This is a genomic window from Methylocystis sp. Sn-Cys, assembly GCF_016745395.1.
Classification (GTDB): domain Bacteria; phylum Pseudomonadota; class Alphaproteobacteria; order Rhizobiales; family Beijerinckiaceae; genus Methylocystis; species Methylocystis iwaonis.
On the sequence record NZ_JAERVJ010000005.1, the window covers coordinates 1 to 57,671 of the forward strand.

The following is a 57,671-nucleotide window of genomic DNA, read 5'->3' on the forward strand; positions in this document are numbered from 1 at the left end:
TGTGTGCATTCGATAGCGCTAAAGCGGGAGAGGGGACGCTCACGATCAGCATTCTTGATGAAGACGACGAACCGCTCCCTCTCCCGCGATAGCCGGTCGAGAGACGGGCGTCTTGCAGACGCCCTATGGCGGGGGAGGGTTAGGGAGGGGGCCTGTCGGCCGCGCTCACCAATCGATTTCCGCGCCCTTATAGTCCACGAATCTGCGCGTATCCGCGAGCGTCAGTCGCTCGACGACGCCAATGATTCCTGCGGCGCTTTCCTCCACGCCGACCGGCGCGTCGGGCCCGCCCATGTCGGTGCGCACCCAGCCCGGATGCATGGAAATGACCGCGACGCCCTCGGGCTTCAGATCGTCGGAGAGACACTGAACGATCTTGTTGAGCCCGGCTTTGGAGAGGCGGTAGCCGACGTTGAACGTCCCTTCCAGCGCCATGGAGCCCAGCACGCTCGACATCACCGCGATGCGCGGCCGCTCGCCCTGCCGCAGAAGCGGCAGAAACGCCTGAATGACGCGCAAAGGCCCCAGCGTATTGACGTTGACGAGGTCGAGCACGCCGTCGAAATCCATATCGAGCGTCGATTGGCGCTGCGGCCCATAGGCGCCGGCGTTGGCGACAAGCGCGTCGATCGGCTCGCTCACCTCTGCGGCGGCCGCGTGAATTTGCGCCGCGTCGCGCGTGTCGAAGATGAGAATTTGCCCCCTGTCGCCCAACGGGGCCAGCGCCTCCTGCAAGGCCGCGCGGCCGTTTTCGCTCCGCACGCTCGCGGTGACGCGCGCGCCCCTGAGCGCGAGCTGGCGCGCCAGCTCCAAACCAATGCCCCGGCTCGCGCCGGCGATAAACCAATGCGACATAATCGATCTCCCGCTGCGCTTCGCCTTTCAATATAGCGCCGCGTTTTATCTTTGGCTCTCGCGGTGCTAGCCTTCGGTCGAGGAGGGGCGCGTGACGAGGGAAGCGACCGGCAACGCCAGTTTTTTCGACGGCTATGTCGAAAGACGCCGCGCCGTCACGCTCGTCTTCGGCCCCGCGCTCGAAATCGTGGAAAACGGCGTCCTCGTCGCAGCCTGGCCCTATGCGGAGGTTCGCCGGCTGCCGCCGCCCGGCGGCCTCATGCGGCTCGCGGCGCTCGGCGCGCCGAAGGGCGCCCGGCTCGAAATCGACGATCCGCAAACGCAGGCCGACATCGCGCGCCACTGCCTCTTGCTTTTGGGCGAGAAGGACGCGCCTAACCTCGAAGGGCGCAAGAGGCTCGTCTATGGCCTCGCCGCCAGCGTGATGTTCGGCGCCTTCCTCTGGGGCGGCGTGCCGCGCATGGCCGGCCTCATCGCCCCGGCCATTCCCGTGGACTGGGAAAAGAAGCTCGGCGAAAGCGCCGACGAAGAAGCGCGCAAGACCTTCTCCGGCAAAAGCTGCAATGCACCCAAAGGCATGGAGGCCTTGCAGAAAGTCTCGCGCCGCCTCCAGGGCGCCGCCCATCTGCGCCTGCCCGCGACGATCGAGGTCGTCGCCGCGACGACGCCTAACGCCTTCGCCTTGCCCGGTGGCAAGGTCTATCTGCTCTCCGGCTTGCTGGATAAGGCCCGCTCGCAGGACGAAGTCATCGGCGTGCTGGCCCATGAGCTGGGGCATCTGGAGCACCGCGACCATCTGCGCCGCCTCATCGAGACCGGCGGCGCAGCCATGCTCGTCAGCCTTGTCTTCGGCGACGTGACCGGGGGCTCGGCAATGATCCTGGTCGGCAATTCCGTGTTCAACGCCGCCTATTCGCGCGAAAACGAGGCGGAGGCCGACGCCTTCGCCGCCAGGACGCTCAGCGCGCTCGGCCGGCCCGCAAAGCCCATGGGCGAATTGCTGGTGCGCATCACCGGCGCGGACGGCGGCGGCCCGTCGAGCATTCTTCACGACCATCCGCTGAGCGCGGACCGACTGGAGGCGCTGAAAGCCGCCGACAAAGGCGAAACGGCGCCGCCGCTTTTGAGCGAGGAAGAGTGGACGGCGCTGAAGGGGATTTGCGGTTAAAGGTTCGTCATTGCGAGCGCAGCGAAGCAATGACGGGAAGAGCGCGTGAAACAGCTTCAGCCTGCGGCGCGGCGGCTTATCTCACAAACTATTGAATTTATCTATGAAAACTAGGGATGATGATTATAGCCTTGATCTATCAGAATCGTCCTTTGGTTCTCTTGTCAATGATCCGGACGTCATAAAGGTGTTCGAAAAAAAGGCGGCTAAGTTGCCCCTCGCTTGCAAAAGGTAGAGGTTTTGCAAGGCTTAAATCAATGCGCCGAGTGCATCCGCCGTCGAGGGCAGCCCTTGCCGCTTCATGATCTCCAACACCTCGCGCGGCGACTGCGGCGGGTTCCTCCGGTTCGCGCACAGCTCGCGGAAAGCCGAGAGTGCGAGCTCCTTGCTGTCGCCCATCACGCGCGACAAGAAGGCATCTGGATGTTCGGCGACGAGGCCGAACGGCGCAAGCGCGGATTCCGGAAAGTCGCGCAAATTCGCCGTCACGATGGTTTGCGCACCGCAATGCAGCGCCGCCGCCATTACATGCCGGTCATCCGCGTCAGGGAGCGTGATGGCGTCAATGCGATGCTCGTATCCCCCGACTAGCGCACCCAAAACATGCACCTCCATCAGGTCGCGCGTTCTTTCCAGTTGCTGGCGGGAAATATCTGGGCGGTCGCGCAAGAGCGACCTCATCCATTCTTCATGCACCCGCGCCGACCAGTGCGCTTGAAAGAGATCGGCCACGGCGAAGTGCATCAGCACGTTGCGCAGCAGCGCGGGGTACAAAACGCTCGCGTCGAGAAACGCGACAGGCAAAAGCGGTTCGATCATTCAAGCCCCAAGGCCTGATCGTGTGCCGCCAGCTCCGCAAGGGCTTCGCGCCGCTTGGCTCGATTGTCGGCTTTGAATGCGAGCACGTCCTGCAACGGCAGCCGCCGTTGATTGCCGACCATTCGCGCCGGAAGAAGCCCCTTCTCGACCATGCCGACGAGATAGGGGCGCGAGACGTTCAAAATGGTCGCCGCTTGCTGTGTCGTGATTTCCGCCTCGACAGGGACGAGCGACACGGCTTTTCCGGCGGCGATTGCCTTGAGAATATCTTTCAGCATTTCCGTCACGAGCGGAGGGAGATCGAGCGTCGTCTCCTTCCCCGCAGCGCTGACTTGCACGTTGAGCGCTGCGCCGCTCGCCTCACTACGTTCGAGCGCGACTTGCGCGGCCTTTGCCCGCGCCGCATCTTCGGGGGAAGGCACAATCGGGTCTGCAAGGGCGTGAGCCATGTGGAAGCCTCCTAAATTTCAAAGCACTATCTCACTTTCCAGAAATAGACGCAATACTCGAAATACTCGAAATTTGCTGGGGATCAGCTTCGTTTGGAGTTCGAGGCCGAGCTGAAGCGCCTCGACATCGCCGCTTAGCGCGCGGTCCTTTCTGAAGCTGCGCGCTTTCTCATCGCTCGCATGATACCGTTTCCGTTTGAATAGCTCGGATTGGGGCTTGTCATTCCCGACGGGCCGAAGGCCCGATCGGGAATCCAGAGCCACAAAAGCGCTGGTTTGGCTCTGGATTCCCGATCGCTCGCTGCGCGAGCGTCGGGATTGACACCGAACCAATCAAGCGGATCTCGAATGATTCCATGCGAGCGGAAAGCGCGCTAACGCCGCTTACGTCATTGCGAGCGCAGCGAAGCAATCCAGAGCCTCATCGTGGCCCTGGATAGCTTCGCTGCGCTCGCAATGACGGGGAGAGCGGGTGAAGGGGCTCTCGCCCCCTCACATCGCCGCGGCGTGCGTCTCCTCGATCCGCGCCACGCCGGTCTTCACCGCCGCCTGCACTTTCTCGAAGGCGCGGACCTCGATCTGGCGGACGCGCTCGCGGGAGACGCCGAATTCCTCGGAAAGCGCCTCGAGCGTCACCGGATCGTCGGCGAGGCGGCGCGCCTCGAAGATGCGGCGTTCGCGCGGGTTGAGAACGTCGAGCGCGCCGCGCAGCGCCTTCAGGCGATTGTTGCTCTCCTCCTGCGCGGCGAGAATGCGCTCCTGGTCGTCGCTCTCGTCGACGAGCCAGTCCTGCCATTCGCCTTCGCCCTCCTCCCGCAGCGGCGCGTTGAGCGAGGCGTCGCCGCCCATGCGGCGGTTCATCTCGATCACGTCCTGCTGCGAGACGCCGAGACGCGTCGCGATCTTCTCGACATTCTCGGGCCGCAGATCGCCCTCCTCGAAGGCGGAGATGCGGCTCTTGGCCTTGCGCAGATTGAAGAAGAGCTTCTTCTGGCTCGCCGTCGTGCCCATTTTCACGAGCGACCAGGAGCGCAGGATGTATTCTTGAATCGAGGCGCGGATCCACCACATCGCATAAGTAGCGAGACGGAAGCCGCGGTCCGGCTCGAAGCGCTTGACGGCCTGCATCAGGCCGACATTGCCCTCCGAGACGATCTCGCCGATCGGCAGGCCGTAGCCGCGATAGCCCATGGCGATCTTGGCCACGAGGCGCAGATGCGAGGTGACAAGCGCGTGAGCGGCCTTCGGGTCTTCATGTTCGCGCCAACGCTTGGCGAGCATATATTCCTGCTGCGGCTCCAGCATCGGGAACCGGCGGATTTCGGCAAGGTAACGGGCGAGCCCGCCTTCCGCGACGATGGGCAAAGTATTCGCCATATCTCGTCCCTCCCCTGACGGGCTCCCGGGGCGGCAAGCCCGCGACGGTCGATCGCGCATTCGCCGATCGCAACAAGGATAGTATAGGCCGGAAACGACGGGCAGGAAAATGACCGCCACGTGACAACTCGCTAAAGTCGGGATTAAGATTCTGTAATAAAGGCCCGGCGAAAGCGTCGCCGGGGCGTCCCGACACTTCGCGAAGCTTAAGATTCTATTTACTGATGCCGCCCAGGACGCCGCGCAAAATTTCCTTGGCGATGCGATTTCCCGCTGTGCGCGCAGCGCTTTGGACGGCCGACCGCAGCGCGGCCTCGGCCGGCGAGAGATTCTTGCCCTTGGCCGAGCCGAAGAGCTTGCCCAACACGGAGCCGATGGTCCCGATCAAGCCGCCGCCTGCGGCGTTTTGTCCGCCCCCCTGTAGCTTCTCGTAAGCCGAGTCGCGATCGACCGGCGTGTCATATTTGCCGGCGAATTTGCTCTCGCCCATGACCGCGGCGCGCTCTTGCGGCGTCACCGGGCCGACGCAGGCCGCGGGAGGCGCGATCAGCACGCGGTCGACGATCTCCGGCGCGCCCTTGTCGCCGAGCATGGAGACGAGCGCCTCGCCGACGCCGAGATGCATGATGGCGTCCGCCGTGTCGAAAGAGGGGTTCTTGCGGAAGGTTTCCGCCGCCGCGCGCACCGCTTTCTGGTCGCGCGGCGTGAAGGCGCGCAGCGCGTGCTGGATACGATTGCCGAGCTGGCCCAAGACGGCGTCCGGCACATCGAGCGGATTCTGGGTGATGAAATAGACGCCGACGCCCTTGGAGCGAATGAGCCGGACGACCTTCTCGATCGCCGAGAGCAGCGCCTTCGGGGCATCGTCGAAAAGGAGATGGGCCTCGTCGAAGAAGAAGACGAGCTTCGGCTTATCCTGGTCGCCGACCTCGGGAAGCGTCTCGAAAAGCTCCGAGAGCATCCACAAAAGAAAAGTGGCGTAGAGCTTGGGCGCGCGCATGAGCTTGTCGGCGGCGAGAATATTCACCACGCCGCGCCCGTCGCGATCCGTGCGGATGAAATCCGTGATCTCCAGCGCCGGCTCGCCGAAGAATTTGTCGCCGCCCTGCGTCTCCAGCACGAGGAGCTGGCGCTGAATCGCGCCGACGCTGGCCGGCGCGATATTACCGTATTTGACTTTGTATTCCGCCGCGTTTTCGGCGACATGGGCGAGCGCGGCGCGAAGATCCTTCAGATCGAGCAGCAAAAGCCCCTGCTCGTCCGCGACCTTGAAGACGATATTGATGACGCCTTCCTGCGTCTCGTTGAGGTCGAGCAGGCGGGAGATGAGCAGCGGGCCCATTTCCGAAACGGTGGCGCGCACCATATGGCCCTGCTCGCCGAAGACGTCCCAATAGACCACCGGAAAACGGTCGGGCTCGTAATCCAACCCGATTTCCTCGGCGCGTTTGACGAAGGGAGGCTTGGCGTCGCCCGGCTGGGAGAGGCCCGAAAGGTCGCCTTTCACATCGGCGAGGAAGACCGAGGCGCCCGCATTGGAGAAGCCTTCCGCGAGGAGCTGCAGCGACACCGTCTTGCCGCCGCCGGTCGCGCCGGAGATGAGCCCGTGGCGGTTGCCGAGCGACAGCGTCAGATAGCGATAGGCGCGCGCCCCCGCCCCGCCATGCGCCGCGCCCACGAGAATCTTACCGGGGACGGCGTTGGGGCGGCTTTCGCTGGCTTGGCTCATGACGTGGCGCTCTCGCTGGGAATCGGCGGAGACGGAAGCTACATCATTCCCTTCGCGCCCGCATCCGCTGGCGCCCGCATCCGCGCTGCAGCGCAGCATCTTCGCGCAGGCGAAACGCCGTGACGAAAAGCTGTGACGAAAAGCCGTGGCTTGGCGAATGCGCTGCGCCGGGCTAAATTCGTGTTGGAGAGGTTCGCCGTCGCAACCGGGCGCATGCGGCAAGCGCCCCAAGCCACGGCCGGCAGCCCTCTAGCTTGCAGCCGCCGTCAATCTGGAGAACAAAGCCCGGCAGCGCCGTCGACGTTACGATCGTCCCGCACCCGAAGGACAGAATGCCACGGCGCGTCGTCGGGAAACACGAGACCGACGGCGCGATGACATGACGCGCACATCGCCTGGCCTGCTTTCCGCTGGACTCGAATGGCGGAGCGACAAGAAACCGCGCCGACCGATAAGCGAAGCGAGTTCTCCATCGCGAAAGCGGCCAACTTTTGCGGAATTCGATTCAGGCGCATAAGTTCGCTAATCAAAACGAGACGCCGTAACGCGACGGCCGACAAGACGCAGGGAAGGCACGCATGTCCAGAGGGTCGGTGAAGGGAAACGGCAGGAACAAGCGCGGCGACAAAAAGGCGGCGAACGGTCCCGCGATCTCCAAAGGCCTGCTCATCGGCGCGGGCGCTGTTTTCGCCCTTATCTTCGGCGTCTTCGTCGCCGTGACGAGCAACACGCCGCCTGCGCCGCCGGCCTCCGCCATCGGCGGCCCGTTTCAGCTCACGTCGCAGACGGGCGCGCAGGTCAATGAGAAGGAGCTGCTCGGCAAGCCCTATCTCATCTTCTTCGGCTACACGCATTGCCCCGACGTGTGCCACACGACGCTGTTCGAGATGTCGGAGATTTTGCGCGCGCTCGGACCCGACGCAAAAGTCGGCGGGCTTTTTGTCACCGTCGATCCAGAACGCGACACGCCGGAGGTTTTGAAGGACTATCTGGCGAATTTCGACCCGCGCATCACCGGCCTCACCGGCCCGCGCGCGCAGCTCGAACCCATGCTGCGCTCCTATCGCATCTACGCGAAGCGTGCGCCGGGCAAGGATGAGGACTACGCCGTGGATCACACCACGGTTGTCTATCTGATGGACAAGAACGGCCGCTTCGTCACTTCCTTCAACGTCAACCGGAAACCCGAGGAAGCGGCGAAGGATCTGGCGCGTTATCTGTAACGCCATTTCCGTTTGAATAGCTCGCATTGGGGCATGTCATTGCCGGCAGGCTGAAAGCCCGACCGGGAATCCAGAGCCACAAAAGCGCCGGTTTTGCTCTGGATTCCCGATCGCTCGCTCGAGCGAGCGTCGGGAATGACGCCGCCCGAACAAGCCGATCTCCTATCACGCGCCGCGCCGCGGCGCAGGACGACTCGCAAGTCTACGCCAAGCGAATTTTTTGCGGTAGTTGCGTTTTTCGAACTCGCGACTCACGCAGCCTTTCGCTAGCATGTCCGCATGCTTCGCCTTTTGCGCGACGGCCCTTCCGGCAAGGGAACGTCCCTCCTTACGTTAGAACACGCCGGCGAAACGATCGTCGTCGCTTTGCGCCGCGCGACCACTGCGCGGCGTTTTACCCTGAGGGTTCGATTCGCCGCGCGCGACGCGGTTCTCACCATGCCGAGCCGCGCCTCGATTCGCGAGGCGCGCGCCTTCGCGCAGCGTCACGCCGCCTGGATCGCCACGCGGTTGAACCGGCTGCCCGAGACGATTCCCTTCGCGCATGGCTCGCTCATTCCTTTGCGCGGCGTCGATCACGCCGTCATCCATCTGCCCGATCGACGCGGCACCGTGTGGACGGAAGAGCGCGACGATGTGGAGACGCCGCTGGCGCTTTGCGTCGCCGGCCAGGCCGAGCATGTGCACCGTCGCGTGCAGGATCACTTCAAGCGCGAGGCGCGCCGCGACCTCGAAGACGCCGTCGCGCGCCACACCTCGGCGCTGAGCCTGCCGCCGCGGGGCGTCGGGCTGCGCGATCCGGTCAGCCGATGGGGCTCGTGCTCCTCGACAGGATCGCTGAATTTTTCATGGCGGCTGATCATGGCGCCGCCTTTCGTTCTCGACTATCTCGCCGCCCATGAGGTGGCGCATCTGGTGCACCTCGACCATTCGCCGCGGTTCTGGTCGCTGGCGCGCCGCCTGTGTCCCGAGACCGATCGCGCCGAGGCATGGCTTTCGGCGCATGGCGCGCATCTGCACAAATATGGAGCCAAGGGATGATGCTCGACCGGCGGCGGCTCATCGCTGCGACGGCGCTTCTTCCCCTCGCCGCCCGGGCGCAGGCTGGCGTCAAGACCGGGAAACGTCTTCTCGTCCTCGATTTCGAAATTATCGACACCTCCAACGAACCCGTGGATCAGCGCGCCGATCACGCGCGGCGGCTCGCGGGCGTGCGCGACGCCATCGCCTCGGGGCTCGCGGCGCAGGGCACTTATGAGATCGTCGACCGCGCGGCGGTGCAGGAAGAGCTCGATAGGCTCCTCGCCCAGACCTATATTCGCACCTGCAATTGCGCCGCCGCGCTCGGCAAAAAGGCCGGCGCCGATCTCGTCATGACCGGCGTCGTCAACAAGGTGAGCACGCTGATATTGAGCCTGGGCGTCTCCATCACGCGGGCGTCGTCCGGGGCGCTTATCTATCATCAAGGCTTCGACTTCCGCGGCGACAACGACCAATCTTACGCGCGGGCGGCGAAATTCTTCATCGAGCGGCTGGCGCGCGACCCGGCGATCTGAAAGGGCGACAGAGATGAGCGAGTGCGACAGCGGCAAAGCCCCTCCGCCCTGGAGCGCCGTCTTCGCCCGGCCGCGTGGCGCGTTGCTGCAAGAGCTGGTCACGCGCGCGCAATCTCTGCCGCCGATCCGCATGGGGGTGGTTCACCCCTGCGACCGGCCGTCGCTCGAAGGGGCGCTGGCGGCGCGCGACAAGGGGCTGATCGTGCCGACGCTGATCGGCCCCTGCAAGAAAATGGAGGCGGCCGCGCGCGAGGCCGGCGTCTCGCTGGAGGACGTCGACATCGTCGAGGCCCCGCATAGCCATGCGGCGGCGGATCAGGCGGTCGAGCTGGTGCGGCGCGGCAAGCTTCACGCCATCATGAAGGGCGCGCTGCACACCGACGAGCTGATGGCGGCCGTGGTGCGCGACGGCACGGGCCTGCGCACCGACCGGCGCATCAGCCATGTCTTCGTCATCGACGCGCCGACCTATCATAAGCTCTTGCTCGTCACCGACGCGGCGATCAATATCGGCCCGACGCTCGATATCAAACGCGACATCGTGCGCAATGCGGTCGACCTCGCCCACGCCATCGGCATCGCGCTCCCGAAGGTCGCCATCCTCTCGGCGGTCGAGACGGTCGAGGCGAAAATCCCGTCGACCGTGGAAGCCGGCGCATTGTGCAAGATGGCGGACCGCGGCCAGATCGCCGGCGCGGTCCTGGACGGGCCGCTCGCCTTCGACAACGCCATTTCCCGCGACGCCGCCGACGCCAAGCATATCGCCTCAGAGGTGGCGGGCGACCCCGACATTCTCGTCGCGCCCGACCTCGAATCGGGAAACATCCTCGCCAAACAGCTTGTGTTTCTGGCCGGCGCCGATACGGCGGGCGTCGTGCTGGGCGCCCGCGTGCCCATCGTTTTGACCAGCCGCGCCGACGACGTAAAGTCGCGCGTCGCCTCCTCGGCCCTGGCCCAGCTTTTCGCGCATCGGCCGCGGGCGACGACCTAGCCTCGACAGAAGCGCCCGCGCGTGGCAGAAGGCCTGTGAAATCTTTCAGGCAGCGGGGCAGGCTCTGGCTTCCGCCGTCATTGCGAGGGGAAAGCCGCCAAGCAAGCCAGGGGTCGCCATCGCCGCCCTGGATTGCTTCGCTTCGCTCGCAATGATGGGCGCTTACCGCCTATTCCGCAAACAGACGCGCCGACATGACCGACATCGCGAAACTCGAAGAAGACACGCTCCGCCAGATCGCAGAGGCCGCCGACGAACCGGCGCTCGAGGCCGTGCGTCTCGCCGCGCTCGGCAAGAAGGGCGCGATTTCGGCGCTGCTGTCGACGCTGGGCAAAATGTCGCCCGAGGAGCGCAAGACCGAAGGCGCCAAGATCAACGCGCTGAAAGACAAGGCCACCGAGGCGCTCGCCGCCCGCCGCGCCGCGCTCGCCGAGGCGGCGCTGGAGGCGCGGCTCCAGGCCGAAACGCTCGACGTGACGCTGCCCGCGGCGCGGAGCCCGCTGGAGCGCGGCCGCATCCACCCGATTTCTCAGGTGATGGACGAGCTTTCGGTCATCTTCGCGGATATGGGCTTCGCTGTGGCCGAGGGGCCGGACATCGAAAGCGACGATTACAACTTCACCCGGCTGAACTTCCCCGAGGGCCACCCCGCCCGCGAGATGCAGGACACCTTCTTCCTCTCGCCGGAGGCCGGCGAGAAGAGGCTGCTGCGCACCCATACGAGCCCGGTGCAGGTGCGCACCATGCTCTCCCAAAAGCCGCCGATCCGCGTCATCTGCCCGGGGCGCGTCTATCGCTGCGACTTCGACCAGACCCATACGCCCATGTTCCATCAGGTCGAGGGGCTGGTCATCGACCAATCGACGCATCTGGGGCATCTCAAATGGGTGCTGGAGGAGTTCCTCAGGAGCTTCTTCGAGGTGAAGGGCGTGAGGCTGCGTTTCCGCCCCTCCTTCTTTCCCTTCACCGAGCCCTCGATGGAGGTCGACGTGCAGTGCCGGCGCCAGGGCGGCGAAATCCGCTTCGGCGAGGGCGAGGATTGGATGGAGATTCTGGGCTGCGGCATGGTGCATCCCAATGTGCTGCGCAATTGCGGCCACGATCCGGACGTCTATCAGGGCTTCGCCTTCGGCGTGGGCATCGACCGCCTCGCCATGCTGAAATACGGCATGTCGGATCTGCGCGCCTTTTTCGACGCCGACACCCGCTGGCTGGAGCATTACGGGTTCAGGCCGCTGGATTTCCCGACGCTCGCGGGCGGGTTGAGCGGGTAGCGATGCCGACGCTGCTGCGATGGAAAGGCTATCGCTTCTTTTTCTACTCGGCGGATGGGTGGGAACCAGCCCACATCCACGTTGCGAAGGACCGGAACGAAGCGAAAATCTGGCTTGAGAACGTCACCCTCGCGGTCAATATAGGCTTCTCGGCCAAGGAGCTGAACGAAATCATCAAGAAGACCCGTGACGAACGGGAACCCTTTCTGAAGGTGTGGCATGACCACTTTGCAAATTGAGGTCGAAGACAGCCGGCCAATCGAGGCAAAATGCGACGACGAGTTTCTTACTGTCGCACTCGCCGATGGTCGCATCTTGCGCACGCCGCTATGGTGGTATCCGCGTCTGGCGACGGCGTCGCGTGAGGAGCGTAACGTCGTCGAACTTTCCCCGATGGGAATGCACTGGCCGCAGGTCGACGAAGATATCAGCGTCGCCAGCATGTTGCGTGGACAGAGAGCGCCCGGCGCGGTTCCGCCGGAAAGGGCAGCCTGATTCTGCGACGATGTCGGAAATATGCCCCGCCGTCGGGAGACCAACTGCTTAGCGCGCTACGAAGAAGTCTACGCCGAGAACTCGGCATCGAAGACGACATTCAAGGACACGTCTTCTTGCGAATGCATCGAGATTAAGAAATGAAACTCACCCTCTCCTGGCTCAAAGAGCATCTCGACACTTCCGCCACGCTCGCCGAGATCGTCGAGACGCTGACGCGCATCGGCCTCGAAGTCGAGCATGTGCACGATCCCGCCGCGCAATTGAAAGCCTTCACCATCGCGCAGATCGCCAAGGCGGAGCAGCATCCGAACGCCGACCGGCTCCGCGTCTGCAAGGTCGATACGGGCGCCGGCGATCTGGTGCAGGTTGTCTGCGGCGCGCCCAATGCGCGGGCCGGTCTCAAGACGGTCTTCTCGGCGCCGGGCGCTTATATTCCCGGCAAGAAGATTACGCTGGGCAAGGGCGTCATACGCGGCGTCGAGTCGCTCGGTATGATGTGCTCCTTCGAGGAGCTCGACCTTGCAACGGAAAGCGAAGGCATCATCGAGCTGCCCGAGGACGCGCCCGTGGGGGCCGTCTACGCGCAATGGGCGGGGCTCGACGATCCAGTCATCGAGATCAATCTCACGCCCAACCGGCCCGACGCCGCGGGCGTCTATGGCGTCGCGCGCGATCTCGCGGCGGCGGGGCTCGGCGTGCTGAAGGAGACCGACATTCTCCCCGTCGAGGGCAAATTCCCCTGCCCTGTCGGCGTCACGCTCGATTTCGCGGCGGACGACAAGCATCTCGCGCCCTTCTTTGCGCTGCGCCTCGTCAAGGGCGTGAAGAACGGCCCGAGTCCGTCCTGGCTGCAAAAGCGCCTGCGCGAGATCGGCCTGCGCCCCATCAATGCGCTCGTCGACATCACCAATTTTCTCACCTTCGACCGCGCCCGCCCGCTGCATGTCTTCGACGCCAATAAGGTGACGGGCAATCTTGCCGTGCGCCGCGCGCGCGCCGGCGAGACGCTGCTCGCGCTCGACGGCAAGACACATGCGCTCGATGAGAGCATGGTCGTCATCGCCGACGACAATGGCGTCGAATCCATCGCCGGCGTGATGGGCGGCGAGGTTTCCGGCTGCAACGACGACACGACCGACGTGCTGATCGAGTCGGCGCTCTGGGACCCGCAAAACATCGCCCACACAGGCCGCAAGCTCGGGATCGTCACCGACGCGCGCTACCGTTTCGAACGCGGCGTGGACGCCGACTTCGCTCTCCCCGGAATGGAGCTCGCGACGCAGCTCGTCTTGGAGCTCTGCGGCGGCGAGGCTTCGCAACTTGTGATTGCCGGGGCTGTCCCACGCGAGGGGCGCGTCGTGGACTTCCCCTGGAGTGAAACGCAGCGCCTTGCAGGCGTCGACGTCACGCAAGCGGAGGCGACCGCCATTCTCGAGCGCCTGGGCTTCACCGTTGAGAAGACCGGAACGGAGCGCGCTAACATCACCGCGGCGACATGGCGGCCGGACATCGAAGGCAAGGCCGATATCGTCGAGGAGATCGTCCGCATCTATGGCGTCGACAATGTGCCCTCGACGCCGCTGCCGCGCACGGAGGGCGTCGCGGACGCCGTGCTGACGCTGATGCAGAAGCGCGCCCGCAACGCCCGCCGCGCGCTGGCGTCGCAGGGGCTCGTCGAGGCCGTCACCTGGTCCTTCGTCTCCAAGGAGCAAGCGGAAGCCTTCGGCGGCGGGGCGCCGGGTCTGGCGCTAGCCAATCCGATCGCCGCGGACCTCTCCGACATGCGGCCGAGCCTGCTGCCGGGCCTCGTCGCCGCTGCGCATCGCAACGCCGCGCGTGGGCTGGGCGATCAGGACCTGTTCGAGGTCGGCCAAATTTTCGTCGACCCGACCGAAAAAGGCCAGCGTCTCGCCGCCGCCGGCATCCGGCGCGGTCTTGCCGGCGCGGGCCGACACTGGTCCGCGCCCGCGCAGCGCGCCGGCGCCTTCGACGCCAAGGCCGATGTGATGGCGCTCCTGGGCGCGCTTGGCGTGGCGACCGGCGGGCTGCAGGTCGTCCCGGGCGGGCCGTCGTGGTTCCATCCGGGCCGTTCGGCGACATTGCAATTCGGCCCTAAGGCCGTGGTCGGCTATTTCGGCGAATTGCATCCGCGCGCGCTCAAGGCGCTCGACGTCGAGGGGCCGATCGCCGCCTTCGAGATCATTCTCGACGTGCTGCCAGCGCCGAAGGCCAAGCCGACCAAGATCAAGCCGAAACTCGATCTTTCCGACCTTCAGCCGCTTTCGCGCGACTTCGCCTTCATCGTCGACCGCGCCGCGCCAGCGGGCGATCTCGTCAAGGCGGTCGCGGGCGCCGACAAAGCGCTCGTCACAGACGTCAGCGTCTTCGACGTCTATGAGGGCGTCGGCGTGCCGGAGGGCAAGAAGTCTGTTGGCGTCGCGGTGACGCTCCAGCCCCGCGAGAAGACGCTGACCGACGCCGAGATCGAGGCTGTGGCGCAGAAGATCGTCGCCGAGGCGAGCAAGAAGACCGGGGCGACGCTGCGGTGAGCGCGACTTTGCCTCGTTGCGCGCCTGAAGGCGCGCGGTCCAACCTCGGCCAAGGACCGCGAGCCTTCAGGCTCGCCTTATCGATCTTGGTCGGGGCCCTCACTGCCCCCGCCCTCGCCGGTCCGCGCAAAATCGACGACTGCGAGGCGATCAAGGACGCCAACGCCTATAATCTCTGCCTCGCCTCTTTTGGCCCGATGCGGGGCCAGCATGGCGCGAGCTATCCGGGCGTCGCGAGCGAGGGGGAGAAGGGCGGCGCAAGCAGAGGAGCCTCGAAATACAGCTCAGGCCACGCAACCGCATCGAGCTACGGCCGGGGTTTTCACACGCACGGCCGGATACGGATGGAGTTTACGCCGGGGAGGCGCTAGATCGGATGCCCGAGGGGCAAGGGGATCAAAATTGCCTCTTGGCAAACGCGCGCGGCCCCATTAAATAGGCCGTTCCGGGGCTAGACACGCAATCGACCCCGACCTCAGTTTTGAAGCTTCCGTCCGAACCTCGGCTTTGTCAATGGCTCAAGGGAAAGACGGTGGATAGGCCGGCGGACCCGGGGCTTCAGCCTCGCGTCCTGTCCGGCCATGTCCTGTCCGAGACTGCCGGCGCCGGCGCGGAGTTGTCCACAGCTCCAAGCGGCTCAATCGCCCGGAGGACCTCAGAGAAATCTGTCGTCCGAAGGCGGCCTGCACAGACGGGGAAACCGAAATTTTTGGCCGCTGGCGGAAACGCCACCGTCCTTCGAATTTGGTTCGCGCCCCTTCAACCGGAGCGGTTCGCCATTTGGCGCTTCGTTTCGGGGACAGGATCTACGGCGCCGCCTGCTTCTCGCGGGCGGCATGTCGCAACCGGCGGGGTTTCCCGCCTGTTAGAAGAGAGCAACCGTGGATAGAGCGGAGAAAAAAGAAGCCGTAGCGGAGCTGCAGCAGGTCTTTTCGAAGGCCGGCGCAGTTGTCGTTGCGCACTACTCCGGCTTGACCGTCGCCCAAATGCAGAGGCTGCGCAAGCAGGCTCGCGAAGCGGGCGCCACCGTTCAGGTCGCCAAGAACCGCCTCGCCAAGATCGCTCTGGATGGCACGGACGTCGCCGACATCAGCCCCTTGCTCAAGGGGCCGACCCTGATCGCCTATTCGGACGATCCGGTGGCGGCGCCGAAGGTCGCCGTGGCATTCGCCAAGGATCACGACAAGTTCGTGATTTTGGGCGGCGCCATGGGCGCCACGCTGCTGAATACGGACGGCGTCAAGTCGCTTGCGACCCTGCCGTCTCTCGACGAACTGCGCGCCAAGCTCGTGGGCCTCATCAATGCGCCCGCGACCAAGATCGCCCAGCTCTCGACCGCGCCAGCCGCCAAGCTCGCGCGCGTGTTCGGCGCTTACGCCAACAAGGACGCGGCCTAAGAGGCTTGCAGAACCAAATCGAACCAAATTCAAAGGACGCTACAAATGGCTAATCTCGAAAAGATCGTCGAAGACCTCTCGGCTCTCACCGTCCTCGAGGCGGCTGAGCTCGCCAAGCTCCTCGAAGAGAAGTGGGGCGTCTCCGCCGCCGCCGCCGTCGCGGTCGCCGCTGCTCCGGCCGGCGGCGCCGCCGCTCCGGCCGCCGAAGAGAAGACCGAGTTCAACGTGATCCTGGCTTCGGCCGGCGACAAGAAGATCGAGGTCATCAAGGAAGTCCGCGCGATCACCGGCCTCGGCCTGAAGGAAGCCAAGGACCTCGTCGAAGGCGCTCCGAAGCCGCTGAAGGAAGGCGCTTCGAAGGAAGAGGCCGAGAAGATCAAGGCGACCCTCGAGAAGGTCGGCGCCAAGATCGAGCTCAAGTAAGCTCGCGATTGTTTCCCCTCTCCCGCTGCGGCGGGAGAGGGTTTTTCCGCATCGGGAGAGGGAGTGGCGAATAGCGAGCAGCGCAGGACGGATAGATCCGCTGTTCGCTAATCCCCATTCGCTCTCATCACAAGAGGCTCGAAAAGCGACATGGCTCAGACGTTGGCCCGCAAGTTCACCGGTCGCAAGCGCGCACGCAAATTCTTCGGACATATCCGGGAAGCCGCGGCGATGCCCAATCTGATCGAAGTGCAGAAGGCCTCCTACGATCAGTTCCTGCTCGTCGACGAGCCCAAGGGCGGCCGCCCCGACGAAGGCCTCCAGTCCGTCTTCAAATCCGTCTTCCCGATCTCCGACTTCTCGGGCGTCTCACTGCTGGAATTCGTCCGCTACGAATTCGAGCAGCCGAAATATGACGTCGACGAGTGCCGCCAGCGCGGCATGACTTTCGCCGCGCCGCTGAAGGTGACGCTGCGCCTGATCGTGTTCGACGTCGATCCGGACACCCAGGCGAAGTCGGTCAAGGACATCAAGGAGCAGGACGTCTATATGGGCGACATGCCCTTCATGACGTCGAACGGCACCTTCGTCGTCAACGGCACCGAGCGCGTCATCGTCTCGCAGATGCATCGCTCGCCGGGCGTGTTCTTCGACCACGACAAGGGCAAGAGCCACTCCTCGGGCAAGCTGCTCTTCGCCGCCCGCATCATTCCCTATCGCGGCTCCTGGCTCGACATCGAATTCGACGCCAAGGACATCGTCTATGCGCGCATCGACCGCCGCCGCAAGATTCCGGTGACGTCGCTGCTCTTCGCCCTCGGCCTCGACGGCGAAGAAATCCTGTCGACCTTCTACAAGACCATCACCTACGCCGCCGATGGCGAGAACTGGCGCATGCCCTTCGACGCCGAGCGCATGAAGGGCGTGAAGGCCGTCGCCGACATGATCGACGCCGACACCGGCCAGGTCATTCTCGAAGCCGGCAAGAAGCTCGCCGTGCGCGCCGCGCGCCAGCTCGCCGAAAAGGGCGTGAAAGCGATCCGCGTTTCGGCGGAGGACCTCTACGGCCAGTATCTCGCGCAGGATCTCTTCGATCCGTCGACCGGTGAAATCTTCGCCGAAGCTGGCGACGAAATTACGGCGAAGACGCTTCCGACGCTGCTCGAGAAGGGTTTCGACGAGCTGCCGATTCTCGACATCGACCACATCAACATCGGCCCCTACATCCGCAACACGCTTGCGGTGGACAAGAACTCCAGCCGCGAAGAAGCGCTGTTCGACATCTACCGCGTGATGCGTCCGGGCGAGCCGCCGACGATGGACACGGCGGAAGCCATGTTCCATTCGCTGTTCTTCGACGCCGAGCGCTATGACCTCTCGGCGGTCGGCCGCGTGAAGATGAACATGCGCCTCGACCTCGATGCGCCCGACACCATGCGCACGCTGCGCCGCGACGATATTCTCGCGGTGGTGAAGGCGCTCGTCGATCTGCGCGACGGCCGCGGCGAAATCGACGACATCGACCATCTCGGCAACCGTCGCGTCCGCTCGGTCGGCGAGCTGATGGAAAATCAGTATCGCCTCGGCCTGCTGCGCATGGAGCGCGCGATCAAGGAGCGCATGTCCTCGGTCGACATCGACACGGTCATGCCGCAGGATCTGATCAACGCCAAGCCCGCCGCCGCGGCGGTGCGCGAGTTCTTCGGCTCCTCGCAGCTCTCGCAGTTCATGGATCAGACCAACCCGCTCTCCGAGATCACGCATAAGCGTCGTCTCTCGGCGCTGGGTCCGGGCGGCCTGACGCGCGAGCGCGCCGGCTTCGAGGTGCGCGACGTGCACCCGACGCATTACGGCCGCATCTGCCCGATCGAGACGCCGGAAGGTCCGAACATCGGCCTCATCAACTCGCTCGCGACCTTCGCGCGCGTGAACAAATACGGCTTCATCGAAGCGCCCTACCGCCGCGTGCGCGACGGTAAGGTGACGGATGAGGTTGCCTATCTGTCGGCGATGGAAGAGGCGAAATATCACGTCGCCCAGGCCAATGCGCCGGTCGACGCCGACGGCAATCTGACGGAAGACCTCGTGCTCTGCCGCCACGCCGGCGACGTCATGCTCGTCCCGCGCGAGAAGGTCGACGCGATGGACGTGTCGCCCAAGCAGCTCGTCTCGGTCGCCGCGGCGCTCATCCCGTTCCTCGAGAACGACGACGCCAACCGCGCGCTCATGGGCTCGAACATGCAGCGTCAGGCCGTGCCGCTGGTGAAGGCCGACGCGCCGCTCGTCGGCACCGGCATGGAGGCTGTGGTCGCCGCCGACTCCGGCGCCGCCATCTCGGCGCGCCGCACCGGCGTGGTCGACCAGATCGACGCGACCCGTATCGTCATCCGCGCGACGGGCGACCTCGATCCGGCGAAGCCCGGCGTCGACATCTACCGGCTGATGAAGTTCCAGCGCTCGAACCAGTCGACCTGCATCAACCAGAAGCCGCTCGTTCGCGTCGGCGATCTGGTGAAGAAGGGCGACATCATCGCCGACGGCCCCTCGACGGACCTCGGCGATCTCGCGCTCGGCCGCAACGTGCTCGTCGCCTTCATGCCGTGGAACGGCTACAACTTCGAAGACTCGATCCTCCTCAACGAGCGCATCGTGAAGGAAGACGTCTTCACCTCGATCCATATCGATGAATTCGAGGTGATGGCGCGCGACACCAAGCTCGGCCCCGAGGAAATCACCCGCGACATTCCCAACGTCTCGGAAGAGACGCTGAAGAATCTCGACGAAGCGGGCATCGTCTATATCGGCGCCGAGGTGCAGGCGGGCGACATTCTCGTCGGCAAGATCACGCCGAAGGGCGAGAGCCCGATGACGCCGGAAGAAAAACTTCTGCGCGCCATCTTCGGCGAAAAGGCGTCGGACGTTCGCGACACCTCGCTGCGCGTGCCGCCGGGCGTGCAGGGCACGATCGTCGAAGTGCGCGTGTTCAACCGCCACGGCGTCGAGAAGGACGAGCGCGCCCAGGCGATCGAGCGCGAAGAGATCGAACGCCTCGCCAAGGACCGCGACGACGAGCTCGCCATCCTCGACCGCAACACCTATGCGCGTCTCGCCGAGACGCTCATCGGCAAGAACGCGATCGCCGGCCCGAAGAGCTTCAAGAAGGATCAGGCGCTCACCCAGGCGATCCTCGACGAATATCCCCGCTCGCAGTGGTGGACTTTCGTCATCGAGGACGACGCGCTGATGGCCTCGATCGAAGCCGTCCGCAAGCAATATGACGAGTCGAAGAAGGGCCTCGAAAACCGCTTCCTCGACAAGGTCGAAAAGCTGCAGCGCGGCGACGAGCTGCCGCCCGGCGTGATGAAGATGGTCAAGGTCTTCGTCGCGGTGAAGCGCAAGATTCAGCCCGGCGACAAAATGGCCGGCCGCCACGGCAACAAGGGCGTCGTCTCGCGCATCGTGCCGCAGGAGGACATGCCCTTCCTCGAGGACGGCACGCCCGTCGACATCGTGCTGAACCCGCTCGGCGTGCCGTCGCGCATGAACGTCGGCCAGATTCTGGAGACGCATCTGGGCTGGGCCTGCGCGGGTCTGGGCAAGCAGGTCGGCCGCGCCGTCGACGCTTATATGAAGTCGCGGGACGCGAGCGTGCTGCGCAACGCGCTGACCGACGTCTATGGGCCGGACGAGGAGATCGACACTCTCGACGAGACGATTCTCGTCGAGACGGCGAAGGACTTGAAGCGCGGCGTGCCGATCGCGACGCCGGTCTTCGACGGCGCGCGCGAGAAGGACATCGTCGACATGCTGACCAAGGCCGGGCATCAGTCGTCCGGTCAGGTGACGCTCTTCGACGGACGCACGGGCGAGCCCTTCGACCGTAAGGTGACCGTGGGCTACATCTATATGCTGAAGCTCCACCACCTGGTCGACGACAAGATCCACGCGCGCTCGATCGGCCCCTATTCGCTCGTCACCCAGCAGCCGCTGGGCGGCAAGGCGCAGTTCGGCGGCCAGCGTTTCGGCGAAATGGAGGTCTGGGCGCTCGAAGCCTATGGCGCCGCCTACACGCTGCAGGAAATGCTGACGGTGAAGTCGGACGACGTCGCGGGCCGCACAAAGGTCTACGAATCGATCGTGCGCGGCGACGACACCTTCGAATCGGGCATTCCGGAGAGCTTCAACGTGCTCATCAAGGAAATGCGTTCGCTGGCGCTCAATGTCGAGCTCACCAATGCGACGCCCGAGGAAGAAGAACTCGCGCCGCCGACCGCCGCAGAGGCGGCGGAGTAATCAACACATGCCTCCCTTCTCCCGCTTGCGGGAGAAGGTGTCATGCGAAGCATGACGCATGAGGGCCCTCACCCGACCCTCGCTCACGCGAGGGCCACCCTCTCCCGCAAGCGGGAGAGGATCGAGCGGAAAGATTTTCGGCGTAACGGCAAGCCGGTTAGAAGCTGCTTCCGCTGCGCCTCAGGAGAAGACCATGAATCAGCAAGAGGTCATGAATCTCTTCAATCCGGTCGTGGCGACGCAGGCCTTCGACCAGATTCAGATTTCGATCGCGAGCCCGGAGAAGATCCTCTCCTGGTCCTTCGGCGAAATCAAAAAGCCCGAGACGATCAACTACCGCACCTTCAAGCCCGAGCGCGACGGCCTGTTCTGCGCCCGCATCTTCGGGCCGATCAAGGATTACGAGTGCTTGTGCGGCAAGTACAAGCGCATGAAGTACAAGGGCGTCATCTGCGAGAAGTGCGGCGTCGAAGTCACGCTGGCCCGCGTGCGGCGCGATCGCATGGGCCATATCTCGCTCGCGGCGCCCGTCGCGCACATCTGGTTCCTGAAGTCGCTGCCCTCGCGCATCGGCCTTCTGCTCGACATGACGCTGAAGGATCTCGAGCGCATCCTCTACTTCGAGTCCTATATCGTCATCGATCCGGGCCTCACGCCGCTCAAGGAGCGCCAGCTCCTGTCGGAAGAGGAATATCTGACGGCGCAGGACGAATATGGCCAGGATCACTTCACCGCCATGATCGGCGCAGAGGCGATCCGCCGCCTGCTCGAGTCGATGGATCTCGAAGGCATCGCCGCCAGCCTGCGTCAGGAAATCGCCGAGGCGAAGACCGAGCTGAAGCCCAAGAAGCTCGCCAAGCGTCTCAAGATCATCGAGGCCTTCACCCAGTCGGGCAACCGGCCGGAATGGATGATCCTGAAAGAGATCCCGGTCATCCCGCCGGATCTGCGTCCGCTCGTGCCGCTCGACGGCGGCCGTTTCGCGACGTCCGACCTCAACGATCTCTATCGCCGCGTCATCAACCGCAACAACCGCCTGAAGCGGCTGATCGAGCTGCGCGCGCCGGACATCATCATCCGCAACGAAAAGCGCATGCTGCAGGAGGCTGTCGACGCGCTGTTCGACAACGGCCGCCGCGGCCGCGTCATCACGGGCGCCAATAAGCGTCCGCTGAAGTCGCTCGCCGACATGCTGAAGGGCAAGCAGGGCCGCTTCCGCCAGAACCTGCTCGGCAAGCGCGTCGACTACTCCGGCCGCTCGGTCATTGTCGTGGGTCCGGAGCTGAAGCTGCATCAATGCGGCCTGCCCAAGAAGATGGCGCTGGAGCTGTTCAAGCCCTTCATCTATTCGCGCCTCGACGCGAAGGGCTATTCGGCGACCGTCAAGCAGGCGAAGAAACTCGTCGAGAAGGAGAAGCCCGAGGTTTGGGACATCCTCGACGAGGTCATTCGCGAGCATCCGGTCCTGCTCAACCGCGCGCCGACGCTGCACCGTCTCGGCATTCAGGCCTTCGAGCCGGTGCTGATCGAGGGCAAGGCGATCCAACTTCATCCGCTCGTCTGCGCGGCCTTCAACGCCGACTTCGACGGCGATCAGATGGCCGTGCACGTCCCGCTGTCGCTCGAAGCGCAGCTTGAAGCGCGCGTGCTGATGATGTCGACGAACAACATCCTGCACCCGGCCAATGGTCAGCCGATCATCGTGCCGTCGCAGGACATCGTTCTCGGCCTTTATTATCTCACGCAGGAGCGCGACGGCGAGCCGGGCCAGGGCATGTGCTTCGCCAATCAGGGCGAGATCGAGCATGCGCTCGCGGCCAAGGCGATCACGCTGCACAGCAAGATCAAGGGCCGCGGCTGGACCTATGATGCGGCGGGCAATCGCGTGGCGAAAATCTTCGACACGACGCCGGGCCGCATGATGCTCGGCCAGCTCATGCCCAGGCACAACAAGATTCCCTACGACGTCGTCAACAAGCTGATGACCAAGAAGGAAATCTCGAACATGATCGACACCGTCTACCGCAACTGCGGTCAGAAGGAGACGGTCATTTTCTGCGACCGCATCATGGCGATGGGCTTCCGCGAGGCCTTCAAGGCCGGCATCTCCTTCGGCAAGGACGACATGGTCGTGCCGGAGACGAAAGAGCGCATCGTCGGCGAGACGCGCGCCGCCGCCAAGGAATATGAGCAGCAGTACAACGACGGCCTCATCACCCAGGGCGAGAAATACAACAAGGTCGTCGACGCCTGGGCGAAATGCGCCGAGAAGCTGGCCGAGGAGATGATGCAGCGCATCTCCGCCGTCCGTAAGGACGATGCGGGACGCGATATGCCCATCAACTCGATCTATATGATGTCGCACTCGGGCGCGCGCGGTTCGCCGACGCAGATGCGCCAGCTCGCCGCCATGCGCGGCCTGATGGCCAAGCCCTCGGGCGAAATCATCGAGACGCCGATCATCTCGAACTTCAAGGAAGGCCTGACGGTTCTCGAATACTTCAACTCCACCCACGGCGCCCGCAAGGGCCTCGCGGATACGGCGTTGAAGACCGCGAACTCGGGTTACCTCACGCGCCGCCTTGTCGACGTCGCGCAGGATTCGATCATCTCCTCGACGGATTGCGGCTCCACGGGCGGCATCCGTATGCGGGCGATTATCGACGCCGGCCAGATCGTCGCCTCCCTTGCGTCGCGCATCCTCGGCCGCACGGCCGCGGAGGATTTGAAGGCGCAGGACGGGTCGGTGATCGTGCCCGCGGGCGAGATGATCCAGGAATGGCATCTCGATCCGATCACGAAGGCTGGCATTCAGGAGGTCAAGATCCGTTCGGTCCTCACCTGCGAGGCCAAGAACGGCGTCTGCGCCAAATGCTACGGTCGCGACCTTGCGCGCGGCACGCCCGTCAATATGGGCGAGGCCGTCGGCGTCATCGCGGCGCAGTCGATCGGCGAGCCGGGCACGCAGCTCACCATGCGCACCTTCCACATCGGCGGCGCGGCGCAGCTTGCGGACCAGTCCTTCCTGGAGTCGAACTTCGAAGGCACGGTCCACATCCGCAACCGTCACGTCGCCCGCAACTCCGACGGCGATCTGATCGTCATGGCGCGTAACGTCGCCGTGGTGATCCTCGGCCCCGACGGAACGGAGCGCGCGGCCACCCGTATCCTCTACGGCGCGCGCTTGAAGGTCGACGACGGCGATCAGGTGAAGCGTGGCCAGCGCCTCGCGGAATGGGACCCCTACACCCGTCCCATCATCTCCGAGGTGGACGGCTCCATCGGCTTCGAGGATCTCGTCGAAGGCCAGTCGCTGGCGGAAACGGTCGACGAGTCGACCGGCATCGCTAAGCGCATGGTCATGGACTATCGCCTCAACCTGCGTTCGGCGAGCCTCAAACCCTCGATCGTCATCAAGGGCCCGGACGGCAAGGTCGCCAAGCTGCAACGCGGCGGCGACGCCCGCTATCTGCTGCCCGTCGACTCGATCATCGCGGTCGAGCCCGGCGGCACGGTGAAGGCCGGCGACATTGTGGCGCGTATTTCGGTGGAGAGCGCCAAGACCCGCGACATCACCGGCGGTCTGCCGCGCGTCGCCGAACTCTTCGAAGCGCGCCGTCCGAAGGATCACGCGATCATCGCGGAAGTCTCCGGCACGGTGCAGTTCGGTAAGGACTACAAGAACAAGCAGCGTCTCAGCATCGTGCCGTCGGAAGACGGCGCGGAGCCGGTCGAATATCTGATCCCGAAGGGCAAGCATATTCACCTTCAGGACGGGGACGTCGTCGAGAAGGGCGATTACATCGTCGACGGCAATCCGGCGCCGCACGACATTCTGGCGATCAAGGGCGTGGAGGAGCTTGCCGCTTACCTCGTCAACGAGATCCAGGAGGTCTATCGTCTGCAGGGCGTGAACATCAACGACAAGCACATCGAAGTGATTGTCCGTCAGATGCTGCAGAAGATCGACATCGTCGATCCGGGCGACACCGGCTTCCTCGAAGGCGAGCAGGTGGATAAGCTCGAGCTCGAAGAGGCGAACGCCAAGGCGATCGAGAACGGCGGCAAGCCCGGGCATGGCACCCCGGTGCTGCTCGGCATCACCAAGGCCTCGCTGCAGACGCGGTCCTTCTTCTCCGCCGCCTCCTTCCAGGAGACGACGCGCGTCCTCACCGAGGCCGCCGTCAACGGCAAGATCGACCCGCTCGTCGGCCTCAAGGAGAACGTCATCGTCGGCCGTCTCATCCCGGCCGGCACCGGGGCGGCGATGGCCAAATACCGCGGCATCGCCGGCGGGCGTGACGAACTCATCATCACGCAGCGCGCGGAAGGCGTCGAACCCGCCCCGGCCCTGCCGCCGGCGGAGTGACGCTGCACAGCGCGTGAGAAACAGAGGCCGCCCGGAAACGGGCGGCTTTTTTTTAGCTATTCGCGCCGTTTGGACACACAGGAAACCACCGCCGTCATTGCGAGGAGGCGGAGCCGACGAAGCAATCCAGGGCCGCATCGCCGCCCTGGATTGCTTCGCTTCGCTCGCAATGACGGGCTCTGAGTGGCTCTGGACTCTCGGTCGGGCTTTCAGCCCGCCGGGAATAACAAGCCACAATCCGAGCTGTTCAAATGACAAATGATATGACCACCACCGTCATTGCGAGCGCTGCGAAGCAATCCAGGGCCGTGATGTGGCCCTGGATTGCTTCGTCGCTTACGCTCCTCGCAATGACGGCGTGCTTATTTTCCGGTGAACTTCGGCGCGCGCTTTTCCAGAAAGGCCGCCCTGCCCTCCATGTAATCGGCGCTGTCGAAACATTTCGCCGCGAGCGCCTCGCATTCCTCCAGCGTCGGCGTATTCGGCAATTGCGCTGCGGCGCGGATCGCGGCCTTTGCGGCGCATAGGGTCAAGGGGGCGTTGGCGGCGATTGTTTCGGCGAGCTCGTCGACCGCCCCCTCGAAGGTCTCCTGATCCAGAAGGCGGCAAAGAAAACCGGCGCCCAGCGCCTCTCGCGCCGTGAGGCGGCGAGCGGTGAAGAACATTTCCATGGCGCGTTGCGCGCCGACCGCCGTCACCACATAGCGCATGGCGGAGGGCGGATAGCCGACGCCGAGGCGCCCGGCCGGAATGCCGAACACCGTCCCCTCCCGCGCCACGCGCAGATCGCAGGCCGAGGCCAGCCCCATGCCGCCGCCCATGCAAAAGCCGCTGATCGCGGCGACAGTCGGCTTGGAGCAGGACGAAATGGCGTCGAACGCCTCGACATTGGCCTGCTCATAAGCGCGGCCGCCGCCGCTCGTGGCGCGCACGGTCGAAAACTCCGAAATATCGGCGCCCGAGCAGAAGGGCAGCCCCGGCGCCCCGGAGAGCACGATGACGCGCGCGTCAGCTTTTGCCTCCAAAGCCGCCATCAGCGTCGGCAAGGCGCGCCACATTTCGAGATCGAAGGCGTTGCGCTTCGAACCATTGTCGATGAGGAGCCGCGCGACGCCATGAGCGAGTTCGACGCGGAGCTTGGGTGTGGGAGAGCTAATGGCCATGCCGGATTAGTACAGGACTTGGTTTGCGCCGCAAACACCAGTCTCGCGGACAATCGACGCAAGCATTTGGGCTTGCCGCCTGCGACCCCACGCCACAGGCGCCCGCGCCCCCTCGCGACCTCTTGCCACACCGCCGCGGCGCAACAAGCGCGTAATGGTGGCAGCTTCGATCCCGGCGCGACTTGGAGCAGCAATGTCGGTCACAACGGATAAGTTCGCCGCGCCCGGCGCGCTGAGAATGGCGCTGGCCTTGTCGGTCTTTCTGCATCACACGACCAAGTTCAACCTCGGCATGTCCGCCGTGCTGATCTTCTTCGTGCTCAGCGGCTATTGGGTCGCGACCATGTGGACGAAGACCTATTCGAAGACCAACTGGTCCTATGTCACCTTTCTCGTCTCGCGCGTGTGGCGCGTCGCGCCGGTCTTTGCGCTCTGCTCGGCCATCGCCTGGGCGCTGCTCTGGTGGCGCGGCGGCGCGCCGGAAAATGTCGGCGGGCTCATCCACCAGCTTTTCTCGAATGTGATGATCCTCGGCTATAATTCGCTGCCCTATCAGGCGAATGTGCCGGGCTGGTCGCTCGATATGGAAGTCCAGTTCTATCTCGTCGCGCCGGTGGTCGTCTTCCTCGTCTCGCACAACCTCTACGCCGTGCTCGGCTGTGTAGCGCTCTCGCTGTTTGCGCCCAAGCTCGGCGGCTCGGCGACTGTCCTGCCCTTCCTTTACTTCTTCGGGATCGGCGTCGCCGCGGCGACCCACGACCTCAGGCCCTCGCGTCGCCTCGCCTATGCGTCGCTTGCGGCGAGCCTCGCGCTGCTCCTGGCGTATGGGTCTGTCTTTTTCATAAATCTCGACCCGACACAGACCACGGCGCTCGCCTTCAGCAGCAAGGCCAATCTGTTCATCGCCGTGTTGATGACGCCCTGGGCCATCTACACCACGCGGCAGGCGTCCGGTTCGACCGACCGCATGGTTGGGGACATGTCTTATATCTTCTACCTGCTGCACTGGTCGGTGATCGGCGCGATCGGGACGGGCGAAGGCTCCTATATGGATCGCCTTCTGCTCAGCGCCGAGGCGATCGCCCTCATCCTCGCCGGCTCCTATCTCATCTGGCTGCTGATCGACCGCCCGATCGGGAAATTGCGCGCGGCCTGGGTCTCCGGCCGACGCATGGCGGCCGAGCCGATGGGGGTCGCGCAAGCAGCGGCGGCGTGATCTCGTCGATGTAGCGGCTGGCGCGCGAAGCTGATAGCTTCCGGCCGCTGCGGCGTCATGCCGCAGCGGAGGGCGGCGCTTTGCTGAGGCTGAGGTTTGCGGTTCTGCTGCCAAATCTACGGCGCGCGTTCTTCCTCCTCGCCGTCGTGACCGGCCTCGGCCTATTGAGCCTCAAGCGGTCCGACGCGCCGACGGTCGACTGCTCCCTCGTCAACGACGGCCCGAATAATTACCGGATTTTGGTCGTCGGCGAATCCTGGGCTTCCGACGGCAAGATTTTCCCGGACCTGCCCAGGACCGTCTCGGAGCGGCTGGACGGCCGGGGCGTGCGGGCCTGCAGCATCGGCTTCAACGGCCGCAACTCCCGCCTTCTCTACGCGGAGCTGCGCAAGAAATTCCCAAAAGACAGGCTCTCTTCCCTCTTTGAGGGCAATGCGCCGGACAAGGTCATTCTGATGACCGGCGTCAATGACGCAATCCAACATATCGGCGCGAGCGCCTATGTGGAGTTCACAGAGAAGCTCGTCGATTATTTTTCGGACGCGAGCGAGGTCGAAATCGTCTCCATCCCGCGCGTCAACGAACGCTGGTTCAAGCCGCCGAATCTCTTCAGCCTGATCAAGCGCACGATTTTCCGCTGTCTCTACGACGGATGCGATTATCAGGTGAACGATGTTTACCGCGTCGCGTTGTGGCGCGATCATCCCCACCTGCAGACGATCGAGTTCGATAATTTCATCGACAAATTCGAGGGGCATGAAGATAATTACACGCTCGACGGCGTGCATCTGACCGACGCGGCCTATCACAAATACGGCAGCTTCATTGGCTCGGCCATGACGCTCGCCCGCAACGACACGGCGCGCAGATAGAAGCCGCCCTGATATAAGCTGCTCATGGACCTTCTCTCCCGACTGCTCCACCGCGACGGGCTGATGCTCGTCATCGACAAGCCTGCCGGCATTCCCGTGCATCGCGGCCCCAAGGGGGGCCCGAGCCTCGAGGACGCTTTCGACCAGTTGCGCTTCGGCCTGCCGCGCGCGCCGGCGCTCGCCCATCGGCTGGATAAGGACACCTCGGGCTGCCTGGTGCTGGGCCGCCATCGCAAGGCGCTCGACCGGCTCGGCAAGCTTTTCAAAACCGGCCGCATCTCCAAGACCTATTGGGCCGTCGTGGAAGGCGCGCCGGAAGATGACGCGGGCGAGATCGACCTTGCGCTCGGCCGGCTCGACGCCACGCGCGGCTGGTGGATGCAGCCCGACCCCATGGGGCTGCCCTCGCGCACGGGCTGGCGCGTGCTCGGCCGGGCGCCCGAGGCGGGCTTGTCCTTCATCGAGTTCACCCCGCATACCGGCCGCACCCACCAAATCCGTGTTCATGCGCAGGCCATGGGCTGGCCGATACTGGGCGACCCCATCTATGGGAGCGGACGGCGCGAGGGCGCGCCGCCGCTGCATCTGCATGCGCGGGCAATCACGATCCCCATGCAGGACAGCAAGGAGCCCGTGCGCGCCGAGGCGCCGGCGCCGGCGCATATGCTGGAGGCCATGGCCGCTTGTGGCTGGCCGAAGGACAGCAACGCTAGCGCCACAATGGCGCCAGAATTGCTAAACCAGCCGGAAGCGTTCAATATAACCGAGTAACGCCCTGCGCTTGAGCCTTGGGCCTTGTCATTCCCGGCAGGCTGGAAGCCCGATCGGGAATCCGGAGCCAAAACAAGCGTGTTCCGGCTCTGGATTCCCGATCGCCCGCTTCGCGAGCGTCGGGAGTGACGCCGAGCGCAGGATTGGGATGAACCTAGGAGGAAGCTGAAGTGGCGCCGACATATGCGCCTGTCAGGGACGCGCCCGAGCGCGCGACGGCCAGCGGCGACCGCTTCGCGCTGGACCGCGCCTTGCTCGACAGTCTCGCCGACCTTGCGTTGGATGGCGCCAAGCGCGGCGGCGCAAGCTACGCCGACATCCGCCTGGGCGAAACGCTGCAGGAATATGCGCAAGCCGAGGATGACCGGCTCGAACATTTCGACGAACGCATGTCGCGTGGCTTCGGGCTGCGCGTGCTGCTCGACGGCTCCTGGGGCTTCTATGGCGCGCGCCGTCTCGATCCGGCAAGCATTCGGGAAGGCGTCGAACGCGCCTTGGACAACGCCCACGCGGTGCGGGCGATCCAGCCGCGCGCGATCGAGCTGGAGCAGCTCCCGGCGCATGAGGCCGAATGGATCATGCCCATGGGCGTCGATCCTTTCTCTGTCTCGTCACGAGAGAAATCCGACCTTCTTCTCTCCATCTGCGCTACGGCGCGCGACAATGGCGCGGATTTCTGCTCGGCCTCGCTCTCCATCGCGCGCGAGGAGCGCCTCTTCGCCAATAGTCTCGGCGCGCGCATAAGGCAGACGCGCACGCGCGTGCACCCCTCCTTCACCGCCACCGCCGTCGATCGCGCCGCCGACCGCATGGCCTCGCGCGAGAGCTTGGTCCCGGCGCGCGGCGCCGGCTGGGAATATGTGACGGGCGCCTGCCTCCTCGACGAAGCCGCGCGGGCCGGCCGCGAGGCGCGCGCCAAGCTCGCGGCGAAGCCCGTCGCCGCTGGCGATTACGACCTTGTCATCGACCCGACCAATCTCTGGCTCACGATCCACGAAACGGTCGGCCATTCCACCGAACTCGACCGCGTGCTGGGGTGGGAGGCGAATTTCGCCGGCACCAGCTTCATCAAGCCGGCGATGCTCGGCAGCCTTCGCCTCGGCTCGGAGTTGATGACCATCGTCGCCGATCGCTCGCAGCCCGGCGCACTCTCGACCATCGGCTATGACGACGACGGCGCGCCGGCCGCCTCCGCCGAATTCAAGATCGTCGAGAAGGGCGTGCTGAAGAACTTCCAGATGGCGCTGGGGCAAGCGCATCACATCGGCCTTTCCGCCTCGAATGGCTGCGCTTATGCGGATGATCCGACGTCTTTTCCCATCCAGCGCATGCCCAATATCTCGCTCGCGCCCAACCCGGAAAAATGCACGCTCGACGACCTCGTGAGCGGCGTGGAGAACGGCATTTATATCGTCGGCGCGGGAAGCTGGAGCATCGACCAGCAGCGCGACAATTTCCAATTCGGCGGCCAGCTCTTCTACGAGATCAAGAACGGCAGGCTCGGCGAGATGCTGCGCGACGTCGCCTATCAGGGCCGCACGATTCCTTTCTGGAATTCGCTCGACGGGCTCGGCGACGCCAGCACCTATCATCTCGACGGCACCTTCACCTGCGGCAAGGCCGAACCCGTGCAGGTGGCGCCCGTCTCGCACGGCAGCCCGCCCGCGCGCTTTCGTAATGTGCGCGTGCTGAACACGAGCCCCGGCGCGTAGCCCATGCTTCTTTCTTCTGACGACGCCAAAGCCATCAGCGAAAAGATCATCGCAAGGTCCAGCGCCGACGCCTGCGTGGTGAAAATCGACGGCGGCGAGGACAACAGCCTGCGCTTCGCACGCGGCGGCGCGACGACCAATATCACAACCTCGAAAGCGCGCCTGCGCATCTCCTCGCATATTGGCGGGCGCGTCGGCGCGGTCACCACGACGCGCCTCGACGATGAGGCGCTCGACGCCGCGCGCGCGCGCTCGGAGGAGATCGCGCGCATGTTGCCGGTCGACCCCGACTATGTCGCGCCGCTCGGCCCGCAGACTTACGACGCCTCGGCGCGCTATGACGAAGACGCATCGGGCTTTCGCCTCGACGCGCTTGCGGCGCAAGCGGCGCGCATCATTGCGGAAGGCGCGAGCAAAGGCGTCGACACTTTCGGCTGCGCGACCGGCGCGCGGCGCTTCTCCGCGCTCGCGACGAGCAACGGACTTTTCGCCTTTGAACGCTGGAGCGAGATCGACCTTTCGGCGACAGCGCGCAACAAGACGGACACATGGTCGGGCTGGGCGGGCGCGCATGAATTCATCAGCGCGCGCCTCGACGCCGAAAGCATTGCGCAGCGCGCCTGCGCCAAGGCGGCGCAAGACGCCGAGCCCGTTGATCTCGAGCCCGGTGATTACACGGTGATCCTCGAGCCGGCGGCCGTCGCGGAGCTCGCCTTCTGGGTGATGAGCGCCATGGACGCGCGCGCCGCCGACGAAGGCCGCAGCTTCTATGCGCGGGCGGGCGGCGGGACCAAGATCGGCGAAAAGCTCTTCGACGAGAAGCTGACGATTCGCGTCGACCCCGCCGATCCGCTTGCGCCGGAGGGCGGCGTCGGTTGGGAAGGCGTGCCGCATCGCGCCCGCGCCTTCATCGACAAGGGCGCCGTGAGCGCGCTCTATCGTTCGCGCGCATGGGCGCAGAAGACGGATGCGGAGGCCGTGCCCTTCACGGCCAATTTCGTCGTCGCAGGCGGCGACGCCTCGCTCGACGACATGATCCGCTCGGTGAAGCGCGGCGTGCTCGTCACGCGCTTCTGGTACGAGAATATGGTCGACCGGAAGAGCCTGCTGCTCACCGGCCTCACCCGCGACGGCAATTTCCTCATCGAGAATGGCCGCGTGACCGCGCCAGTGCGCAACATGCGCTTCAACCAGCGGTTGGGGGAGCTCTTCGGCAATATCGTCGCGCTGGGCAAAACCGAGCGGACTTGGCGCGCGGCGGGGGACGGCGGCGCAGCGGCGGCTCCGCCCATGCTGGCGGAGAAGTTCCACTTCTCGTCCAAATCCAGCGGCGTCTGATGCGGGTTTGATATATGCTGCCGGCGCCTCAACGGAGCGCCGCAGCCGATGTTTCCTCGTCTCTTTATTGCAATTCTGACCATCCTCTTCGCCCTGCCGGCTTACGCCCTCGACAAGGTGACTTTCGCCACTAATTGGCGCGCGCAGGCCGAGCATGGCGGCTTCTATCAGGCGGTGGCCGACGGCACTTACGCGCGCTACGGGCTCGACGTGACGATCCAGCAGGGCGGCCCGCAGATCAATGCGCGCCTGCTCCTCGCAGCGGGTCGCGTCGATTTCGCCATGGGCGCGAACACGATCCAGATGTTCGAATCCGTCCTGCAAAACGTGCCGATCGTCACCGTCGCCAGCATGTTCCAGATCGACCCCGTGATCTTCATGTCGCATCAGGGCGTGGGGCTCGACCGATTCGAGGATTTGCCGAAGGCGACCGCCTTCATCGCCAGCGATATGCGCGCCTCAGTGTGGCGGTGGCTGAAACAGGCCTATGGCTTTAGGGACGAGAAAGTGAAGCCCTACGGCTTCAATTCGGCGCCTTTCATCGCGGACAAGAATTCCATTCAGGAAGGGCTTTTGACCTCCGAGCCCTATGCGATCGAGATGCGGGCCGGCTTCAAGCCTAACGTCTTTTTGCTGTCGGATATTGGCTACGACGGCTATTCGACGACGATCGAGACGCGCGCGGAGACGATCGAGAAGAAAGCTGATCTCGTGCAGCGCTTCGTCGACGCCTCAATCATCGGCTGGTACAACTACATCTATGGCGACAACGCTAACGCCACCGCCGCCATCAAGCGCGACAACCCCGAGATGACCGACGGCCAGATCGCCTTCTCGCTCGCCAAGATGAAAGATCGCGGCATTGTGGATTCGGGGGACTCTCTGACATTGGGCGTCGGCGCCATGACCGACGCGCGCATGAAGAGCTTTTTCGACAAGATGGCGAAGGCGGGAGTTGTTCCGGCCGACCTCAATTACAAGAAGGGCTACACGCTGCGCTTCATCGGCAAAAAGGTCGGGATGGAGTTGCGACGGTGAGACCAACGACCGTCATTGCGAGGAGCGCCAGCGACGAAGCAATCCAGAGCCGCTATGGGGCCGCTGGATTGCTTCGCTTCGCTCGCAATGACGGGGATGGCGGGGGGCATCCCCGCCGACCTCGATTAGTTGCATTCGTTATCGCGGCCGTTTTGCCCCCTCCCTGTCCCTCCCCCGCTAAAGCGGGAGAGGGAACACTCACGATCCACTTTGTTGATGAAGGCCACAATCTGCCCCCTCTCCCGCGAAGCGGGGGAGGGTTGGGGAGGGGGCTCCATGGGAACTGATCCCCTCCTCTCCCTGCAAAGCATCGCCAAAACTTTCCCCAATGGCGTCACCGCGCTCTCGGGCCTCGATCTCGACATCTATCAAGGCGAAACGCTCACGCTGCTCGGTCCTTCAGGCTGCGGCAAATCCACGGTGCTGCGCCTCATCGCGGGTCTCACGCAACCGAGCGAAGGCGTCATCTCCTGGGCCTATCCGCGCGCGCGTAAAAAGCTCAGCGTCGTCTTTCAGGAGCCGACGCTGCTGCCCTGGGCGAGCGCCTTCGACAATGTCTATTTGCCGCTGCGGCTCGCAGGAGAGAGCCGCGCGGCGTCGCAAGAGCGCGTGATGGAGGCGCTTGTGCGGGTCGGCCTCGCCCATTTCGCCGATGCGCTGCCGCGCGAGCTTTCGGGCGGCATGAAAATGCGCTGCGCCATCGCCCGCGCGCTGGTCACCGAGCCGGCGCTCATTCTGATGGACGAGCCCTTCGCGGCGCTCGACGAAGTCACGCGCTTCAAGCTCAATGACGATCTCGTCGCCTTGAAGAAGAATCTCTGCGCCACGATCGTGTTCGTCACCCATTCGATTTTCGAAAGCGCCTTTCTCTCGACGCGCATCGTCGTGATGTCGACCCCTTACGGAAAGATCATCGATGAGATCGACATTGATCCTGCAATAGTGCGCGACGCCGAGTTCAGGATGAGCGACACATTCGCCCAAATCTCGCGCCGCGCCTCGCGCGCGCTTGGCGACGCGGTGAGGGAAGAAGCGTGAAACTTTCCGATATCATCGTCCCCCTCGCCGTCTGCGCAGCAGCGCTTGGCGTGTGGGAATGGATTGTGATGTGGCGGGACATTCCGCCCTATGTTCTGCCGGCGCCGAGCGCAATTCTCGAGAGGCTGATCGAGGATCGGGAGTTGCTCTTTTCCTCGCTTCTGGTCACGCTGGGCGTGACGCTGAAAGCGCTTCTCATCGCCACATCGAGCGGCGTGGCGCTCGCGCTTCTCCTCGCGCAATCAAAGTGGCTCGAGCGCGCGCTGCTGCCTTTCGCCATCGTGCTGCAGGTGACGCCCATCGTCGCCATCGCGCCGCTGCTGCTCGTCTATCTGCAGCCAGATAACGCCGTGCTCGTCTGCGCCTTTCTCGTCGCCTTCTTTCCGATCCTCTCCAATACGGCGCTCGGCCTCGCCTCTGTCGATCACGCGCTGCAAGACCTCTTCGATCTTTATCATGCGTCGCCATGGCAAAGGCTCATCTATCTGCGCCTGCCAGCGGCGCTGCCGCAATTTCTCGCGGGGCTGCGCATCGGCGGCGGACTGTCGCTGATCGGCGCGATTGTCGCGGAGCTGGCGGCGGGCGCCTCGGGCCAGGGCTCGGGCCTTGCCTATCGCATCGTCGAAGCGGGCTTCCGGCTCGATATTCCGCGCATGTTCGCGGCACTGGCGCTGATCTCGGCTGCGGGATTGGCGATCTATGGCGCGCTGGCGGCGCTGTCGCATTATCTGCTGCGCGGCTGGCACGAGAGCGCGCGGGAGCGCGGTGAATGACGATTGTCAGAGACATTCGTGCGTCCGATGCCAAAGACTGGCGCAGGCTCTGGGCAGGCTACAACGACTTCTATGAGTCGACCGTGCCGGCCGATGTAACGGAGCATACTTTACGCCGGCTTCTCGATCCGAATTTGCCGTTGATCGGACGGATCGCAGAGACTGACGGGCAGATCGCCGGCTTTACCATTTCCGTGCTTCACGACAGCACTTGGACAATGACGCCAAGTTGCTATCTCGAAGACTTGTTCGTCGATCCCGGCCTTCGCGGCGGCGGCGTCGGACAGGCGTTGATCCAGGATTTGATCGATCTGGGGCGCGCGCAGGGGTGGTCGCGCATCTACTGGCATACAAAAACAGACAATGCGCGCGCTCGTCGGCTCTACGATAAATTCGTCGGAGCCGATGATTTCGTGCGCTACCGCTTAACGCTGTAGCAGCGGTTCGGACACACAGGGACTCACCGCCGTCATTGCGAGGAGGCGGAGCCGACGAAGCAATCCAGGGCCGCATCGCTGCTCTGGATTGCTTCGCTTCACTCGCAATGACGGGCTCGGATTCCCGGTCGGGCTTTCAGCTCGGCGGGAATGACCAAGCCCCGATGCGCGCTATCAAACAGAAATTCTATAAGAGCCCCCTCCCCAACCCTCCCCCGCTTCGCGGGAGAGGGGGCAGGTCCGAGCCTTTATTGGAGGGTAGATCAGCGCCTACAGCCGCGCGTCGCCGCCCACCTCATCGAGATGATACACATCGTCGCGGAAATGCACCGTGCCGTCCGCGGACGCCCAGCCGGTCATATAGACCCACACCACCGGCACCGCGCGGGCGAGCTTCACTTCCTCGCGCTCGCCCGAGGCGATCTTGGCGGTGATGTCTTCCTTGCTCATCTGCGGCCCATTGGCGCCGTCGAGAATCCAGGTCGCGAGATCGACGACGCCCTGCACGCGCACGCAGCCATGCGACAGAAAGCGATAGTCGTTGGCGAAGAGATTACGCGACGGCGTGTCGTGCATATAGACCGAATGTTGGTTGGGCATTGAAATGCGGATCGAGCCCAGCGAATTGCCCACGCCGGAATCTTGCCGCAGCGTGTAATTCACCGCGCGCTCGCTCGCCCAATTGATCGAGCGCGGATCGACCTCGTCGCCCTTGTTGTTGAGCACGCGTATGCGCTGGCGGGTGAGGTAGCTGGGGTCCTTCAGCATATGCGGCGCGATCTCGTTCTTGATGATCGAGACAGGCACGGTCCAGGTGGGATTGATATTGACCGCGACGACCTTCGCCTGCACTTCCGGCGAGTGGTGCTCGGGATCGCCGACGATGGCTGCGTAGCGGCGCACCACGCGGTCGTTCTCGACGGCGTCGACCGCCGTCGAGGGAATATTGACGATGATGTAGCGCGGTCCGAAGGGGAAATCGACGCCGGCGAGCCGCTGCGCGCTGGAGGCGAGCTGGCGGAAGCGCACGGTCGCGGGCACGTCGAGCGCGCGCAAAGTTGCGCCGGCGACAACGCCCGTCTGCTTCAAACCCATGCGAAACTGAAAGCGCTTCACCGCCGCCGTGAGATCATTGTCCCAGACCTGTTTGCGCGTGTCGGAAAGCGTATCGTCCTCCGCCGCAAGGCGCCGGCGCAGAGTGGCGACCGCCGGGCCTTTCGCGCCGGCGCGCAAGCTGACGCCCACTGTCGGCCAGCCGCCGAGATCGACGATCTGGGCGTATCGTTCCGAGGCTTTGGAAGTGGTGAAGAATGTCTCCGGTTGAAGCACCGGGGTGGGATCGTCGGAAAGCGCCATCTCGCGCGGCGGCGCAGGCGGACGGGGCTTGGGTTTCGGCTTTGGCGCCGGCGCGCTGGCTTCAGTGACGGGAGCCGGCGCAGTCTGTTCGGCAGGCGCGGCCGGAGTCGCCGGCGCGGGAGCAACGGGCGGCGCGGCGGCGGGAGCCGGCGCAGGGGCGGGAGCGGGCGCGGCCACCGGCGGCGCGCTTTGCCCCAACACCGGCGCCGCGCCGATCCATGCGCCCACGATAAGGCCCGCGCCGATCAACCGTGCGCTTTTCGTCATCCTGCTCGTCGCCATCCGTCAGCCATCTCTCTCACGGCCCCTGCTCCGCCGGGGCGCGGCTTGAATATTTTCCCGGTTTGTCAACCGCGAGGCGGCAAGGGTCAACTCAATTTCTCGCAATCTTGTCGCGCAACATGAGTTGCGCAATGCAACGCCAGTTGATGAAAGACATATTCTGTGCTTTTCTCCCGCCAAATATTCATTCTGATTCATTTGAGGGAGGAAACATGTCAAAATATGATAGATTTATGTCGTCGATCGCCACACTCGGCGCCGCATCGCTCCTGACTCTGACGAGCCTGTCTCCATCCGCAGCGGAAGTGACTTACGCGAACCAGGGGAGCCAATGGACCCAGGCGAGCCGTAACGACTTTTATACGCGGGACCAGGGCGCGCGAATCATACCGTTCGACTGGTTCAAAGCCTTGAAGCGCGCCGACGGCACGGGGTTCCTCGACGACAGCATGGCCCGCTACGGCTATCTGCCTAATTCTGAAAGTCCGACGCCCGGCCTGCCCGTCGGCTTCCTGACCGCGTCGGAGGGCGGCGTCCGGACGCTGAGCATGACCTGCTCCGGCTGCCACGTTCGTCAAATCAACGTCCAGGGCGCCTCCTGGCGCATCGACGGCGGGCCGGCGCTATCCGACTTCCAGGCCTTCCTCGCCGATCTCGACACGGCGGTCGATAAAATCCTTACCGATTCGGCGGCCTTCGACGCATTCGCAAAAGCCGTCGGCGCGCAGAGCCCGCATGCGCATAAGCAGCTACACGACGACGTCGAGGCCTGGTTCAAGCCCTATCACACGCTGATGGCGCGCGCGCTTCCGACGCCCGGCTGGGGCGTCGGCCGCGCCGACGCCGTGTCGATGATCTTCAACCGCGTCGCGGGCCTGGATATCGGCCACCCGCCGCTGCGGATCATCGAAGAGAATATCGCGCGCGCCGACGCGCCCGTGCGCTATCCCTTCGTCTGGAATGCGCCCATCCAGGACATCACCCAATGGCCTGGCTTCGCCAAGAACGGCGACGACATTCTCGGCCTCGCGAGAAATGTCGGCGAGGTTTACGGCGTGTTCGGGGTCTATCGCCCGTCGAAGATTTTGCCCGACGTCAATATCGTCGATTATCTGAACGAGTCGTCGCTCAATTTCGCCGGCTTGCAGCAACTCGAATTCCTGCTCAAGAAAATCGACCCGCCGAAATGGCCCTGGAAGCTCGATGGGGACCTCATCAAGCAAGGGAAGGCGATCTACGAAAAGGATTGCGCGAGCGGCTGTCACGCGGAAACGGCGGGAGACCCGCGTCTGTGCAATCCCAACACCTGGGCGACGCCGCTCCAGGATGTCGAGACGGATTCGCGCGAGTATAAGATTCTTGGCCGCGAGGCCGACACGGGCGTGCTGGAAGGGGCGTTTATCCCGCTGGTTCCCGGCGCCGACACGCCGCTGAAGCCCAAGGACAAGATTTTCTCCATCCTCGGCGTGTCCGTGATCGGCTCGATCCTCGAAGCGCCGCTGCATTTTGGCCTGGATGTCTTCAAGCCAATCGTCGACGCCTGCATCCAACGGGATTCGAGATCGCCGCAGCAGTTGCAAACTTTGATCAACAGCCAGATCAAGACAGCCCTGCAAAATCTTTATGCAAAGCCCCAACAGGCGCCCCAGTTCAAATATGAGGCGCGGGTCATGAAGGGCATCTGGGCGGTCGCGCCCTATCTGCACAACGGCTCGGTGCCGACGCTCGCCGATCTGCTGAAACCCGCCGCGGAACGCCCGGCTTCCTTCAAGGTCGGCGTGAACTACGATATCGAGAATGTGGGTCTTGCCAAGGATCAGCCTGGGCTGAGCTCGACCTATACGGCGGACGACTGCTCGAAGCGCGACTCGGGCAACAGCCGTTGCGGCCATGAGTTCGGGACGAAACTGGCGCCCGAGGAGAAGAAGGCGCTCCTCGAATATTTGAAGAGCCTATGACGGCAGGCAGTGGCCTGAATAACGAGAAATCGCGGGGGCGCTTCGGCGCCCCTTGCCTTTTCGGCCGCCGCCGCCCATACCGCCCGCCAACGATCACCCTCACCAATCGAACGGGACGACTATGGGCTTCAAATGCGGCATCGTCGGCCTGCCGAACGTCGGCAAGTCGACCCTTTTCAACGCGCTGACCCAAACGGCGGCGGCGCAGGCCGCAAATTACCCCTTCTGCACCATCGAGCCGAACGTCGGCGAAGTGGCGGTGCCGGACCCGCGCCTGGAAGATCTCGCCAAAGTGGCCGGCTCCAAGCAGATCATCCCGACGCGGCTGACCTTCGTCGATATCGCCGGCCTCGTGCGCGGCGCCTCCAAAGGCGAGGGCCTCGGCAATCAGTTCCTGGCCAATATTCGCGAGTGCGACGCCATCGCCCATGTCGTGCGCTGCTTCGAGGATGGGGACGTGACCCATGTCGAGGGCGGCGTCGATCCGATCCGCGACATCGAGACGATCGAAACCGAGCTGATGCTCGCCGATCTGGAGAGCCTGGAAAAGCGCGTCGTCCCGCTGGAGAAGAAGGCCAAGGGCGGCGACAAGGAATCCAAGGAGCTTCTCGACCTCATGAACCGCTGCCTCGTCCTGCTGCGGGACGGCAAGCCGGCGCGCATGGCCAAAGTCACTCAGGAGGAGCGGATCGCCTTCAACGGCCTCGGGCTTTTGTCGTCGAAGCCGGTTCTTTATGTCTGCAATGTCGAGGAAGGCTCCGCGGCCGAGGGCAACGGCAACTCCGCCAAGGTCGCCGCCCGCGCCGCTGAGGAAGGCGCCGCCTCGGTCGTGGTCTCCGCCAAGATCGAAAGCGAGATCGCGGTCATGCCGATCGAGGAGCAGAAGGACTTTCTGGAGGCCGTCGGTCTGACCGAGCCAGGCCTCAATCGCGTCATCCGCGCCGGCTACGATCTTCTGCAGCTCATCACCTATTTTACGATCGGCCCGAAGGAAGCGCGCGCCTGGACCATCGAAAAGGGCACGCGCGCGCCGCAGGCCGCAGGCGTGATCCACACCGATTTCGAGAAGGGCTTCATCCGCGCCGAAACCATCGCCTGTGACGATTACGTGGCCTACAAGGGCGAGGCCGGCGCGCGCGACGCCGGACGGCTGCGGCTGGAAGGCAAGGACTATGTCGTCGCCGACGGCGACGTGATGCACTTCCGGTTCAATACGTAGCGACCCTGGACCGCGAGCCTTCAGGCTCGCTGGACAAATGCGCGCTCTGACAAATGGGCGATGACGCTCCTCGTGCTTCGAGACGCCTGCTGCGCAGGCTCCTCAGCATGAGGAGCTTCTGCATCCGCGCCAAACAATTAGGCCTTATCCTGAGAAGCTCGCGTCTCGAAGGGCGAGGCCGCCTCGGAGATTATCGACAAATATGCGCGCCTGAAGGCGCGCGGTCCGAGGGGTCAGAACAGCTCGACGTCCTGGCCGACGGCGATCCTGCCCTGTATCAGGCCGTCGGCCACCAGCATCTCATGCGATCGGATTTGGTTGCGCCCGCTCTGCTTGGCGATATAGAGCGCGGCGTCGGCGCGGCCGAAGGCGCTGGCGCCCGTGTCGCCGGCGACCGCCTGCGTGTATCCGATGCTGGCGGTGATCGGCCCGACCTGCGGGAAACGAAAGGTTTCCACCCGCGCCCGGAAACTTTCGAGGGTGTGGTAGGCCTCATCGATCGTCACATGGTCGAGAATAACGAGGAACTCCTCCCCGCCAAATCTGAACAGACGATCGTGGTCGCTGAAGCATTCGCGCAGCACGCCCGCGAAAAGAACCAGGACCTCGTCGCCGAAGGGATGGCCGAAGCTGTCGTTGACGCGCTTGAAATGGTCGATGTCGATGACGGCGAGATAAGGACAGCGGCCGCAACATGTCCGCAGCTCGCCGCATTTTTCCGAGCAGCTCCCGTAGTTGAGCCTTGCGAAACTGTCGTGAAAGGTTCGCCTGTTGCGCAGCCCCGTCAGCTCGTCGCAATCGCCATAGTCCAATATGCCGAGATGGTTGCGGTAGATGCGCAGCATCCCCGTCACCATCCGCTCCTGTTCATGGCTCAGCGGCGACGAACGCGTGACCTCGAGAAGGTCGATCACCTCCTGGCCATCCATGACGGGGAAGACATAACGCACGCCGTTCGCCGGGCCCGCCGAGCGGCACAAGGGCTCCTTCGAATAGAAACAATCGCGCAGGCCGCCGAACGTCTCGAGGGGAAGGAGCATATTGCCCGGATGAGGCGCGGACGTTTGCGTCTCGTCGCCGCGCGGCGAGCCGAAATCCGCCCGCCGGCGAATCCACATGGATCCCCTCCTGTCGACAATGTTCCACAAGGTCAGCCGCGATGCGCCCAGCAAACCGTGAAACACCGACAGCAATGTATCTACGAGCGCGTTCCTGTCCCGGTGGTCGGTAAGGTTGGCAACCGTATCGATAATGTGGCCCATGCTCTCAAAACGCCCAAAGCGCGCTCCACCGGCGCAATCTGAGCCTCTATTGAACGGCAAAGTCCCTTAAAATTCGTATCTAATCGCTCGGATTGCGGTCTCGACTCGGCGCCTAGTCCTTCGAAAGATTGTCGATCCGCTTATTGAGTTCATCGAGCTGCCGTTTCAGCTCGGCGACGTCGCCCGCCTCCTTGCTTGGAACGGCCGACGCTTCGTGCCCGTCCACCGAGGACACGGTGGCGTTCGAAACGGTCTCGGCCGGAAGGCCGAACGGGTTGAACATTGTCAGCGCCTGCCGGAACACCGCCATGTTCTTGCGCGCCTGCTCCTCCATCGCCTGGAAAGCCTGGCGGGTGGGCTCGGTGAAGGGGCCCGCCGGCAACGCGGAGGAGAATTGGTCGCGGAATTTCTGTTGTTCTTTCGTGAGCTTGTCGATCGAGAACTCGAGATAGCTCGGCACCAGCATCTGCATGCTGTCGCCGTAGAAGCGGATGAGCTGGCGCAAAAAGGCGATCGGGAGCAGGCTCTGGCCGTCCTTGCCCTCCTGCTCGAAGATGATCTGGGTCAGAACGGGCCGGGTGATGTCCTCGCCGCTCTTGGCGTCGCAAACGACGAAATCCTCGCCGCGCTTGACCATGGCGGCGAGATCCTCCAGCGTGACGTAAGTGCTCGTCCCCGTATCATAGAGCCGACGGTTGGCGTATTTCTTGATTACGGTCGGTTTCTTCTCGTTCGCCATACGCCTGACACCGCTCCCCTCGCCGGCGGGCTGCCTGAAAAACGGTCAAGCCCAGCGCCTTGACGATAAGCGCATTTTGGCGCCTGCGGCAATATTTTCCTCATGGACAGCTTTCGCTCGCGGCTAATTCCGTGCAAAACGGGCCGCGGCTTGACGAACGCAAGCGCGAAATGCTCAACAACGTCCGCCCCGGCTGGGCGCTCAGGGCTCGAGAGCCCGACCTATCTTTTAGAGGGAGACAGAAATGACGACCGATATCGTGATCGTTTCCGCGGCGCGCACCGCCGTTGGATCGTTCAACGGAGCCTTTGCGACGGTTCCGGCCCACGAGCTCGGCGCCGCTGCTGTCAAAGCCGCCCTCGAGCGCGCCAAGCTCGAAGCCGGCGTGGTCGACGAGGTCATCCTCGGCCAGGTGCTGACGGCCGCCCAGGGCCAGAATCCCGCCCGCCAGACGGCCATCAAGGCCGGCGTTCCGGACGACAAGACCGCTTTCACGGTCAATCAGGTCTGCGGCTCGGGCCTGCGCGCCGTGGCGCTCGCCGCCCAGCAGATCAAGGCGGGCGACGCCCAGATCGTCGTCGCCGGCGGCCAGGAGTCCATGTCGCTCTCGACCCATGCCGCGCATCTGCGCGCCGGCACCAAGATGGGCGACATGAAGTTCATCGACACGATGATCATGGACGGCCTCACCGACGCCTTCAACAACTACCACATGGGCATCACGGCCGAGAACGTCGCCAAGAACTGGCAGATCAGCCGCGAGGAGCAGGACGCTTTCGCCGTCGCCTCGCAGAACAAGGCCGAAGCCGCCCAGAAGGCCGGCAAGTTCAAGGACGAGATCGTCCCCTTCACCATCTCGACCCGCAAGGGCGACGTGACGGTCGACGCCGACGAATATGTCAAGCACGGCGTGACGCTCGAAGGCGTCTCCAAGCTGCGTCCCGCCTTCATCAAGGACGGCACGGTGACGGCGGCCAACGCCTCCGGCATCAATGACGGCGGCGCGGCGCTCGTTGTGATGAGCGCGGCCGAGGCGGCCAAGCGCGGCCTCACCCCGCTCGCCCGCATCGCCTCCTGGGCGACGGCCGGCGTCGACCCGTCGGTGATGGGCTCGGGCCCGATCCCGGCCTCGCGCAAGGCGCTGGAGAAGGCCGGCTGGAAGATCTCCGACCTCGATCTCGTCGAGGCCAATGAGGCCTTCGCCGCTCAGGCCCTCGCCGTCAACAAGGACATGGGCTGGAACACGGACATCGTGAACGTCAATGGCGGCGCCATCGCCATCGGCCACCCGATTGGCGCTTCCGGCGCGCGCATTCTCATCACCCTGCTGCATGAGATGGGCCGCCGCAACGCCAAGAAGGGCCTCGCGACGCTGTGCATCGGCGGCGGCATGGGCATCGCCCTGACCGTGGAGCGCTAAGAACAGACCGCGCGCCTTCGGGCGGGCATTATTCCGGCGCCGTCGACGAGCGAGCCTGAAGGCTCGCGGTCCGGCGCCGGCTTTTCTTTTGAACGAAAACAAGGGAGACATCCAAAATGGCGAGAGTTGCAGTTGTCACGGGTGGCACGCGCGGCATCGGCGAGGCGATTTCCAAGGCGCTGAAGGCCGCCGGCTACAATGTCGCCGCGACCTACGCCGGCAATGACGAGGCCGCCAACAAGTTCAAGGCCGAGACGGGCATTCCGGTCTATAAGTTCGACGTGTCCGATTACGACGCCTGCGCGGCGGGCATCGCCGCCATCGAGAAGGACCTCGGCCCGGTCGAGATCCTCGTCAACAACGCCGGCATCACCAAGGACCGCCTGTTCCACAAGATGGAGCTCGCGCAGTGGCAGGCGGTGATCAACACCAACCTCAACTCGCTGTTCAACGTCACGCGCCCGGTCATCAACGGCATGCGCGACCGCGGTTTCGGCCGCATCATCGTCATCTCGTCGATCAACGGCCAGAAGGGCCAGGCCGGCCAGACCAACTACTCGGCCTCCAAGGCCGGCGACATCGGCTTCGTGAAGGCGCTGGCGCAGGAGAGCGCCTCCAAGGGCATCACCGTCAACGCCATTGCGCCGGGCTATATCGGCACCGACATGGTGAAGGCCGTGCCGCAGGACGTGCTCGACAAGCACATCATCCCCTATATCGCCGTCGGCCGCCTCGGCGAGCCGGAGGAGATCGCCCGCGCGGTTGTCTTCCTTGCGGGCGATGACGCCGGCTTCATCACCGGCTCGACGCTGACGATCAACGGCGGCCAGTATATGGCGTAAGCCGCGCCGTTGCCGAAAGAACGATATGGCCGGCCCTTGCGCCGGCCATTTTTTGATGTCCATCTGAGCCACTCGAAAGCCCTCAGGGGCATCTTTCAAGAGGCGGCCAGCATGCCCCCGGCGCTATCGCCGTCAAGCAATATGCTTGCTTTATCGACGCGGCTCCTCGCCGGACACGGCCGGCGCATCGCGCTGGCGCTCAACGCATGCTTTTTCATTTTCATCGCTTATTGGCTCAGCGATAAGGTGAGTTATCGGAATGTGCTGGACCAGTTGCGGCAAACGCCGGCGCAGGCGATTCTCGTCGCAATGGCCATGAACGCGGCGGTTCTGGCGCTTTATGGATTGCGCCTCGCGGCGATCTTGCAGACAAAACCGCTTCCCTGCTTTCTCATCGCGAATGTCGGCTTCACACTCAACAGCCTGATCCCGTTCCGCCTCGGGGAAGCCGCCAAGATCTATGTAGGCGGGACATATTTTGGCTTTCCGCTCGGTAGCCTCGGCGCCGCCGTCGTGATCGAGAAGCTTTATGATCTCTTGGCGGTCGCCGCGCTTGCCATAATCGTCGCCAGCACGCATTCGCCATTCGTCGACATCCCGCCTTCGACGCCTCTTGCTCTTGCCCTGATCCTTACCCCGAGCATTTTGCTGCTCGTGCGGGTTCGACCAAAGACTGGCTTGCGACCGTCCGAATGGAAAATACTGAAAAGCGCGCGGATGGAGTCTTTCGTGCGACAGGCGGAAACGCTGCTCGCACATCAAAGCGTCCCACGAGCTGCGCTTTGCACCGCGCTGATCTGGACTATGAATGTCTGCCTGGTCCTGGTCCTCTTCAGAACGATCTTTCCCGAGATCGATTTTGGCTTGCTTTCCGCCATGACGCTGCTGGCGATCGGCGCTCTGGCGATCGCCGTTCCCGCCAGCCCCGCGGGGCTCGGCGTGTTCGAGGCGGGCATCGTCGCCTATCTGACAACGGCGCATGGGGTGTCGGCGGAAAAAGCGATCTCGGCGGCGCTGGCCTATCACTTCTCGATCACCGCGCCGCATACGGCGATCGCTTTTGCCTTTCTGGTCGCGGGATTTCCACGCTTGTTCGGCAGAGGCCAGCCGACAAAATGAGAGGCCGCCTTGGTTTCACTGTCATTCCCGACGCTCGCGAAGCGAGCGATCGGGAATCCAGAGTAACAAACAGCGCTCTATTCAAGCGGAAACCACATCACCAATGGGCCCCGCCCTCACCGTTTCTGAATCTCGTCGAACACCCCGCCGTCCGCGAAGAACTTCTTCTGCGCCGCCGGCCAGCCGCCGAACTGCTTGTCGATGGTGACGAGGTCGATCTTGGCGAAACGCCGCAAATCCTCTTTGGCGGCATGCTGCGGATAGGCCGGGCGATAGCCATATTTCGCAATTGTCGCCTGTGTCGCCGGCTCGAAGAGATAGGCCAGGAAGGCTTCCGCCGGCTTGCGCGTTCCCTTGGCGTCGACATTGCCGTCGACGAGAGAGACGGCGGGCTCGGCGAGAATGGAGATCGAAGGCGTGACGATCTCGAATTTATCCGCGCCGAATTCCTGCAAGGCAAGAAAAGCTTCGTTCTCCCAGGCGATCAGCACATCGCCGATGCCGCGCTGGGCGAAGGTGACCGTCGAGCCGCGCGCGCCAGTGTCGAGCACGGGCGCATTGGCGTAGATCGCCTTTACGAATTCCTGCGTCTTCGCCTCGTCGCCCTTGAAGGCCTTCAGCCCATAGGCCCAGGCCGCAAGGAAATTCCAACGCGCGCCGCCGCCGGTCTTGGGATTGGGCGCGACGACGACGACGCCGGGCTTGGCGAGCCCGTCCCAATCCTTGATCCCCTTCGGATTGCCCTTTCGCACCAGCAGAACGATGGTCGACGTATAGGGGGCGGAATTATTTGGCAGCCGCTTCTGCCAATCAGCCGGAATCTTTTTCGTTTTCGACGCGATGGCGTCGATGTCATTGGCGAGGGCCAAAGTCACGACATCGGCCGGGAGCCCGTCTATCACCGAACGCGCCTGCGCGCCGGAGCCGCCATGCGAACTCTGGAGAGAAATCTCCTCCCCGGTTTTTTTCTTCCAGTCCTCGGCAAAGGATTTGTTGACGGCTTTATACAGCTCACGGGTGGGGTCGTAGGACACATTGAGCAGGGTCTGCCCCGCAAGAGCCGGGACCGCGAATAGACCGGCGAGAACGACGCAAGCAAGTTTCGAGAACGGAAGATGGCGCATGCCTGACTCCAGGAGAGAAATCCATTAATTCAATAGACTATGTAATCTGATAGTCAAGCGCTCTCGCGGACAGCGCGTTGCGTCCTATTTCAAACTGGCGGATAAAACCCCATTGCGGCGTCGTTTTTGGTCGAGGTGGTTTCAATGAGCGACACTATGGCGAAGGCCCCGGCAAGCCAGCGTTTCAAGCGGCTCGTCGTTTTCTGCGACGGCACCTGGAACAAGGAAGATCAGAAAAGCCGGAACGGCCAGCCCTGCCCGACCAATGTGCTGCGTCTCTTCGAATTGACGCGCATCGACGACGGAAACGGCTGCCCGCAGGTCGCTTATTATGTCCGCGGCGTCGGCACGCGCTGGGACGAGCGCATCAAGGGCGGCGGCTTCGGTTACGGCATCTCCGACAATATCAAGGACGCCTATCGTTTTCTCGTCAGCAATTATGCGCCCGGCGACGAAATCTTTCTCTTCGGCTTCAGCCGCGGCGCCTACACGGTGCGCAGTCTCGCGGGGATGATTTACAACGTCGGCATTCTGCAGCGCGAGTATCTGCACCTGGTCGACGACGCCTTCGATCATTACCGAAGCGCCGACCCGCAATGGCATCCGAGCAGCCAAGCCTCGCAGGACTTCAAAAACGCCTATACGAATGGCGGGGAGACGATCACATTCCTCGGCGTCTGGGACACGGTGGGCGCGCTCGGCGCGCCATTCGGCGTCGTGCTGGGTTGGCTGCTGAACAAATTCTTCCCCACGCAATTTCACGACACCAAGATCAGCCCGATCATTCTCAACGCCTATCACGCGGCCTCCATCGACGAGAAGCGTTGGCCCTTCCGTCCGACGCGCATGGAGCTGACGCCGACACGCAAAGAAGAAGCCGACACTCTGCGCGCCAAGGGCGACAAATCGACCTTCAACTATGAGGAGGTCTGGTTCCCCGGCGTGCATTCCGACGTCGGCGGGGGCTATGAGGATTCGAGCCTCTCCGACTGCGGCCTGAAGTGGATGGTCGACAAGGCCAAGGCGCACGGCTTGTGCGTGCGCGATTACGGCGACGTGCCGTCACGCGCCTTCCACCCGAATCCGCAAGCCCCGCTGCATAATTCGCAAACGGTCTGGTACGAGTGGACGACGAAGCTCTATATCTACTGGCCGAGAGCGCTGCTGAAGATCATCCGCAAGGACGACGCGCCGCAGATCGATCGCGTGCAGCCGAACGGCGACTTCATTCGCCAGATCGACCATTCTCCGGCGCTTGCGGCGAAGGTCGCCGAGTTTCCGATCAAAAACGATTTCGAAATCGATCTCTCCGATTCCGTGCGGGAAAAGCTGGCGAAAGACGAAAGCTACCGGCCGCTCAATCTGGCGCGCGACACGGCGCCCGCCAGCGGGCCAATCGCCGAAGACGCAGAAGCTTAATAAGATTGGTTCACTGTCATTCCCGACGCTCGCGAAGCGAGCGATCGGGAATCCAGAGCAACACTAGCTACTATTGCTCTGGATTCCCGGTCGCGCTTCGCGCGCCGGGAATGACAGTGAGCCGACCCCTGCCCTTTTCATGCTGGAACGCCGTCTCCGCCTTCGCAGAAGACGGCCTTACGCGCGCGCCTTGCGTTTTTGCATCAGACAAGCAGTCTCGCTCCCGCGGGGACCGACCGCAATCTTCTTGGCGCAGCGCGCGCTCGCCTCTTCCGTTTGCGCTTCTTGCTTTCCGGGCGAATTCTCGGAATTCGTGAAGAAGCCCAAAGCGCTCGCGAAGATCGCCGCCGTCAGGACCACGAAAAAGCGCATGTCGACGCTCCGATAGCTGTTTGCGGGCCTGCCGGCCGCGCGACCCTGCGATCATGTCAGAGGCGCACATAGGGCGCTGTGTCGGCGCGCACATTGACGAAGGACACATAGGGGCATATACATCTTTCATGACTGCGCCCGACCCCGCCGACGTCAAAGCCTGTGCGCAAAGCTGCGCCGCCGCCAATGTGCGCCGCGCCAGCCGCGCCGTGACGCGGCTCTACGGTCAATTCATGGCCGAGACGGGGTTGGAGCCGACGCAGTATTCTTTACTTGTCGCCTGCTCGCTGACCGGCGGCGCAACGGTGAGCAAGCTGGCGGAAGCCTTTGTGATGGACCGCAGCGCGCTCGCCCGAAACCTCGCTGTTATGCAGAAGCGCGGGCTCGTGAAGGTGAGGCCCGGCGAAGACCGGCGCACGCGCAAAGTAGCGCTGACGCCTTTCGGCGAGTCGACGCTCGCCAACGCTATGCCGCATTGGCGCGAGGCGCAGAGCGCCGTCGAAAAACAATTCGGCGCCGAACGGCTGCAAAAACTGCTCTCCGAGCTGCGCGAGCTGATGAAAGCGAGCGCCGAGATTGGAGAGAGGGACTGACGCGCGTCTTTTTAGCCAAAAAGGGGTATATGCCATGAATGTGCTTGCGAACGCCGTTTCACCGACGCTCGACGCCCAAGGACTACGCCAGATCGCGCTCGCCGCCGGCGCCGATGACGTCGGCTTTGTCGCGATCGACGACGCCGCCCTCGACGATCAACGCGCCGACATCCTCGCCGCATTCCCTTTCGCGCGCACGCTCATGCCTTTCGTCGTGAAAATGAACCGCGAGAATATTCGCAGCCCCGCACGCTCCCTCGCCAATACGGAGTTTCACCATACCGGCCGCGAATGCGACGGAATTGCGCACGCCATCGTCGAAACACTCGAAACACTCGGGCGCCGCGCCGCCTATCCGCCGCTTGCCTTTCCGATGGAGGCGGAGCGATGGCCCGGCAAGATGTGGGTGATCGCCCATAAGCCCGTCGCCGTCGCAGCAGGTCTCGGGCGCATGGGGATTCACCGCAATGTCATCCACCCCAAGTTCGGCAATTTCATCCTGCTCGGCACAGTCGTGACCGACCTGGAGGTTGCGCATGATTGCGCGCCGATCGACTTCAATCCCTGTCTCGAATGCAAGCTCTGCGTCGCCGCCTGCCCCACCGGCGCGATCGCGCCCGACGGCCATTTCGATTTTTCCGCCTGCTACACGCATAATTATCGCGAGTTCATGGGCGGCTTTTTAGACTTCGTCGAGACGATCGCCGACGCGAAGAGCGCGCGCGCTTATCAGCAAAAATTCAACGACGCCGAAACCATCTCGATGTGGCAGAGCCTCGCCTATGGGCCGAACTATAAGGCCGCTTATTGCCTCGCCGTCTGTCCGGCGGGCGAGGATGTCATCGGCGCCTATCACGCCGACAAAAAGAAGTTCCTGCACGCCTTCCTCGATCCGCTGAAGGAAAAGGTCGAGACCATTTATGTGAGGCGCGGGTCCGACGCGGAGGATTATGTCGCGCGCCGCTTTCCGCATAAGCGGGTCAAACATGTCGGCGCCGTGCTGCGACCGACGAATATCGACGGTTTCCTCGGCGGCATGCGCAACCTCTTTCAGCGCAACAAAGCCGAAGGGTTAGAGGCGGTCTATCACTTCATCTTCACCGGCGCGCGTCGCCGACAGGCGACCATCACCATCTCCGACAAAAAACTGCGCGTAGAAAACGGCCTGATCGGGCAACCAGACCTCGCCGTCACCGCCGACAGCGAGACCTGGATACGCTTCCTGCGCAAGGAAACGAGCCTGCCATGGGCGCTGCTGAGTCGCCGCATTAAACTACGCGGCGACCCAAGATTGCTCATGGCCTTCGGCAAGTGTTTTCCCGGCTGAGCGTTACCCCACCGCCATCCGCGCCGGCTGGCTCGAATGCGCGGCGACAATCTCGCGCGCCTGCTTGCCGACGACTTCCGCGAGATGGTCGAAGCGCGACTGGAAGAAACCGGCGCCGGCCGTCGCCGAGCGCAGCTCGACGATGAGATTATCCATCTCCGCCTCGGGGATCAGCGCCTCGAGCTTGTCCCAGCCGGTCCACCCCTCGCGCGGGCCGAAGCCGATGATCTGCCCGCGCCGCGCCGACACCAGCCCGGTGGCGCGCGACATCGCCTCGCTCGGCACGAAAATATCGACGGCCAGTACAGGCTCGAGCAGAATCGGCTCGGCCTTGCCCAGCGCCTCGCTCATGCCGATGCGCGCCGCCGTGCGGAAGGCCATGTCGGAGGAATCGACCGTATGGTACGAGCCATCCGTCAGCACCGCTTCGACATCGACCACCGGAAAGCCAAGCGGCCCATGGATCATCGCGTCCTGGCAACCCGCCTCCACGGAAGAGAAATATTGCCTGGGCACCGCGCCGCCATGCACGCGCTCGGCGAAGGCGAAGCCCTCTCCACGCTCGCGCGGCGCGACTTCCAGCACCACGTCTCCAAACTGGCCGTGACCGCCGGATTGCTTCTTGTGCCGCCCGCGCACTGTCACCTTGTGACGGATCGTCTCGCGATAGGCGACGATCGGCCTCGATACCTCGACGGTGACGCCGAAGCGCGATTGCAGCCGCTCTAGCGCGACGCGCAGATGCATCTCGCCCTGGCCATAGAGCTTGATCTGCGACATCTCCTGATCGTGCACGAAAATGAGCGACGGGTCTTCCTCGACGAGTTTGGCCATCGCCGCCGCGAGGCGCATTTCGTCCTTGCGATCCTTCACGACCAGCGCCAGCGCATGCACGGGATCGGGCGCGCGCGCGCGCGTTGCGAGACCGGCGAGGTCCGCCTTTCCATCAGCGACCACGGTGTCGCCGGTCTGCGCATGTTCGAGCCGGCCGAGCGCGACGACGTCGCCCTCTTTGGCGTCAGTCACCTTGGTGAGAGCGGCGCCCGCGAAGCGCGACATGCCCGAGACGCGATCCTCGCCCTGCGGGGAGCGAAGCGTCTGCCCATCCGCAACATCGCCGCGCAACACGCGCGCGATCGACAGCTTGCCGCCATGCGACGTATGCGTGGTGCGAAGGACGCGCGCCATCGGCGGGCCATTCTCCGCGACGCCGAGCCGCGCCCGCGTCTCGGCGACGCCCGGAGCCTCATGGCGCAACGCTTTCAGCAGCCGCGTGACGCCCGCCCCGCGCTCCGCCGAACCAATGAAAACCGGAACGACGAGTCCCCCGCGCAATTCTTTCGTCAGATCGTCGAAGACCTGATCGCGCGGCGGCTCGATGTCGGAAATCAATTCCTCCATCAGCGCGTCGTCGTAATCGGCGAGGCGCTCCAGCATGGAATAGCGGGCTTCTTTTTCGAGCGCCGCCTCGCCTTGCGGAATTTCGACGACTTCGGAAGGCGCATGTTCGCGATAGACGTAAGCGCGCTCTAGAGCGAGATCAATGAAGCCGACGGCGACGCCGTTGCTCCAGATCGGAATTTGCCGCAACAGCAAGGGCGCGCGTGACGCCGGCTGCAAGATATTCAATGCGTCGCGCACGTCGATCGTCGCCGCATCGATCTTGTTGAGGAACAGGAGATGCGGAACCCCGAACTCCTCGAGCTGACGCAGCGTCAACTGCAGCGCCGCAACCTTGCGCTCATCCGCCTCGCAGACGACGATCGCGGCGTCGACGGCGGGAAGAATGTTGCGCGCCTCATGCGCGAATTCGACGGAGCCTGGCAGATCGACGAAAGTGTAGCGGTCGCCCATGTAATCGACGGCCGCGATATTGGCCTCGACGCTCATCTTATGCGCGCGCGCCTCGGGGCTGGCGTCGCCGACGCTCGAACCGTCTGCAACCGAGCCTTGTTTTGCGATTGTCTTGTTGGACGCGAGAATGGCTTCGAGCAGCGTGGTCTTGCCACATTGGAAGGGGCCGGCCAGCGCGATCAGCCGGGAGCCCCGCGCTCTCGCTTCGTGGGAGAAGGTCTCGCCCATTCTATCCTCCCTTTTGCATCGGAGCCTTTTGGACTTGGCCCCGTTGCGGGATGGTCCCACCATGTCTCTATAAGCGCAAGTGAGATGAACGCCGCAGGCGCTTCCAACGCAAGCCAAAGCGCGTTAGAACCGCTCTAATATTGAACGCAAAAAGGAGCCTTCATGCGTCCCAGCAAGCGCGCGCCAGACGAGATGCGCCCGGTGAGCTTCGAGCGCGGCGTCACCCGCTACGCCGAAGGCTCTTGTCTCGTGAAATTCGGCAATACGCACGTTTTGTGCACCGCATCACTCGAAGACAAGCCGCCGCAATGGCTGCGCGGACAAGGCCGCGGCTGGGTGACGGCGGAATATTCGATGTTGCCGCGCGCCACGCATACGCGCACGCGCCGTGAGGCTTCCGCCGGCAGGCTGTCCGGCCGCACGCAGGAAATCCAGCGCCTGATCGGCCGCTCGCTGCGCGCTGTGACCCATCTCCCGGCGATCGGCGAACGCCAGATCATGCTCGACTGCGACGTGATCCAGGCGGACGGCGGCACGCGCACGGCCTCGATCACCGGCGCCTGGCTCGCGCTGCGCGATTGTTTCGAATGGATGCGCTCGCGCTCCATCATCAAGGAAAATCCGCTGCGCGACCATGTGGCGGCGGTGTCCTGCGGCATCTTCAACGGCGCGCCGGTGATCGATCTGGATTACGCGGAAGACTCGACCGCGCAGACCGACGCCAATTTCGTGATTACCGGCTCGGGCGGGCTCGTCGAAATTCAGGCGACCGCGGAAGTAGCGGTGTTCTCGCAAGACGAGCTTTCCGCCATGCTGGCGCTGGCGCAGAAAGGCGTCACGGAGCTCGTTGCGCTGCAAAAAGCGGCGCTGGCGTAACCCCCTCCCCAACCCTCCCCCGCTTCGCGGGAGAGGGGGCAGATTGTGGCCTTCATCGAGAATGCTGATCGTGAGCGTCCCCTCTCCCGCCACAGCCCGTCGAGAGACGAGGGGAGGGGAGGGACAGGGAGGGGGCGCTTCCGCAAAAGAAATGCTGACGCAAATGACCCACCGAAAAATCCACGGCAAGCTCGTCATCGCGACGCACAATCCCGGCAAGCTCTGGGAGCTCCAGCAGTTGCTGGCCCCGCATGGCGTCGACGCCGTTTCGGCGGGCGATCTCGGCCTTCCCGAGCCCGAGGAGACGGAGACGACCTTCCGCGGCAATGCGGCGTTGAAGGCGCGCTCGGCGGCGATGGCCGCGGGCCTGCCCGCCTTCGCCGACGACTCCGGCCTCTGCGTCGACGCCCTCGACGGCGCGCCGGGCGTCTATTCGGCGCGCTGGGCGGGGGAAAACCGGGACTTCAAGGCGGCCTGCGCGCTTGTGCGGCAAAAGCTCGAGGAGCGCGGCGCCACGCCCCCCTATCGCGCCAACTTCACCTGCGCGCTCGCGGTGGTCTGGCCCGACGGACATATCGAGGAATTCGAGGGCCGCGTCGATGGCGTGCTCGTCTTTCCGCCCAAGGGCGACAAGGGCTTCGGTTATGATCCGATCTTCAAGCCCGACGAACTCGACAAGACTTTCGGCGAGATGATGTCCGCCGAAAAACACGCTTTGCCCGGCGACGGCTCGCGGGCGCTCTCGCATCGGGCGCGGGCGTTTCAGACCATGGCGAAGGCGTGTTTGGATTAGTCTTTTATCGACCGGAGCTTACCCGTCATTGCGAGCGAAGCGAAGCAATCCAGAGCAATGGTAGCGGCCCTGGATTGCTTCGTCGCTGCGCTCCTCGCAATGACCGCGTCGACGAACGCCGCGTCGCAATTACACAGGATCAAGCTTCCCGGCCGCCTTTCCCTTGGCGCGGAGCTGTGCCTTACTATCTTCCAACGGTAAAGACGCGCCGCCAAGGCGCACGACGCTGGAAACCCGATGGAAGGCCACCCATGACCAAGCATGAGAGTTTCGCCGCCGCAAAGCCCCCTTTCAAGGCGCGTTACGGGAATTTCATCAATGGCGAATGGGCCGACGCCAGGTCCGGCCGCGTCTTCGACAATCTCTCGCCGATCACGGGCCAGAAGGTCTGTGAGATCGCCCGCTCGGACAAGGACGACATAGAGGCCGCGCTCGACGCCGCCCATGCTGCGAAAGACGCCTGGGGCAAGACCAGCGTCGCGGAGCGCTCGCGGATTCTTTACAAAATCGCCGACCGCATGGAGGAGAACCTCGCGCTCCTCGCGGCCGCCGAGACCTGGGACAATGGCAAGCCGATCCGCGAGACCATGGCGGCCGACATTCCGCTCGCGATCGATCACTTTCGCTATTTCGCCGGCGCCGTGCGCGCGCAGGAAGGCGGCATTTCCGAAATCGACCACGACACGGTGGCCTATCACTTCCACGAGCCGCTCGGCGTCGTCGGCCAGATCATCCCGTGGAATTTCCCGCTGCTGATGGCGGCCTGGAAACTCGCGCCCGCGCTCGCCGCCGGCAATTGCGTCATCATCAAGCCGGCTGAGCAGACGCCGGCGAGCATTCTCGTCTGGGCGGAGGTCGTCGGCGATCTGCTGCCCAAGGGCGTGCTGAACATCGTCAACGGCTTTGGGCTGGAGGCCGGCAAGCCGCTCGCGTCCTCCAACCGCATCGCCAAGATCGCCTTTACCGGCGAGACGACGACGGGCCGTTTGATCATGCAATACGCCAGTCAGTCGCTGATCCCGGTGACCTTGGAGCTCGGCGGCAAATCGCCCAATGTCTTCTTTGAGGATGTCGCGCGCGAGGACGACGACTTCTTCGACAAGGCGATCGAAGGCTTCGTGATGTTCGCGCTCAATCAGGGCGAGGTCTGCACCTGCCCGAGCCGCGCGCTGGTTCACGAGAAGATTTATGACCGCTTCATGGAGCGCGCGCTCGCGCGTGTCGCCGCGATCAAGCAGGGCCATCCGCTCGACCCCGAGACGATGATCGGCGCGCAGGCTTCTTCCGAGCAGCTCGAAAAAATCCTGAGCTATATCGATATCGGCAAGCAGGAGGGCGCCAAGGTGCTCGCTGGCGGCGAGCGCAACACGCTCGAGGGCGATCTCGCCGGCGGTTACTATGTGAAGCCGACGGTGCTGCACGGCCATAACCGCATGCGCGTCTTCCAGGAAGAAATCTTCGGCCCCGTGGTGTCGGTGACGACCTTCAAGGACGACGACGAAGCGCTGCACATCGCCAATGACACGCTCTATGGCCTTGGCGCCGGCGTGTGGAGCCGCGACATCAATCGCTGCTACCGCTTCGGCCGCGCGATCCAGGCCGGCCGCGTCTGGACGAACTGCTATCACGCTTATCCCGCGCATGCGGCCTTTGGCGGCTACAAGCAGTCGGGCATCGGGCGTGAGAATCACAAGATGATGCTCGATCACTATCAGCAGACGAAGAACATGCTGGTGAGCTACAGCCCGAAGAAGCTGGGGTTCTTCTAGAAGCCCCCTCCCTGTCCCTCCCCCGCTTCGCGGGAGAGGGGACGCTCGCGATCAGCGTTGCTGATGAAGGCCACGATTTACTCCCTCTCCCGCGAAGCGGGGGAGGGTTGGGGAGGGGGTCTTGAACAGAATGAACCAGCCCCAAAGAGTCATCGCCACCGAAACCGCGCTCGCCCTCATCGAACGCCTCACCCGCGCGCACGGCCCCATCCTGTTCCACCAATCCGGCGGCTGCTGCGACGGCTCGGCGCCCATGTGCTATCCGGAGAGCGAGTTTCTCGTGGGGGACAATGACGTGAAGCTCGGCGAGATCGGCGGCGCGCCTTTCTACATTGGCCGCGCGCAATTCGATTACTGGAAACACACCCAGCTCATCATCGACGTTGTGCCGGGCCAGGGCGGCATGTTTTCTCTGGATAACGGAACCGGGCAGCGATTTCTGACCCGTTCGAGACTATTCTCTGACGAGGAGCTTGGCGCCTTCGCTCCCGCAGACCCAAGTCATTCGTAGCTGAACCCGTTGGCCGCTTTACGTTGGAAGGTTTCGATGAAAGCTCAAAGCCTGCATGAGACGCCGCCAGCGATTCCGACGCCGGGCGTAGAGACGATCCATTATTCGCTGCGAAAATGCAGCCTCGGCAAGGCGTTGATCGCCGTGAGCGAGAAAGGCGTCTGCGCCATATTGCTCGGCAACGACGCCGAAGTTCTGCAGGAAGACCTTCGCAGGCGTTTCAAAAAGGCCCTGCTGATCGAGGATGCGGATGGCGACGCGCTCGTCGACTCGGCCTTGGCGATGATCGAACGGCCCAACTCCCCCGTCGCCTTTCCCATCGACGCGCGCGGCACGGACTTCCAGCGCCGCGTCTGGGCGGCGTTGCGCGAGATCCCGCCGGGCCATACGACAAGCTATGGCGAGATCGCCCGTCGCATCGGCGCGCCGAAAGCGACGCGGGCGGTGGGGAGCGCCATTGGCGCAAACCCTGTGGCCGTCGCGGTCCCCTGCCATCGCGTGCTGCGCAGCGATGGCTCTCTGTCCGGCTACCACTGGGGAGCCGATCGCAAGCGTGTCCTGCTGGCGCGGGAGAAGGCGGTCCTGCCCCGCCATGTCGCGTGATCGGCGCGCCCTCATCCGACCCTCGCTAACGCGAGGGCCACCTTCTCCCGCATGCGGGAGAAGGAGAGAACACCGAGGTTTGGGAGCGTGACTCCTTCTCCCGCGCGCGGGAGAAGGTGGCCCTTGCGTTAGCAGGGGTCGGATGAGGGCCCGCCGCCTTACGCGGCGGCGCCGCAGCACTTCTTATATTTCTTGCCGGAGCCGCAGGGGCACGGATCGTTGCGGCCGGGCTGTTTGCCCTTCACGATCGGCTCGTTTTTGCGGTTGGCCTCTTCCTGGAAATACCAGCGGCCGTCGACCTTCTTGAACAGCGAGCGCTCGCGATGATCGTAGCGTTGCCCTTCGATGGTGAAGCTGGCGACGAACTCGACAAAGCCGCTGTCGTCGCCCTCGCCGCCCGCTTCGGTGGAGAGCACTTCGAGGCCGAGCCATTGCGATTGCTTCGCCCAATGGGTGATCGCCTTGCGGTCGAAATCGTCGCGCGTGCCGGGCGCAAGCGTCTCTTCGAGATAATCGATCTCGGCGCGCGTGAAGGCCGTGTAGCGCGAGCGCATGAGCGCTTCGGCCGTCGGCGGCGCCTTGCCGTCTTCGAGATAGGGCTTGCAGCAATCGGCATAGGCGCGCTTGTCGGCGTCGGTTACGCGGCAGGGGCAGATTGCGTCGGTCATGCTGGGCTT

General features: G+C 63.9%; 49 protein-coding genes. 36 read left to right on the top strand and 13 right to left on the bottom strand.

Features of this window, described 5'->3' with window-relative positions; translation table 11 throughout:
* Positions 1–165: 165 nt before the first annotated feature.
* The gene (locus JJT62_RS11210) at positions 166–855 is read right to left on the bottom strand and encodes an SDR family oxidoreductase (RefSeq protein WP_202072855.1); all 690 of its coding nucleotides are present in this window, start codon (positions 853–855) and stop codon (positions 166–168) included.
* A gap of 91 nt (positions 856–946) precedes the next feature.
* On the opposite strand from JJT62_RS11210, the gene JJT62_RS19560 reads away from it, so the two are divergent.
* Positions 947–2,023, top strand: coding sequence for a M48 family metallopeptidase (locus tag JJT62_RS19560; RefSeq protein ID WP_202072856.1), 1,077 nt, complete (start codon positions 947–949; stop codon positions 2,021–2,023).
* Positions 2,024–2,272: 249 nt separating this feature from the next.
* Here the strand turns inward: JJT62_RS19560 and JJT62_RS11220 are convergent, their stop codons facing one another.
* From JJT62_RS11220 to JJT62_RS11235, 4 genes are all read right to left on the bottom strand, one after another.
* A complete protein-coding gene (locus JJT62_RS11220) occupies positions 2,273–2,842 on the bottom strand; it encodes a PIN domain-containing protein (protein WP_202072857.1) in 570 nt (189 codons plus the stop codon).
* A complete protein-coding gene (locus JJT62_RS11225) occupies positions 2,839–3,291 on the bottom strand; it encodes a helix-turn-helix domain-containing protein (RefSeq protein ID WP_202072858.1) in 453 nt (150 codons plus the stop codon). Before JJT62_RS11225 ends, JJT62_RS11220 begins: the two co-directional genes overlap by 4 nt.
* 492 nt (positions 3,292–3,783) lie before the next feature.
* On the bottom strand, positions 3,784–4,668 hold the full coding sequence (gene rpoH / locus JJT62_RS11230) for an RNA polymerase sigma factor RpoH (RefSeq protein ID WP_202072859.1): 885 nt from the start codon (positions 4,666–4,668) through the stop codon (positions 3,784–3,786).
* 214 nt (positions 4,669–4,882) lie between these two features.
* Positions 4,883–6,397, bottom strand: a complete 1,515-nt coding sequence (locus tag JJT62_RS11235; protein ID WP_202072860.1) for a helicase HerA-like domain-containing protein — start codon at positions 6,395–6,397, stop codon at positions 4,883–4,885.
* Positions 6,398–6,975: 578 nt separating this feature from the next.
* On the opposite strand from JJT62_RS11235, the gene JJT62_RS11240 reads away from it, so the two are divergent.
* The 13 genes from JJT62_RS11240 (at position 6,976) to rpoC (ending at position 24,970) form a co-directional block, all read left to right on the top strand.
* The gene (locus JJT62_RS11240) at positions 6,976–7,620 is read left to right on the top strand and encodes an SCO family protein (protein WP_202072861.1); all 645 of its coding nucleotides are present in this window, start codon (positions 6,976–6,978) and stop codon (positions 7,618–7,620) included.
* 279 nt (positions 7,621–7,899) lie between these two features.
* Entirely contained in the window at positions 7,900–8,661 is a 762-nt protein-coding gene (locus JJT62_RS11245; protein ID WP_202072862.1) for a M48 family metallopeptidase, read from the top strand.
* Entirely contained in the window at positions 8,658–9,176 is a 519-nt protein-coding gene (locus tag JJT62_RS11250) for a DUF3280 domain-containing protein (protein ID WP_246744840.1), read from the top strand. The genes JJT62_RS11245 and JJT62_RS11250 overlap by 4 nt, the downstream gene beginning before the upstream one ends.
* A 13-nt stretch (positions 9,177–9,189) precedes the next feature.
* Entirely contained in the window at positions 9,190–10,167 is a 978-nt protein-coding gene (locus JJT62_RS11255) for a bifunctional enoyl-CoA hydratase/phosphate acetyltransferase (RefSeq protein WP_202072863.1), read from the top strand.
* A 194-nt stretch (positions 10,168–10,361) separates the two neighbouring features.
* Entirely contained in the window at positions 10,362–11,441 is a 1,080-nt protein-coding gene (pheS, locus tag JJT62_RS11260; protein WP_202072864.1) for a phenylalanine--tRNA ligase subunit alpha, read from the top strand.
* Positions 11,442–11,443: 2 nt separating this feature from the next.
* Entirely contained in the window at positions 11,444–11,680 is a 237-nt protein-coding gene (locus JJT62_RS11265) for a DUF4160 domain-containing protein (RefSeq protein WP_202072865.1), read from the top strand.
* Positions 11,661–11,936, top strand: a complete 276-nt coding sequence (locus tag JJT62_RS11270; protein WP_349362192.1) for a DUF2442 domain-containing protein — start codon at positions 11,661–11,663, stop codon at positions 11,934–11,936. The genes JJT62_RS11265 and JJT62_RS11270 overlap by 20 nt, the downstream gene beginning before the upstream one ends.
* Positions 11,937–12,076: 140 nt before the next feature.
* On the top strand, positions 12,077–14,488 hold the full coding sequence (pheT, locus tag JJT62_RS11275) for a phenylalanine--tRNA ligase subunit beta (RefSeq protein ID WP_202072866.1): 2,412 nt from the start codon (positions 12,077–12,079) through the stop codon (positions 14,486–14,488).
* A gap of 86 nt (positions 14,489–14,574) precedes the next feature.
* On the top strand, positions 14,575–14,859 hold the full coding sequence (locus JJT62_RS11280) for a hypothetical protein (RefSeq protein ID WP_202072867.1): 285 nt from the start codon (positions 14,575–14,577) through the stop codon (positions 14,857–14,859).
* A gap of 510 nt (positions 14,860–15,369) precedes the next feature.
* Entirely contained in the window at positions 15,370–15,885 is a 516-nt protein-coding gene (rplJ, locus tag JJT62_RS11285; RefSeq protein ID WP_202072868.1) for a 50S ribosomal protein L10, read from the top strand.
* Positions 15,886–15,930: 45 nt separating this feature from the next.
* Entirely contained in the window at positions 15,931–16,308 is a 378-nt protein-coding gene (gene rplL, locus JJT62_RS11290; RefSeq protein ID WP_202072869.1) for a 50S ribosomal protein L7/L12, read from the top strand.
* Between the two features lie 150 nt (positions 16,309–16,458).
* On the top strand, positions 16,459–20,601 hold the full coding sequence (gene rpoB, locus JJT62_RS11295; protein ID WP_202072870.1) for a DNA-directed RNA polymerase subunit beta: 4,143 nt from the start codon (positions 16,459–16,461) through the stop codon (positions 20,599–20,601).
* A 193-nt stretch (positions 20,602–20,794) separates the two neighbouring features.
* The gene (gene rpoC / locus JJT62_RS11300) at positions 20,795–24,970 is read left to right on the top strand and encodes a DNA-directed RNA polymerase subunit beta' (RefSeq protein WP_202072871.1); all 4,176 of its coding nucleotides are present in this window, start codon (positions 20,795–20,797) and stop codon (positions 24,968–24,970) included.
* Positions 24,971–25,332: 362 nt separating this feature from the next.
* Here the strand turns inward: rpoC and JJT62_RS11305 are convergent, their stop codons facing one another.
* Positions 25,333–26,133: an enoyl-CoA hydratase gene (locus JJT62_RS11305; protein WP_202072872.1), complete on the bottom strand. Its 801-nt coding sequence runs from the start codon at positions 26,131–26,133 to the stop codon at positions 25,333–25,335.
* A 193-nt stretch (positions 26,134–26,326) separates the two neighbouring features.
* On the opposite strand from JJT62_RS11305, the gene JJT62_RS11310 reads away from it, so the two are divergent.
* The 9 genes from JJT62_RS11310 (at position 26,327) to JJT62_RS11350 (ending at position 35,328) form a co-directional block, all read left to right on the top strand.
* Positions 26,327–27,349: an acyltransferase gene (locus JJT62_RS11310; RefSeq protein WP_202072873.1), complete on the top strand. Its 1,023-nt coding sequence runs from the start codon at positions 26,327–26,329 to the stop codon at positions 27,347–27,349.
* 80 nt (positions 27,350–27,429) lie between these two features.
* On the top strand, positions 27,430–28,221 hold the full coding sequence (locus tag JJT62_RS11315) for an SGNH/GDSL hydrolase family protein (RefSeq protein WP_202072874.1): 792 nt from the start codon (positions 27,430–27,432) through the stop codon (positions 28,219–28,221).
* A 24-nt stretch (positions 28,222–28,245) separates the two neighbouring features.
* Positions 28,246–28,992: an RluA family pseudouridine synthase gene (locus JJT62_RS11320; protein ID WP_202072875.1), complete on the top strand. Its 747-nt coding sequence runs from the start codon at positions 28,246–28,248 to the stop codon at positions 28,990–28,992.
* A 170-nt stretch (positions 28,993–29,162) separates the two neighbouring features.
* The gene (locus JJT62_RS11325; protein ID WP_202072876.1) at positions 29,163–30,704 is read left to right on the top strand and encodes a TldD/PmbA family protein; all 1,542 of its coding nucleotides are present in this window, start codon (positions 29,163–29,165) and stop codon (positions 30,702–30,704) included.
* A 3-nt stretch (positions 30,705–30,707) separates the two neighbouring features.
* On the top strand, positions 30,708–32,042 hold the full coding sequence (locus tag JJT62_RS11330) for a TldD/PmbA family protein (protein WP_202072877.1): 1,335 nt from the start codon (positions 30,708–30,710) through the stop codon (positions 32,040–32,042).
* Positions 32,043–32,090: 48 nt separating this feature from the next.
* Positions 32,091–33,080 carry an ABC transporter substrate-binding protein gene (locus JJT62_RS11335; protein ID WP_202072878.1) on the top strand — a complete coding sequence of 330 codons (990 nt, stop codon included), beginning with the start codon at positions 32,091–32,093 and terminating at the stop codon, positions 33,078–33,080.
* Positions 33,081–33,356: 276 nt separating this feature from the next.
* Entirely contained in the window at positions 33,357–34,118 is a 762-nt protein-coding gene (locus JJT62_RS11340) for an ABC transporter ATP-binding protein (RefSeq protein WP_202072879.1), read from the top strand.
* Entirely contained in the window at positions 34,115–34,891 is a 777-nt protein-coding gene (locus JJT62_RS11345; protein ID WP_202072880.1) for an ABC transporter permease, read from the top strand. The genes JJT62_RS11340 and JJT62_RS11345 overlap by 4 nt, the downstream gene beginning before the upstream one ends.
* The gene (locus JJT62_RS11350; protein WP_202072881.1) at positions 34,888–35,328 is read left to right on the top strand and encodes a GNAT family N-acetyltransferase; all 441 of its coding nucleotides are present in this window, start codon (positions 34,888–34,890) and stop codon (positions 35,326–35,328) included. Before JJT62_RS11345 ends, JJT62_RS11350 begins: the two co-directional genes overlap by 4 nt.
* A gap of 270 nt (positions 35,329–35,598) precedes the next feature.
* Here the strand turns inward: JJT62_RS11350 and JJT62_RS11355 are convergent, their stop codons facing one another.
* Positions 35,599–36,951 carry a murein L,D-transpeptidase gene (locus JJT62_RS11355; protein ID WP_246744841.1) on the bottom strand — a complete coding sequence of 451 codons (1,353 nt, stop codon included), beginning with the start codon at positions 36,949–36,951 and terminating at the stop codon, positions 35,599–35,601.
* A gap of 227 nt (positions 36,952–37,178) precedes the next feature.
* On the opposite strand from JJT62_RS11355, the gene JJT62_RS11360 reads away from it, so the two are divergent.
* The gene (locus JJT62_RS11360) at positions 37,179–38,924 is read left to right on the top strand and encodes a di-heme-cytochrome C peroxidase (RefSeq protein ID WP_202072883.1); all 1,746 of its coding nucleotides are present in this window, start codon (positions 37,179–37,181) and stop codon (positions 38,922–38,924) included.
* Positions 38,925–39,045: 121 nt separating this feature from the next.
* Entirely contained in the window at positions 39,046–40,143 is a 1,098-nt protein-coding gene (ychF, locus tag JJT62_RS11365) for a redox-regulated ATPase YchF (RefSeq protein ID WP_202072884.1), read from the top strand.
* A 233-nt stretch (positions 40,144–40,376) separates the two neighbouring features.
* Here ychF and JJT62_RS11370 read toward each other — a convergent pair whose 3' ends face one another.
* On the bottom strand, positions 40,377–41,261 hold the full coding sequence (locus tag JJT62_RS11370) for a GGDEF domain-containing protein (RefSeq protein ID WP_202072885.1): 885 nt from the start codon (positions 41,259–41,261) through the stop codon (positions 40,377–40,379).
* A gap of 256 nt (positions 41,262–41,517) precedes the next feature.
* The gene (gene phaR / locus JJT62_RS11375; RefSeq protein ID WP_202072886.1) at positions 41,518–42,144 is read right to left on the bottom strand and encodes a polyhydroxyalkanoate synthesis repressor PhaR; all 627 of its coding nucleotides are present in this window, start codon (positions 42,142–42,144) and stop codon (positions 41,518–41,520) included.
* Positions 42,145–42,388: 244 nt separating this feature from the next.
* Between phaR and JJT62_RS11380 the strand changes: the two genes are divergently transcribed.
* From JJT62_RS11380 to JJT62_RS11390, 3 genes are all read left to right on the top strand, one after another.
* Positions 42,389–43,564: an acetyl-CoA C-acetyltransferase gene (locus tag JJT62_RS11380; RefSeq protein ID WP_202072887.1), complete on the top strand. Its 1,176-nt coding sequence runs from the start codon at positions 42,389–42,391 to the stop codon at positions 43,562–43,564.
* A gap of 116 nt (positions 43,565–43,680) precedes the next feature.
* On the top strand, positions 43,681–44,406 hold the full coding sequence (gene phbB, locus JJT62_RS11385) for an acetoacetyl-CoA reductase (protein WP_202072888.1): 726 nt from the start codon (positions 43,681–43,683) through the stop codon (positions 44,404–44,406).
* Positions 44,407–44,517: 111 nt separating this feature from the next.
* Positions 44,518–45,525: a lysylphosphatidylglycerol synthase transmembrane domain-containing protein gene (locus tag JJT62_RS11390; RefSeq protein WP_202072889.1), complete on the top strand. Its 1,008-nt coding sequence runs from the start codon at positions 44,518–44,520 to the stop codon at positions 45,523–45,525.
* A gap of 116 nt (positions 45,526–45,641) precedes the next feature.
* On the opposite strand, the gene JJT62_RS11395 is transcribed toward JJT62_RS11390, so the two are convergent.
* Positions 45,642–46,649 (bottom strand): sulfate ABC transporter substrate-binding protein, encoded by a 1,008-nt coding sequence (locus tag JJT62_RS11395; protein ID WP_202072890.1) that lies wholly within the window; start codon positions 46,647–46,649, stop codon positions 45,642–45,644.
* A 144-nt stretch (positions 46,650–46,793) separates the two neighbouring features.
* On the opposite strand from JJT62_RS11395, the gene JJT62_RS11400 reads away from it, so the two are divergent.
* Entirely contained in the window at positions 46,794–48,068 is a 1,275-nt protein-coding gene (locus JJT62_RS11400; protein ID WP_246744842.1) for a DUF2235 domain-containing protein, read from the top strand.
* 177 nt (positions 48,069–48,245) lie between these two features.
* Here the strand turns inward: JJT62_RS11400 and JJT62_RS11405 are convergent, their stop codons facing one another.
* Positions 48,246–48,440: a hypothetical protein gene (locus JJT62_RS11405; RefSeq protein WP_202072891.1), complete on the bottom strand. Its 195-nt coding sequence runs from the start codon at positions 48,438–48,440 to the stop codon at positions 48,246–48,248.
* A 128-nt stretch (positions 48,441–48,568) separates the two neighbouring features.
* Here JJT62_RS11405 and JJT62_RS11410 point away from each other — a divergent pair, with 128 nt between their 5' ends.
* On the top strand, positions 48,569–49,033 hold the full coding sequence (locus JJT62_RS11410; protein ID WP_202072892.1) for a MarR family winged helix-turn-helix transcriptional regulator: 465 nt from the start codon (positions 48,569–48,571) through the stop codon (positions 49,031–49,033).
* A gap of 34 nt (positions 49,034–49,067) precedes the next feature.
* On the top strand, positions 49,068–50,360 hold the full coding sequence (locus tag JJT62_RS11415) for an SCP2 sterol-binding domain-containing protein (protein ID WP_202072893.1): 1,293 nt from the start codon (positions 49,068–49,070) through the stop codon (positions 50,358–50,360).
* 3 nt (positions 50,361–50,363) lie between these two features.
* Here JJT62_RS11415 and JJT62_RS11420 read toward each other — a convergent pair whose 3' ends face one another.
* Positions 50,364–52,442, bottom strand: a complete 2,079-nt coding sequence (locus JJT62_RS11420; RefSeq protein ID WP_202072894.1) for an elongation factor G — start codon at positions 52,440–52,442, stop codon at positions 50,364–50,366.
* Between the two features lie 162 nt (positions 52,443–52,604).
* Here JJT62_RS11420 and rph point away from each other — a divergent pair, with 162 nt between their 5' ends.
* The 5 genes from rph to JJT62_RS19420 all read left to right on the top strand — a co-directional run bounded on the left by rph (position 52,605) and on the right by JJT62_RS19420 (position 56,994).
* A complete protein-coding gene (gene rph / locus JJT62_RS11425) occupies positions 52,605–53,318 on the top strand; it encodes a ribonuclease PH (RefSeq protein ID WP_202072895.1) in 714 nt (237 codons plus the stop codon).
* Positions 53,319–53,481: 163 nt separating this feature from the next.
* Positions 53,482–54,111, top strand: a complete 630-nt coding sequence (gene rdgB / locus JJT62_RS11430) for an RdgB/HAM1 family non-canonical purine NTP pyrophosphatase (protein WP_202072896.1) — start codon at positions 53,482–53,484, stop codon at positions 54,109–54,111.
* 251 nt (positions 54,112–54,362) lie between these two features.
* Positions 54,363–55,880: an aldehyde dehydrogenase gene (adh, locus tag JJT62_RS11435; RefSeq protein WP_202072897.1), complete on the top strand. Its 1,518-nt coding sequence runs from the start codon at positions 54,363–54,365 to the stop codon at positions 55,878–55,880.
* A gap of 130 nt (positions 55,881–56,010) precedes the next feature.
* Positions 56,011–56,391, top strand: a complete 381-nt coding sequence (locus JJT62_RS11440) for a DUF779 domain-containing protein (protein WP_202072898.1) — start codon at positions 56,011–56,013, stop codon at positions 56,389–56,391.
* 36 nt (positions 56,392–56,427) lie between these two features.
* Complete coding sequence (locus JJT62_RS19420; protein ID WP_202072899.1) at positions 56,428–56,994, top strand: methylated-DNA--[protein]-cysteine S-methyltransferase; 567 nt, start codon at positions 56,428–56,430, stop codon at positions 56,992–56,994.
* A gap of 158 nt (positions 56,995–57,152) precedes the next feature.
* On the opposite strand, the gene JJT62_RS11450 is transcribed toward JJT62_RS19420, so the two are convergent.
* Positions 57,153–57,662: a YchJ family protein gene (locus tag JJT62_RS11450; RefSeq protein ID WP_202072900.1), complete on the bottom strand. Its 510-nt coding sequence runs from the start codon at positions 57,660–57,662 to the stop codon at positions 57,153–57,155.
* Positions 57,663–57,671: the final 9 nt, after the last annotated feature.

Bases quoted from the DNA above. Each gene is read 5' to 3' on its own strand.
- pheS (WP_202072864.1), top strand. From the start codon at position 10,362: ATGACCGACATCGCGAAACTCGAAGAAGACACGCTCCGCCAGATCGCA.
- JJT62_RS11370 (WP_202072885.1), bottom strand. From the start codon at position 41,261: ATGTGGATTCGCCGGCGGGCGGATTTCGGCTCGCCGCGCGGCGACGAG.
- rpoH (WP_202072859.1), bottom strand. From the start codon at position 4,668: ATGGCGAATACTTTGCCCATCGTCGCGGAAGGCGGGCTCGCCCGTTAC.
- JJT62_RS11395 (WP_202072890.1), bottom strand. From the start codon at position 46,649: ATGCGCCATCTTCCGTTCTCGAAACTTGCTTGCGTCGTTCTCGCCGGT.
- JJT62_RS11360 (WP_202072883.1), top strand. From the start codon at position 37,179: ATGTCAAAATATGATAGATTTATGTCGTCGATCGCCACACTCGGCGCC.
- rdgB (WP_202072896.1), top strand. From the start codon at position 53,482: ATGACCCACCGAAAAATCCACGGCAAGCTCGTCATCGCGACGCACAAT.
- rpoB (WP_202072870.1), top strand. From the start codon at position 16,459: ATGGCTCAGACGTTGGCCCGCAAGTTCACCGGTCGCAAGCGCGCACGC.
- JJT62_RS11450 (WP_202072900.1), bottom strand. From the start codon at position 57,662: ATGACCGACGCAATCTGCCCCTGCCGCGTAACCGACGCCGACAAGCGC.
- JJT62_RS11250 (WP_246744840.1), top strand. From the start codon at position 8,658: ATGATGCTCGACCGGCGGCGGCTCATCGCTGCGACGGCGCTTCTTCCC.
- rpoC (WP_202072871.1), top strand. From the start codon at position 20,795: ATGAATCAGCAAGAGGTCATGAATCTCTTCAATCCGGTCGTGGCGACG.
- phbB (WP_202072888.1), top strand. From the start codon at position 43,681: ATGGCGAGAGTTGCAGTTGTCACGGGTGGCACGCGCGGCATCGGCGAG.
- JJT62_RS11335 (WP_202072878.1), top strand. From the start codon at position 32,091: ATGTTTCCTCGTCTCTTTATTGCAATTCTGACCATCCTCTTCGCCCTG.
- pheT (WP_202072866.1), top strand. From the start codon at position 12,077: ATGAAACTCACCCTCTCCTGGCTCAAAGAGCATCTCGACACTTCCGCC.
- JJT62_RS11235 (WP_202072860.1), bottom strand. From the start codon at position 6,397: ATGAGCCAAGCCAGCGAAAGCCGCCCCAACGCCGTCCCCGGTAAGATT.
- JJT62_RS11440 (WP_202072898.1), top strand. From the start codon at position 56,011: ATGAACCAGCCCCAAAGAGTCATCGCCACCGAAACCGCGCTCGCCCTC.
- rph (WP_202072895.1), top strand. From the start codon at position 52,605: ATGCGTCCCAGCAAGCGCGCGCCAGACGAGATGCGCCCGGTGAGCTTC.
- JJT62_RS11320 (WP_202072875.1), top strand. From the start codon at position 28,246: ATGGACCTTCTCTCCCGACTGCTCCACCGCGACGGGCTGATGCTCGTC.
- adh (WP_202072897.1), top strand. From the start codon at position 54,363: ATGACCAAGCATGAGAGTTTCGCCGCCGCAAAGCCCCCTTTCAAGGCG.
- JJT62_RS11265 (WP_202072865.1), top strand. From the start codon at position 11,444: ATGCCGACGCTGCTGCGATGGAAAGGCTATCGCTTCTTTTTCTACTCG.
- JJT62_RS11390 (WP_202072889.1), top strand. From the start codon at position 44,518: ATGCCCCCGGCGCTATCGCCGTCAAGCAATATGCTTGCTTTATCGACG.
- JJT62_RS11415 (WP_202072893.1), top strand. From the start codon at position 49,068: ATGAATGTGCTTGCGAACGCCGTTTCACCGACGCTCGACGCCCAAGGA.
- JJT62_RS11330 (WP_202072877.1), top strand. From the start codon at position 30,708: ATGCTTCTTTCTTCTGACGACGCCAAAGCCATCAGCGAAAAGATCATC.
- JJT62_RS11255 (WP_202072863.1), top strand. From the start codon at position 9,190: ATGAGCGAGTGCGACAGCGGCAAAGCCCCTCCGCCCTGGAGCGCCGTC.
- JJT62_RS11220 (WP_202072857.1), bottom strand. From the start codon at position 2,842: ATGATCGAACCGCTTTTGCCTGTCGCGTTTCTCGACGCGAGCGTTTTG.
- JJT62_RS19420 (WP_202072899.1), top strand. From the start codon at position 56,428: ATGAAAGCTCAAAGCCTGCATGAGACGCCGCCAGCGATTCCGACGCCG.
- JJT62_RS11380 (WP_202072887.1), top strand. From the start codon at position 42,389: ATGACGACCGATATCGTGATCGTTTCCGCGGCGCGCACCGCCGTTGGA.
- JJT62_RS11420 (WP_202072894.1), bottom strand. From the start codon at position 52,442: ATGGGCGAGACCTTCTCCCACGAAGCGAGAGCGCGGGGCTCCCGGCTG.
- JJT62_RS11355 (WP_246744841.1), bottom strand. From the start codon at position 36,951: ATGACGAAAAGCGCACGGTTGATCGGCGCGGGCCTTATCGTGGGCGCA.
- phaR (WP_202072886.1), bottom strand. From the start codon at position 42,144: ATGGCGAACGAGAAGAAACCGACCGTAATCAAGAAATACGCCAACCGT.
- JJT62_RS11240 (WP_202072861.1), top strand. From the start codon at position 6,976: ATGTCCAGAGGGTCGGTGAAGGGAAACGGCAGGAACAAGCGCGGCGAC.
- JJT62_RS11245 (WP_202072862.1), top strand. From the start codon at position 7,900: ATGCTTCGCCTTTTGCGCGACGGCCCTTCCGGCAAGGGAACGTCCCTC.
- JJT62_RS11405 (WP_202072891.1), bottom strand. From the start codon at position 48,440: ATGCGCTTTTTCGTGGTCCTGACGGCGGCGATCTTCGCGAGCGCTTTG.
- JJT62_RS11305 (WP_202072872.1), bottom strand. From the start codon at position 26,133: ATGGCCATTAGCTCTCCCACACCCAAGCTCCGCGTCGAACTCGCTCAT.
- JJT62_RS11400 (WP_246744842.1), top strand. From the start codon at position 46,794: ATGAGCGACACTATGGCGAAGGCCCCGGCAAGCCAGCGTTTCAAGCGG.
- JJT62_RS11210 (WP_202072855.1), bottom strand. From the start codon at position 855: ATGTCGCATTGGTTTATCGCCGGCGCGAGCCGGGGCATTGGTTTGGAG.
- JJT62_RS11225 (WP_202072858.1), bottom strand. From the start codon at position 3,291: ATGGCTCACGCCCTTGCAGACCCGATTGTGCCTTCCCCCGAAGATGCG.
- JJT62_RS11410 (WP_202072892.1), top strand. From the start codon at position 48,569: ATGACTGCGCCCGACCCCGCCGACGTCAAAGCCTGTGCGCAAAGCTGC.
- JJT62_RS11340 (WP_202072879.1), top strand. From the start codon at position 33,357: ATGGGAACTGATCCCCTCCTCTCCCTGCAAAGCATCGCCAAAACTTTC.
- JJT62_RS11310 (WP_202072873.1), top strand. From the start codon at position 26,327: ATGTCGGTCACAACGGATAAGTTCGCCGCGCCCGGCGCGCTGAGAATG.
- JJT62_RS11270 (WP_349362192.1), top strand. From the start codon at position 11,661: ATGACCACTTTGCAAATTGAGGTCGAAGACAGCCGGCCAATCGAGGCA.
- JJT62_RS11350 (WP_202072881.1), top strand. From the start codon at position 34,888: ATGACGATTGTCAGAGACATTCGTGCGTCCGATGCCAAAGACTGGCGC.
- rplL (WP_202072869.1), top strand. From the start codon at position 15,931: ATGGCTAATCTCGAAAAGATCGTCGAAGACCTCTCGGCTCTCACCGTC.
- ychF (WP_202072884.1), top strand. From the start codon at position 39,046: ATGGGCTTCAAATGCGGCATCGTCGGCCTGCCGAACGTCGGCAAGTCG.